This is a genomic window from Oceanobacillus jeddahensis, from assembly GCF_000750635.1.
Classification (GTDB): domain Bacteria; phylum Bacillota; class Bacilli; order Bacillales; family Amphibacillaceae; genus Oceanobacillus; species Oceanobacillus jeddahense.
In genome coordinates, this window is sequence record NZ_CCDM010000005.1 from 345,606 (window position 1) to 403,276 (window position 57,671).

The following is a 57,671-nucleotide window of genomic DNA, read 5'->3' on the forward strand; positions in this document are numbered from 1 at the left end:
CACCAATCATATTTGTTGCAATTGCAATTTGATTTGCCATTTTTGTATGCTGTCCAGCTCCTGCCGGTCCGAGTAAAGTAATTCTTTCCCCTAAAACACGGAATATGGGAGCAATTTCATGATATGCTTCTTTGTCTCCACCAGCCATAATTGCCAATGTTCCATTTTTTGCACCAACATCTCCACCAGAAACAGGTGCATCCAGGGCGATCAAACCGTTCTTTTTTGCTTCTTCATAAACTTCGATTGCTAAACTGGGCTTAGAAGTAGTCATATCAATGACGTAAGCACCTTTTTTTGCGTGATTTAAAATCCCTTGCTCACCAAAATATACTTTTTGAACATCTGCAGGATAACCAACCATTGTAATAATTACATCACTTGCTTTAGCTAAGCTGGATGAGTCATCGTGCCATTCTGCGCCAAGTTCTAATAACTCTTCTGCTTTTGATTTTGTTCTTGTGTAAACATGCAGCTTGTATCCGGCATCCATTAAATTTTTAACCATGCTTTTTCCCATAACGCCTAAACCAATAAAACCAATTGAAGCAGTTGATGCTGTTATCATCCTATCCGTCTCCTTTGTATAAATATTTACTTTAAGCTTGTCACGAAAATTTAGAAAACGCAACCATTTTAAGTAAACAGCGTAACTAAGATCCGACATACTCTCTTTTTCACTCATTAAGATAAACTTGGCAACGATTGCCGTGAATCGAATCAAGTTGGTTACATATATTATAAAATGATTACACAATAAGAAAATAGTAGTTTGCTCAAAAGGATGGACAGAAGGGGAGGATAATAATGACGGTAAATATAGAACAGCTAAAACAGCGGCTGCTTGCAAGACAAGAGGAGCTAATTGAAAGGGTAAACAAAAAGACAGAAATGAAATATGAATTTAGCCAAGAGGTGTTAGGTGAATTATCCAATTACGATAATCACCCTGCTGATACAGGGACAGAGCTGTTTGAACGAGAAAAGGACAGTGCTTTAGACCGGCATGCGGAATCAGAACTAGAGGAAATAAATAATTCGATTCATGCGATGGAAGAAGGGACCTATGGGATTTGTAAGGTATGTGGAGAAAATATTGAGCCGGAGCGTCTAGAAGCTTTACCAACTGCGGATTGTTGTGCAGCACATCAAGAGGAGAGAACCTATCATGGTGAAACGTCACCAAAAGAAGTATTTAAAGTAAGAGAAGACGGTGGTGAAAATAGCTGGGAAGACGTACAGCAATACGGAACGTCCAGTTATACTCCAGACTATCATGACGGCGCAGGGGTACCAGAAGATGGGCAAGAAAGTACCGATAATATAGAAGTAGAAGACTTTTTGGCAGCAGATATGGAAGGGAAGTATACTGGTGTCACATCTAATCATGAAGCGTATGAAAATGATTTGGATAATGAAGAAGAGTAATACAATAAAAACCGGACGATCATTCCATTATTGAGGAATTCTAGTCGTCCGGTTTTTAATCCAAATAGGAATTAGTACATAGACTCTAATATATCCATTAAGATTTCTGAAATAAACAAGTTATTCATAAGGGTGATCACAGCAAAGGTAATAACTAACGATATAATTGTGAAGTAAAAACTTTGCTTTGCTTTTTCTTGGATAAGTGCATAGAGCATATGAATAATAGGATTAACGTACATGATAATGATAAATAAAATGGTTATAAAAGATATCCCCCATGGGAATCCTGCTTCTTCCGGGCGAAATACTTGCGAACCCATTTCAAATACATCAATCTTAACAATCCCTAACAGTGATAAAAATGCCAACACAACAAATAGACCAGCAAATGGTACAAGCGTGCCTGTGTAACGGGTGAATTGCTGTACAAAGGTAGCAGGGTGCTTCGCAAGATTAAGCATAATAAAGTTTGCCAGCAGTCCTGCAAAGAAGAGAATAATAAAAATAAGTATTCCCTTTAGCGTGGTTGAGAAAAAAGGAACATGGTCGCCCAGCGATTCATCACTGGAAAAGAGTCCGGCAGCATCTTGGAATAATGAGTTAAGAAGTCCATAAAAAAACAATGTAGCAGTAAGTGCTAATATAATGGCTGTAACAATGGAATTTGTTAAATGCTGTTCGTTATCTTTGAAAGCGACATTCGGGTTTTTCACACGAGTAATAAAATAATTCCAATATTGACTTAGTCCTGTTTTTACTTTTTCAAGCGCAGGATTCACTTGTTGTGGTGTTTCTGTGTTTGGTTCTGGGTTTGATTCAGCTGCTGTAGCACTCTCTTGTTGAGATACTTCCGCATGGTTCGGAGCATCTGTACTATTTTCTTCTGATATATTCTCTGTCACTGATTCCTCTTGCTGATTTAGCGGAGCACCACATTTAGTACAAAACTTTCCTTCCTCCGTTTCTTGATTACATGATGGGCAAATCAAAAAATCACTTCCTTTTCAAATAATTCGACAAGATAAGATAAATCTTGCTTTAAGAGTTAATTATATACGATTTTTTAAGGAATAGGTAGAGGTTAGCTGGATTCTTCTGTTATTTTAGGAAATCAATATTTGTTTTTTACATGCTTAACTTTCGCACCTGGGAATAAGTGTATATATCTTGCTACTTCAGGATGAACATGTTCTCCATTATTGTGCTTGTTTTTTTGGTTACATATCCAGCTTTTTGGAATTGGTGATTGTGTATACCTCCGCTCCGGCCAACCACTCCGCTTAATTAGAATTCTACAGCGAATATAAGAAGTAACATCCTGTTGGGTAGGATGAAAAAATATCCCTATCGCTTGATGATACGATCATCTTGTTATTACAAATGGTTGGTTTAGCAGTTCGAATCAAAACAGCGTGGATAGTTAATAGCTAGAATAGCTTTCATGCACAAAAAGAAATCATTGCTGAACATTTTTACCATACACTACGAAAATCTCTTCTATCTGAACTACTTTTATTTGTTCAGCTATTCCACATATAGAATACCTTACTAGCGGAGGCGGACCGTTTTGACTCCTGAGGGATCAGCACCATCTGAAGATCCACTTTTGCCAAGCGATCTTCTTGGCAAAAGTTAGCTGAAGAGCGTGCCCCTAGGAAAGCAAAACGGTCCGCCGCAGCGGTAGCCATACACCTCACCTTCTATTCTTGGTCAAGAGAGTTAACAAAGGAACAATCAACTCCTATTTCTATGGAAATGAAGCTACTTTCTAATAGGAGGAAATTGAGTTACATATAAAAAAGCAGCCTGCTGAGATTTGTGTGCAGGCTGCTTTTGAAAAGGGGGCTACTTTTTAATTTTACTGATTTTCTTCCGGCTGATTTGCTTTTAATTCATCCATTTTTAACGTAATGGAATGCAATTCTCCATCGCGTGCGAATTCGATTTCTACATGTTCTCCAGCTTGACCTTGGTCAAAAAGTTCTTTTCGAAGCTCGATAATGGATGTGACGGGATTTCCATTTATTTTTGTAATTACGTCAAATTGTTGCAGATTCGCATTGTCTGCGGGAGAACCGGATTGGACATTCGCAATAACCATGCCGCCTTCTACATCTTCAGGAAGCTCAATTTCTTGTTGGTATTGCGGTGGAACCTGACTTAATGGAGCTGTGGAAATACCGATTAATGGACGGGAAACTTTCCCATCTGTTTCCAGTTTTTCAACAACTGGCAGCGCTTCGTCAATTGGAATAGCAAAACCGATACCTTCTACTTGGCTTTGCGCGATTTTCATAGAGTTAATTCCTATTACATCGCCGTTTGCATTAACTAATGCTCCGCCACTGTTTCCTGGGTTAATGGCAGCGTCTGTTTGCAGAACTTCTGTTACCCAGTCAGGAGCGCCATCTCCATTTGTATCTACCTCAACATTACGATTTAATCCGCTGATAATCCCTCTGGTCACACTATTATTAAAGTCCATACCAAGCGGATTCCCAATTGCCATGACCGTTTCACCTACTTCGATACCTTCACTTGATCCTAAATTTGCCACGGTATCGACATGCTCTCCATCAATTTCAAGTACAGCTAAGTCTGTTAGGGCATCTGTTCCAAGTACGGTTGCATCTACTTGATTTTCTTCGTCGAGGGCTACTTGAACTTGCTCTGCACCTTCCACAACATGATTATTGGTGATAACATACGCATTTCCATCTTCTTTTTTATAGATGATTCCGGAACCAGTTCCAGCTTCTTCGCTGCCATCCCATAAATTTTGCTGTTGCATATTGATAACACCGACAACGGCTTGAGATACTTCTGAGATATCAGCAGAAACATCGGCATCATCTGAAGCTATGGTAGGAATAATAGACTCTGATGAAGCGTTGGATGATGCAGTTTCTCCTCCAGATGAGTCCAACGCGCCTTCAGAAGCCGGTAACAATTGATTTCCTAAGAGGAGGACTACTAGTACGGACGAAATGATTCCTCCAATTGCTCCGCTAAAAAAACCACTAAACCAACCTTTCGATTTTTTTTGCTTCGATGGCTTTTTTTCTGATGAAGCGACATATGTTGTTTGTTGTTCATCTGTTGTTCTATTTTGCTCTGATCTATGATTATCAATTGTCGATGCTTCATCAGTCAAAGGATCATTATTCTTTTCAAGGTCACCCGATACATTTTCATTTCTTTCATTTTCATAATCGTTGTTACTCATTGTAAAGCACCTCCAAGTTATTTGATTTAAATTTATTATAGTACCGACTATGGGAAATCCTTTGGTATAATTGTGTAAAAACTGTGTAATCTCGGATTCCGTTTGTCAGAAGCAGGTTATTCATGTGAAAATAAAGGGTATAAAATGAAAAATTGTAAATAGGAAGTTACTTAATCAGCCACCCTATATTATTAGGATTACCCCATTGGTTTTTTATAATAAACATGAAAACTTTAAAGAAACCTTGGCATTTGTTAAAGAGAGCCTTGAAAGTGTGTGTTGCTTTCTTAGAATCCCTTAGTTGGAGCTGGGACTGTGATTACCAATGTTGTCAGGTTAATGAATTTTCTTAAAGTGAAAAAAGTGATCATTAGCACTGCTGAGATTCCCAGTATGATTAGAACTTGCCAGAGTAGTGTCTTTTCAAATCTGAAGATGATAAACTACAATTTAGTACATGGTGAAAGAGGTGGAAAATACATGTCATACCATATTGGTTTGGTAGAAGATGATAAAAACATACAAGATATTGTCGTTGCTTATTTAAAAAAAGAAGGCTATCAAATAACCGTACTGGACAATGCTGAAGACGGATGGACATTATGGGAAAATAATCCGCCTGATATGTGGGTGTTAGATATTATGCTCCCAGGGATGGACGGTTATGAATTTTGCAGGAAAATCCGTAACGAAAGTGATGTTCCCATAATTATTATCTCAGCAAAAGATGAGGAAATAGATAAAATTTTAGGTCTGGAGCTGGGCAGTGATGATTATTTAACAAAGCCATTCAGTCCAAGAGAGTTAATCGCTCGTATCAAAAGACTGTTTAAACGGGTACAGCCGAAGTCTTTGGATAAAGAAGCAGATGACCGGGTAAAGGTAGATCAGCTTCTCGTTTATAAGAATGAACGTAGAGTATTTTTTGAAGGAATAGAGTATGAAACAACGGCAAAAGAATATGATATGCTGCTCCTCTTGGCAGAGAATCCCAATCGTGCTTTTTCCCGTGAAGAGCTGTTGATAAAGGTTTGGGGAGATGATTATTTTGGCAGCGACCGGGCGGTAGATGATTTAATGAAACGGATTCGTAAAAAAATGGAAAACATTCCACTAGAGACAGTATGGGGATTTGGCTACCGCTTGAGAAAAGATGAGGAAGCATAACAATGAAATTACAATCGCAACTAAATGCTGCTTTTACAGCACTGCTGCTTGTTATTATGACAACAGCGGGTTTGGTTATTTATTCGCTGGTTTTAGATGTACTTATTCAGGATGAACAGCGGCAGCTTGCAGAGACGGGTGAATTACTTATCAGTTTTCTTTCTGAACAGTATGATGATGCAAGTGAATATCGGAATATTGATGATTTCCTGCAGGATCAGGAATTACAACTTTTTTTATATGACAGGAATTTAGACACCGTTTTATTTTCAACCATGTCTATTTCAGTAGTAAATGAGTTTTTTGAGGAAAATAACTTTGCGAATAATGATGAAACGTTATGGCAGCATGGAAATGACCGGTTTGTAACACAGCGAATTATTTTTTCACCAGAACAATCAGGGATGGAATTAATTTTATTAACGCCTATTAATGATTTAAGAGCTGTTCAGCAAAACTTTTTCTTTCGCTTAGCGTGGGTATTTTTAATCGGAGCCCTGGCGGCAGTGATTTTAAGTTATTATATGACAAATAAGTTAGTTACTCCGTTATCCTTATTGAAAAAGGAATTGAAAAAGGTAGAAAATCGACAATTTGATCAAATGAAGCGGATCCGGGCCAGTGGAGAAATAAAAGAGGTAGAACAGAGTGTCTACGAGATGTCGCAAACACTGGAACAATACATGAATTCGCAGCAAACTTTCTTCCAAAATGCGAGCCATGAGCTGAAGACACCATTGATGACGATCCAAGGTTACGCAGAAGGAATTCGTGATGGTATTTTTGATGAAGAAGATACCGAAAAAGGGCTGGATGTTATGGTTACAGAGGTGAACCGGCTTAAGAAAATCATCAATGAAATGATTTTACTCGCTAAATTAGATTCTCAGCCCGATGTGTATGAAGAGACAGAAATTGATGGACAGGCTTTTGTCGAAGGAATTGTAAGTAAAGCATTGCCGATCATCAATGAACAAAAGCTGAACCTTCATCAGAAGGTGGACGGTCCCATAACGATACATGCAGATGAAGAAAAGCTGTTGCGAGCCGTTTCCAATGTGGTATTTAATGCAATCAGATATGCCAATGAAGAGATATCTATTCATGTGTATAAGAAAAAGAATTATATTTTCTTTGATATCGAGGATGATGGAAAAGGAATTTCTGAAGAAGATATGGATAAGATATTTCATCGGTTTATCAAAGGGAAAGGCGGGGAAACGGGATTAGGACTGGCTATTGCACGTGCCATTATTGAACAGTCAAATGGGAAAATTTACGCTGGACCATCAAAAAAATTAGGCGGAGCGAAGTTTACCATGTGCCTGCCTGTTTCCAATAAACCGAAAGGAAATAAAAAATTAAAATCTTAGCGAATATGATGAAAAGACTTCTTTCTATGCCTGATCGGGCGGGAAAGAGGTCTTTTTCTAAGTTTTTACTGAAAAGAAACATGATAAAAGAAATAATTACTGCATCAGCTTCAGGTAGCAGTATTTCTCACCGTATACAGACCCATCTTTTGTGATTTGTTGCTAGAAGTATAACATAGAGCACGTTGCTGTAATAATTCACTTGAAATTAACATATGCTAAAAATAATTTTACAATATTCATCATTATATGATATAATAAATTGGTTTTACATTCGATATGTTAGAGGAGCGTACTATTTATGCAATTAAGAAATGATATTCGTAATATCGCAATTATTGCACACGTTGACCACGGGAAAACAACATTAGTGGATCAACTATTAAGATATTCTGGGACTTTTCGGGAAAATGAGCACGTTGATGAGCGTGCAATGGACTCTGGAGATATAGAACGTGAACGCGGGATTACGATCTTAGCTAAAAATACAGCTGTAAAATACGAAGATTCAACAATTAATATCCTTGACACACCAGGTCACGCTGACTTTGGCGGTGAGGTTGAGCGTATTATGAAAATGGTTGATGGTGTTGCTTTAGTCGTTGATGCCTATGAAGGAACCATGCCGCAAACACGTTTCGTATTGAAAAAAGCTTTAGAACAAAAATTGACACCAATTGTGGTATTAAATAAAGTCGACCGTCCCAATGCCAGACCGGCAGAGGTGGTTGATGAAGTATTAGATTTATTTATTGAACTAGGAGCGGACGATAATCAATTGGAATTCCCAGTTGTTTATGCTTCTGCATTAAATGGAACATCTGGTTTAGAACCGGAAGATCAGCAGGAAACAATGGATCCGGTCTTTAATACGATTATGGAGCACATCCCTGCACCGGCTGACACAAGAGAAGAACCTCTGCAGTTTCAAGTAACGTTACTGGATTATAATGATTACGTCGGACGAATTGGTGTTGGGCGTATTGTCCGGGGCTCTATCAAGGTAGGACAGCAGGTTGTTGTATTAAAAGAAGATGGATCACAAAAATCTTTCCGTGTTTCTAAATTATTTGGTTTTATTGGGTTAAAGCGGGTTGAAATTCAAGAAGCTGTTGCGGGGGATATTGTGGCTCTTTCTGGTATGGAAGATTTGAATGTTGGTGAAACAGTATGCCCAGCGGAGCACCCAGACCCACTTCCATGGTTACGCATTGATGAACCAACCTTACAGATGACATTTGTTGTAAATAACAGCCCATTTGCAGGTAAAGAAGGGAAGTATATTACTTCTCGCCGAATCGAAGAACGTTTGTTAAAACAATTAGAAACGGATGTAAGCTTACGAGTGGATCCAACCAGTTCACCTGATGCGTGGACTGTTTCAGGACGCGGAGAGCTACATCTATCCATTCTTATTGAAAACATGCGCCGGGAAGGTTATGAACTTCAATTGTCTAAACCGGAAGTAATTATTAAAGAAGTGGACGGCGTGAAATGCGAGCCGATGGAACGGGTGCAAGTAGACGTCCCAGAGGAGTATACTGGATCTGTGATGGAATCTCTGGGAGAAAGAAAAGGCGAAATGCTTGATATGACCAATCAGGGGAATGGACAAGTCCGTATTGAATTTAAAGTGCCATCTCGCGGACTTTTAGGATATACAACAGAATTTATGTCGCAAACACGTGGTTATGGCATCATTAACCATACATTTGATGCATTTGAACCTGTAATCAAAGGCCAAGTTGGTGGCCGCCGGGAAGGTGTGCTTGTTGCACTTGAAAATGGAAAAGCTTCTACGTATGGTATTATGAACTTAGAAGACCGTGGAACGATCTTTATCAATCCTGGTACAGAGGTTTATGCGGGAATGATTGTTGGAGAGCATAACCGTGAAAATGACTTAACTGTTAATATCACAAAGGAAAAGCATTTAACCAATGTGCGTTCAGCAACGAAGGATCAAACTTCGACAATCCGCAAAACAAAAGACATGTCTCTAGAAGAAGCATTACAATATTTAAGTGATGACGAATATTGTGAGGTTACTCCAGAAACGATTCGTCTTCGTAAGAAAATCTTAAATAAAAATGAACGTGAGAAAGCAGAGAAAAAAAGTAAGTAATAAAAAGCCGGACTGATTTTATAATTATAAAATCAGTCCGGCTTTTCTAAAGTCAAGATTTAAAATAACGCAGTAGACTAGATATGGATAAAACGACCATCAAAAGAACACCTATCCCGCCTAAAATAAAGAACGTCAAGAAGTGCATCTTTCAAGCCCCTTTCTGGATATATGGCATTTGTTTAATCTTAACATAAAGCAAAATAAGACGAAATAATTAGAATTATCAGCAATCAAGGTATATTATTATAAAAATATACCTTAGTTCTGGTTACATGAAGTGCAAAAAGAAAGGAACAAGAAAAGAAACAACTACAGCACTGATGGTCATCGATAAAACACTGATTGCCCCTTCTGTTTCACTGCTTTCTAATGCTTTCGCTGTACCGATCGCATGGGAAGCTGTGCCGATACTGAGTCCTCTGGCGATGGGATGTCCGATACGACAGATTTTCAAAATAACAGGTCCGAACATTGCTCCGCTGACACCGGCAATCATGACGAAAACGGCAGCCAGCGATACATTCCCTCCTGCAGTATCCGTAATACTAATAGCAATTGGAGCAGTGACGGATTTTGCTGCAACAGACTGAATCAGCCAGTCTTCAAATCCAAACAGTTTTGCTCCTGCAATCCCTGTAAAAACCCCGGTCAGCGAACCGGCAAATATTCCAATACTTATCGCGCCTGCGTATTTTTTGATTAAATGGACTTCTCTGTATAAAGGAACTGCGAGAGAGACAACGATCGGTCCGAGAAAAATATCAATCCACTGTCCACCAATCATATATGTTTCATAAGGGATCTCTGTTAAAAATAAAAACAGGACGATACTTGCTGTAGATAAGAAAATGGGCATAGTGAAAGGGCTGGGTTTCTTCTTGTACATTTTCTTTGAAAACTGATAAAGGATAAACGTGGCTGCAATTGTCATTACTCCGATAAAAACATTATTCATATGATTTTACCTCTTTTTTTAAAAAGAAATTTGTTACCATTCCACTAATGCCAATAACGAAGAAGGTACTGACGATAACGATTAGAATCGTAAGGCTCCCTTTTCCGTGAAAGAAAGTTAAGTACTGAATAACTCCAACTGTAACCGGGATAAAGAAAAATGGAATATCCTTCAAAAGAAAATCCACTCCTTTTTGAATGGATACGATAGGAATTATTTTTAAAATAAGCAGGCTAAAAAGAATCAGCATTCCAATCAGGCTGCCAGGAATATGAAGTGAAAAATAGCTTTGAATCAATTGACCAATAAAATTAAAAAGAAATAAGATACTGATTTGCAAAATCATGATGATATACTTCACTGTGAACCTCCGTTGTCATTTTACTCTTTTAAATCAATGAAGAGAAAATTGTTTGTAACGATACTCACTATTTTACAAAAAATAGTTTTCGTTGCCTATTCCTTTTAAAGAGAAAAAATCATTATATTATATAAAAAAACACGCATTAGCGGGAGTTTCTGTATTGCTCTATGAAGGTATATTATAAAAACAGCCCGACAATTCAAAAGAATGCTTGTCGAGCTGTTTTAAGATTAGTCTACCATATTACTTTTCTTTGTTTTCATATATGCTTTATGAACCCGGGGCGCAATCCATGGACGGAATGTGTATCCTAATAGGATAAAGATAGCCGGGAAAATGGCGAGTATCAGGAACCGGTTAAATACAACAGACCATACAATTCCTCCAGATGCTTCTCTAAGAATATCGATCGCATACGTAAACGGAAGGAATGGATGAATTGCCTGGAAAAATTCCGGTGCTACTTGAATTGGGAACATTCCGCCGCCACCTGACAATTGCAGAATCATGAAGATGATCGCAACAGCTTTTCCAACGTTTCCGAATAAAGACACAAGCGTGTATACAATAATCATAAACGCCAATGCAATCAGAACACTGAAGAGTGTAAAGTAGGCAGGGTGCGCCATATATGCATCGAGTATAAAGATATTACCGAGTGAAACAATCACTGCCTGCAGGATCGCTACGATTAAGAATAGAGTCATCCGGCCAAGGTAAATATCTCTTAAGCTGAATGCTTCTCTATTTTTATCTTTTAGTTCCGTTGTAATTAAATTACAAAGCAATAATGCTCCAACCCAGAGTGCGAGTACGGTATAGAATGGTGTATTAGCTGATCCATAGTTTGGAATAGCGAATAGTTTTTCCTCATCCAGCTGTACAGGACGGGAGAAATACTCTGTTTCATCACTCAGGTCATTTTGCAATGCAGCAATTAATTCTTCGATGATTTGATCATCTTCCATTTGTTTTATCCGGTCATAAGCATTTTGAATATCTTCCTTATACCCCGGCCAATCATCACGGATAAAATCAGCCATTTCACCGATAGCTTCCTGCGCCTCCGGTAAATTGTCCTGAACAAGGGAATTTAAATTCTCATATTGTTCAATTAAATCATCCATATCATTTGTAACAAAGCCGGCTAAATTGTTTACTTCATCTTCCAAATGTGGCATGTCATTTTGGAAAAACGAACTTGCCATATTCACCCCGTTTTTAAATTCAGGAAAGTGTTGATTTACCGTATCAGAAACATCACTAAATTGCTCTTCATAATAAGGTAAATTCTCATTTAAAAGGTTTAAATAATACTGTGAATCATTGACAACTGTTGCTGCTTCCGATAAATAATCAGAAGCTAAATCAGTATATTCTAATGCAGCATCCAATTTGGAATCTGCATCATTTAATCTGTTTTCCAACGTGGTGAAAGCATTGTTCACAAATGGCTCAAGCGTGTCTTCGTTGAAGGTTTGTAATGTATCTAGGTCATTTATTGCATTATCCTTCACATCTTCTAATTGGCTAAGGTCAAAATCACCACTTGCCAAAAAATCAATGATATCATTTAAATTGGAATCGCCGTTTTCCAGTGTATCTTGGATTTTTTCCAATTCTTCTTTATTCTCTGGAACCTCTAGTAAAGCAAGCGAGTTTTGCGTGCTTGTAATAGAAGATTGCAGACCCTCGATACTGTCTTGAATCGCTTGGATTTGTTCCTCTGCATACTCTGCTCTATCTGGATTTTCTTTCATGGCAATGAGTTCAGGTAATTGCTGAATATTACTTTTTGCAAGGTCTATATTTTGATCTAATACATTGGAAATTTCATCAAAAGCTTGCATTGTGTCATCATGAAGTTCATTAATGACTTGATCAATTTCCTCATCACGTTGCGGTGTTTCTTCAGGATCTTCAGATTGCTCCGCGTCTTCACCGCCCTGTTCTGTATCTTCTTCCGCGTTACCGTTATTTTCTTCGCTGTCCCGTTCTGTATCTTCCTCTACGTTATCGTTATTTTCTTCGCTATCCTGTTCTGTATCTTCCTCTACGTTATCACTATTTTCTTCACCTTGTGATGTGTCTGGAATAAATTCAGCATTTGCTAAATCTTCTTTGACCTCATCGAAAGAGGACTGATAATCAGCTATTGCTTCATTTAACGTATTGATATCTTCTTCTGTGAAATTATCCGCTTCGATTTGAGTAAGCATATCCTCTAATTCAGCAGAAAGATCATTACCTTGCTCTATAGTTCCATCGGCGGAGCTGCTTAATTTTTCTAAGGACTCATTTGATTCCAGGCTGTCCGAATTACGAAGCTCTTCCAGCATTTCTTCCAGGTTACCTTGAGAATCACCGACTGAATCCTTTACGTTATTCACAAAATCAGGTGTGACCGATTCTTCTGTATTAAAATCAAAGGAAGGCAGTCCATTGATAATTTCTCCGGCATCATTGATCCGGTTGTGGACAAGCTCTGTTACTTCATCCGTTACTTGTTCTGCCTCATCTAACGTATCCTGTGCATTATCCACCTGATTTTGATAATCCTGAATCTGGTTATTGATCTCAGGAATCCGTTCTTGTACATCAGCTAACGTATCACCGGCAGTAATACTTGCCGCATAAGCATCTTCCAGTCCCTGATTAATCGCAGGGAAATATTGCTGAATAGAGCTGATTCGAGTTAACGCATTTTCGATGTCAGGCATTGATTGGTTCAGTTCAATAACAGCGTCTCCCAGACGATTAATATCATCCAAATGAGATTGGGCAGTCAGGATTTGATCTCCGCCTTCCCGGATGTTTGACTCATACTCCTGTAAACTGTCTAGTGTATCTGCATAATTTAGAATCGTATCCTGATCCTCGTCTAACTGAACGATAAGGTCGCCTGCCTCATCAATATCATCAATATGATCATGAAGATTATAAACAGCATCTCTTATTTTTTGCAGGGTAGGCAGATTTTCCTCAAGCTCTATCCCGGCATTATTAAATTCTTCCAATAATGTTTTTGCTGTTGTCTGCACAAATTCATCGTTAATGGTTTCGGTAATTTGTGTAGCTCCCGTATCTGTCATTTTTGGCGCAATGGCGTTGATTTTTTCGTTCACCTTATATTGAACAATCGCGCTTCTTGGCTCTTCATTAAGTATGCTTGCTACATCTTCCGAGAAGGTTTCAGGAATATGAATAGTTGCAAAATATTCTCCTGTATACACCTTTTCATCTGCTTCTTCAATTGAATCACCAAATTGCCAACCTAATGAATCATTTTTCTTTAAATTCTCAACTAATTCGTCTCCCATATTGATGGAACGATCTTCCACTTCGGTACCGAGATCGTCACTAACTACGCCAATTTTGATTCCTTGAGTATTGGCGTAAGGGTCCCAGGATGCTTTTATATTAAACCAAGCATAAAAAGAAGGGAGGATTGCTAATCCAATAATCAAAATAAGAATAGAAGGAACACGAATGATGTTTTTCATATCTTGTTTTGTAATTTTAAAAGCCTTTTTCAAAAAAATTCTCCTCTTTTCTCGGGTAAATAATTATAAAATATGTGTTAAAAATACTAATACAATGAATCGTGATAAGACTCACCGCAGGACTATAAAACAAAACTTCATTCGATGGGAGTTTTACGGGCGGTTCTCCGTGAAAAAATACTGCGACTTTTCAAGAATATGATATATCTTCTTGGCGAACAAACAGTTTTTTAGCCAGTACTTTTATTCTTACCATTCAACTTTTCCTAAAAGTATGGTATCATAAATATAAATGAATGACAATCAGTCAGTTTTAAAATTTTTCTAAAGGCGGTGTAGAGGTGGCTAAAACGTCAAACAAAAAAGAACTTATCTTAACAAGTGCCTATCGCGTTTTTAAAGAAAATGGCTTGGAAGATACACGTGTTTCTCAAATTGTTAAGGAAGCGGGGATTGCCCAAGGTACTTTTTATCTATACTATAATAGCAAAATGGACGTCCTGCCAGACTTAGCGCAGCAAATTATTTCTAATTATACGCAATATCTTGAAGAACATGGAGATATAGAGGCGGGGTTAGATTATAATTTACGATTGGCAATTGATCGCATTTTTGAAGCGAATCAAGAGGATAGAACGATTCCTTCCATTGTCTATGCAGGTATTACAAGAAGCGGAGATATTGATAAATGGGATTTAATTTATCGACCTTTATATGATCTCGTTGCAAACTATCTTGAGGCAGCTAAAAAGAATGGAGAAATTGGAACAGATATCAGTGCTAACTATTATAGTGAATTTATTATATCGTTGATTGAATCTACAGCAAGGGGCTTAATTCTTTTTCAACAATCTCCAGAAGAAATAGAAAAATATAAAGAAGAACTGTCCTCCTTTATATTAAATGCAGTATATTGGACGCCGGTAAAAGTAATTTAAGGTAATAAAAAACTTCGATTCTAGTTTCTTAGAATCGAAGTTTTTTATTACATGGAATATACAAAGCTTTTTAGCTTAATAATACTTCTTTTTTATTTTCCAATTGTAGTATTTCATTTATTTTTTCGTTTAAATCGGCAAATAAATCAGGATGCTCGGATAAAGAAATACCATATGAAGGAATCATTTCTTTGATTTGGGGCTCCCATTGTTTAAAATGATGCGGGAAGCAGCGTTGCAGGACATCAAGCATGACATCTACAGAAACAGAAGCTCCCGGAGAGGCTCCAAGTAAAGCGGCAATGGAACCATCTTCTGCAGTAATTACCTCTGTACCGAATTGGAGTGTCCCTTTTCCGCCTGCATCCGTGTCTTTAATAACCTGTACACGTTGGCCAGCTACGACAACATCCCATTCTCCGCTTTTAGCATTAGGAATGAATTCGCGCAAGTCTTCCATTCTTTTTTCATCAGAGAGGAGCACTTGTTGGATAAGGTATTTTGTCAATGCCATTTCTTTCGCGCCAGCTGCAAGCATTGTTGTTAAATTATTTGGCTTGATAGATCCGAATAAATCCAAATTGGAACCAGTTTTTAAAAACTTTGGTGAAAACCCGGCAAAAGGACCGAATAATAAGGAGCGTTTCCCATTGATAAAACGTGTGTCTAAATGCGGTACAGACATTGGTGGAGCTCCTACTTTTGCTTTTCCATAAACTTTCGCGTGATGATTCTCAGCAACCTCGGGATTATTACATACCATAAATAATCCGCTTACTGGGAATCCCCCAATATGCTTTGATTCCGGAATATTTGTTTTTTGTAATAATGGAAGGCTTCCGCCGCCGGCCCCAATAAAAACAAATTTTGCTTTATGGTGGGAAACCTTTCCATTGAACAGGTTTTTAACTTTTACGCTCCATAAATTATCTTTTGTGCGTGTGATGGATTCCACCTCATGTTTAAAGTAGAGGCGAGTGCCTTGATCTTCTAATTGATTAAATAGTTTACGTGTTAAACTTCCGAAGTTAATATCTGTGCCTGAATCAATTTTTGACGCAGCGATGGCTTCGTTTTTATCGCGGCCTTCCATCATAAGGGGAATCCACTCTTTTAGCTTTTCTTCATCATCTGATATTTCCATCCCTTCAAATAAGGGATTATCTTTTAGAGCTTCCACACGTTTCTTTAGAAACTCCACATTATTTTCACCTTCTACAAAACTTAAATGCGGTACATTTTGGATAAAGTCACTTGGATTATCTAACACACCCTGTTCAACAAGGTAAGACCAGTATTGTTTGGAAACTTGGAATTGTTCATTTATTTTTATAGCTTTCGTAATATCGAGTGAACCATCTGCCTGCTCTGGTGTATAGTTCATTTCACATAAAGCAGAGTGGCCTGTTCCTGCGTTATTCCATGCATCAGAACTTTCCTGAGCTGTTTGGCCAAGCTTCTCAAAAACATTAATCTGCCATTCTGGTTGCAGGGTTTTTAATAAGGAACCAATCGTGGCACTCATAATCCCACCACCGATTAAAATGACATCTGTTTGATTCGTATCTTTCCTCATCATTGTCACAAACCTTCCTAATCTAAAATTCTTGCATGTATACTCTTACAAAATAGAATTCTCTAAAAATAATGATTCAGTTGCTATTCAAAAAATATTTACCCACATTTTCTTATTATACTCCTTTTTGATAAAAGAAAAAAGATGTTTGAAGGAATAGGGCGGTAATAAGTATGAAAGAAGTACTGGAAAGGTGCTGCTATATCAGGTTATAAAAAACTGTCAGAACGAATTTTAAATAAATTAGTCCTGACAGTTGAAAAATTTTTGTAGCGGGAGACCCAATAGTCTGCTGCGGCCCGATCTACTCCTTAGGATTTTGTCCGGTAAAGGGGGAGTGTACAACACCTGAAAGAGCCGCCGGATTTAATAATTTCAGAGAAAGGAACTTCTAAAACATGATAACCAAGCTCTTTTAGCTGTTGATTTACCCGATTATTTTCAGGAAGGCTGATTACTTTTTTGTTCCCTATGGACAACACATTTGGCGCCATATTGAATTGTTCTTCTTTCGTTACTTCTACGAGGGTATATTGTTCCTTTAATACTTGATAGGCTGTCTCATTCATTCCATCTGGATAAATTAACGCGTACTTATCCTCTAAGATATTAAAGACACAATCCAAATGAAGAATATCTTCTCGTAATGGAATAGCTGTTATTTCCAAATGAGGAAATTGTTTACGAAGATAATCAATGGCAGTTTGTTTTGTACGCTGGCTTAAGCCAATCCAAATATGATCATTATCAATAATTACATCGCCGCCCTCTATACTTGTATCGGTAAAAGAGATATAGTCCAGATGCTTATCATACAGCCAATTTTTTAAAAGCTCTGTTTCTTCTTTGCGTATATCCCGCTCCATATTAGATACAAATAATTTATTATCGAGGGTAAAGCCGATATCGCGTGTGAAAACTTGTTCATTTAAGTGTGACTTTGTTGGAAGGGAAATGACCTCTGTTCCATTCTTTTTCAGCGTTTCGATAAAAAATTGATGCTGTTCCGTTGCTTTTTTAATATTAATATTTTCTTTTGCATAATAAGCCTGTGTTTCATTAATAACCGTTGTAATTTTCATAAAATCTGGCGGGACAACAATTACTTGGTGTAAGGAATCATACTCATTTTGACAGTGAATCATGTATTCATCTTTTTCATTTCTAATCATGCGGATTTTGCCCCCAATTCTTCTTTAGGAAACTCATTTCATTATATTTACTATTTAAACATAGTTTAACGCTTTTTCCGGAGCGGTTGATTAACCTGACAACATTGATAACCGCAGCCCCCAATATTCTTAACAAAGAAAGTAAGCGCTGCCCCAATGCTTTTCATACAGCCCAAGATTTCCATGATATTATCATTTTTTATTATGACGTAGATTTCAAAAAAAATCCATCTATTGTATGTTATGCTAGTAATAACTACTAAACATAATAAAGAAAGGAATGGAACCGTGAAAAAAAGGAATTATTTTTTATTTATTTTATTTTTAACCGTCTTTATCAGTGCATGTGCCAGCGGGAAAGAAGTAGATGCAGATAAGGAATTTGAAGAGGCAGAGCAAGCATATGCGATACCTGAAGACGAAGAATTACTCGATCTTTTCGCTGAACATGTAGAAGCTTTTAATGAAAAGGACATTGAAACATATATGGAAGCAATTCATCCGGATTCTCCAAGTTTTGAAGCTTCAAGAGAACATATGGAAAGCTTAAAAGATATAAATGTGGAATTAGAAATTAATGTAATATACGTAGAAGATAAAGATGAGACGACAGTTAATGTTTATATTGAGCAAGATACATATTTTCACGATGCTGTAGGGAAAAATAATCGCTTTGAGGCTACGCACGAGCTTCGGAGACATGGGCACGACTGGAAAGTTTATAGCACTAGTCCAATTAATCAGGTTGCTATTGATGAAAATGGAGAAGAGGTGGAAGTATCAGAAGAGGATATACTCCTGGAAGAGCTGGAGAATGAATCCGTGGAAGATATAGAAGGGGAATATGCAGACTTTATCAAAGATATAGATTTAAGCACGATAGAAGAGGATTTAACTTTTTATTCATATGAAGAAGATGTGGACTATGGCATATTGACATTTATCTTTTCAGAGGATCTTGATAGGCAGCTGACTGTCGAGGTATTAGCTGATGAAGCTGGTCCCAATGTTATTGAAGACTATGCCTATAATGTCGAGAGCAATTATGGCATAGAGGGAGTGGAAACACGTATTTTGGAACAGGATGATAATCAACTTATTTATACGGTTTCTTTTCCTGAAGAGATGGCTGGATACCCAGAACATGTACAGGTTGGTAAAGCGTACATAGATGGCAATAACTTGAATGCTTTAATCTATACAGAATTTGAGAAGCATGAACTAGAAGATGATGACATAGATGCATGGGTGGATAACCTGGAAGAAATTGAATAATGTAAAACATGAAAAATCTCCTCGTCAACTAAATAAATAACGTGGAGATTTTCATATTTCCTTTTTTTTCTTTTTGGATGATTTCTCATTTGGAATATATTTCGAATAGTGTACGGCAAAAATAAGGCATACCAAAGCAAGTCCCCATGCAGCAACACCACTCCAATAAAGTTGTAATTTAGCCCCAATATAGATGATAAGAATACTGATTAAAAAAAGAATTAACGTTAAATACCGTTTCATCTTGCTTCCCCCTAAAAATTTGAACACACACACTGATATGGATGATACCATAATGAATATTGTTTAGTCTTTCTTTTTAAATTTTAATCTATACTGATATTATAAAGGATATGTCAATTATCGTCATGATAGAAGCCTTTTGAGATATGGATATCTTCTTATTTTGAATTAGATATTTGAACAATATGTAAATAAATCAATAAAAACTTTTCCAAAGTATATTTTTTGAAACACTTTTGATAAAATAACTTGGTAGTGATGAAATATGAAGGAGAAAAGAATACATGGAGTGGAAAAATTTATATCGTGGTTTGATTATGGGATCCGTTGAAGTTGTCCCCGGGATAAGCGGTGGAACCATTGCTGTATTATTAGGCATTTATGAACGGTTAATTGCATCAATAAGCGGCTTTTTCAGTAAGGATTGGAAGAAACACCTCAGCTTTTTAGTTCCGTTAGGGATTGGTATGGTTACAGCTATTTTTTTATTTGCCAGAGTGATTGATTGGTTGTTTACCCATTATCCAATGCAAACCCAATTTTTCTTTTTGGGGCTGGTAATTGGTGTGATTCCTTACCTATACCAAAAGGCAGAAGGAAAAACAAAATTTCAAGCAAAGCAATATATACTGTTGATTATCGGGTTCATTATAGTTAGCGGGCTGGGAATTTTAAACCCGAATGAAGGACAGGTTATTCAAGATATTAATACAAATACCTATATCTTATTATTTATTGCAGGGTTTATCGGCAGTAGTGTGATGATTGTTCCAGGAATTAGCGGCTCTATGATAATGATGTTACTTGGTGTATATCCGACGATAATGGCAGCGATTAGTAATTTTCAGTTTTCTATTATTATTGTAGCAGGGGCTGGGATTGCACTTGGGTTCATTACTATGAGTAAAATTATTGCTTATTTTTTAAGAAATTATTTCACAAGTACCTATGCTATTATTATCGGGCTTGTTATCGGTGCTGTTACCATCGTATTTCCGGGTATCCCAGGAGGCGCCGGCAGTCTGGCTGTATGTGTTCTTTTGTTTATAGGCGGATTGATTGCAGCATTGACATTAGGCAGATTAGAATATAAATAACATAAGGATTGGAGAGATCATCATGCAAGCAATTAAAACAGAAGCAGCATTTCAAGAAATCATTCAGAGTGAAAAACCAGTTATTATTAAATTCTTTGCAGATTGGTGCCCAGATTGTAAACGTATGGATATGTTTATCGGGGAAGTCATGGAAGAATTCGAGAGCTATGATTGGTATGAAGTAAATAGTGATGAAGTATCCGGCTTAGCTGAAAAATATGAAGTAATGGGTATTCCAAGCATCCTTTTATTCCAAAATGGTGAGAAAATCGCTCATCAACATAGTGCTGACACGAAAACACCGGATTCTGTTACAGATTTCTTAAAACAGCAACTAGGCTAAGCGAGGTTTCTTTGCAAACTTCGTCTATGCATAAAATAAACTGTCCTCAAAAGATATTGAACGATAAAATGCGCTTTTTAAAGGCGGAGTTTTCAGGAAAGTAATTGTTCATATGGCTATTTGAGGCAGTTTTTTTGTACAATAAATTATAGCAGTGCAGATGAGCAAACACATTTCTGCTCCGCTAAAAAATTAGAAAACCCTTGTAAGCTATTTAAAAAAGAAAGGAGCACGGCCCATGGCAGAACGGATATTAATTGTAGAGGATGAACAAAAAATCAGCCGTGTTTTACAATTAGAATTAGATTATGAAGGCTATGAAACAACTGTGGCAGCAGATGGTAAACAGGCATTGGAATATATAGAAGCAGAAGAATGGGCACTTATTTTATTAGATATTATGATACCGGAATTAAGCGGTCTCGAAGTGTTAAGAAGAGTCCGCAGGCAAGAAAATGAAACACCAGTTATTTTATTGACTGCCCGTGATGAGGTGTATGATAAAGTAAACGGTCTTGATCTTGGAGCGAATGATTATATCACGAAACCATTTCAAATTGAAGAACTGTTAGCCCGGATTCGTGCGAATTTACGTAAAACCGTGCAGGTTACATCCAAAAAAGAGACATTACAAGTGGGAGATCTGCAAGTGGATACTGCCGCGTATGAAGTTACCCGCTCAGAGGAACCGATTGAATTGACCCCGCGAGAATATGATTTATTAGTTTGCTTATTAGAAAATAAAAACAGGGTACTCACACGCGAACAATTAATTGAAAAAGTCTGGGGTTTTGACTATATTGGTGAAACAAATGTAGTGGATGTCTATATCCGCTACCTGCGTCAAAAGATAGATAAAGGATATGATAAAGCATATATTCAGACAATACGTGGAGTAGGCTACTCGATTAAGGAAGGAAGCCAATGACATTACGTAAAAAAATTATCTTATTTTCATCAGTCTTTATGTTACTGGTCATCGCTATTTCACATACTGCGATTTACTTTTTATTTTACCGGACCGCTTCCAATGGAGAAATTGATCAACTTCAAATACAGGCAGACGCATTAGTGGAAGCCATCGGCGAGAATAACTCCCTATCAGAAGAAGCAATGGGAGAACTGTTAAAAGGTTACCTGCCGGCGAACGGAATCATTCGAATTATAAATGAAACAGAGAATGATGTTTTGCCTGTACAAGCAAGATCACAGCGTTATACGGATTTGGGAGTAAACTATACAACATCAGAAACAAGCCGTATTGTTCAAGATGATTCAGAAAGTCATTTTGCCATTATTGAAAAACCAATTATTTGGCAAAATGGAGATATTGTTACCGTTCATATAGCGAATGAATTGGTCTATTTAGATGAAACAATAGGTTCATTAACATATGTTCTTTTTTTCTCCAGTGCAGTACTGTTGATTCCAACAATTATAGCAAGTGTTGTCCTGAGCCGCTTTTTATTAACACCCATTCAAAAGTTAAAAGATACGATGCGGCGGAATATCCATAATAAAAATTGGCAGAAGATTGACATAGAAAGTCGCTTCAAGGATGAGAATTGGGAAAAAAGTGATGTGAAAAAACGTAACAAAGACGAGATCTATGAAATGGAAATCACATTTAATGAAATGATTGATTCCTTAAAAGAAAACTTTGAGAAGCAGGAAGCTTTTGTATCCAACGCATCGCATGAATTAAAGACGCCGATTCAGATTATAAAAAGCTACGCCCAGCTTATTGAGCGGCAAGGGAAGAAGCGTCCAGAATTATTAGATGAATCTGTAGGCGCAATTGATTCAGAGGCTGATCGCATGCAAAAGCTTGTGGAGCAACTGCTTTTATTAGCAAAGCATAAAAATGAGAACAAAAAGCAGGAAATAAATATACGGGAAGTAGTAGAACAAGTTATCCAGACCTTCCAAAAAGCATATCCCGATCGGGAAATCCAGTTTGACGCAGAAGCAGGTAATTATAAAACGTCTGGAAATATCGATCAAATCAAACAAATTCCATATATATTAATTGAAAATGCCTTGAAATATAGTGAAGAAGCTGTTTTGATAAAGATGCGGATAGAAACGGAGAAAATCCAAATTCAATTTCAAGATGATGGGGAAGGGATTGCACCAGAAGAACAGGAAAAGATATTTGACCGTTTCTACCGTGTGGACCGGGCGAGAAATCGAGAAACAGGCGGAACTGGACTGGGTTTAGCCATTGCAAAAGAAATTATTGAAATACACGGCGGTGAAATCACTGTGGAAAGCGAAGTTGGTCAGGGGTCTGCATTTACATGGACACTTTTAAAATAAACATTTCATTCTCATCAAATTCTAATCGAATTATCATGGATTCATAAAAAGAATCCTTTATACTATAGGAAAAGGAGTGATAGGGTGTGCGGAAGAAAATAATCTGGGTAATCAGCGCCCTGGCAGTGTTTGCTATTGTTGGTTTAACCGTATATCAGACAAACGCGACATCTTCTAATCCGGATCTTAGCATGGAGGAAATCAGTGAATTTGTCAGTAATCAATATCCTGGTCAACAAACGGAGCCTGAGTTGAGCGTTGAGAATGGTGAGCCGGTTTATCAGATGGAAGTTACGCAAGATCAGGGCGTCTATTCTTTAAAGGTTAATGGAGATACAGGACAGATTATTGACCTGACATCCGTGGAAAGAACGGCTGAAAACAAGAAGGAAGAAACTGAAAAAGATACCGAGCATCAAGAGGAAGACAACAATGAGGATTCGGAATCAGATAACAACTCGGAAACAGATGAAGAAAAAACACAGGATAATTCTAATGATCAAGCGACAGAAAATGATGCTGTAATATCCCATGAAGAAGCAATGGAAATCGCCAGAAATGAATTTCCCGGAGAAGTAACCGATCTGGAAATGGATTCGGATGACGACATTTTAGTCTATGAGATTGAAATTGTTAACGGAGAAGACGAAGCAACGATTGAAATTAATGCCTATACAGGTAATATCGTTTCGCTTGAAATTGATATAGATGATTAAAAATATTCTTCAGTAAAATCTGGATGAACACCAAAATTCTTTTTTAGAATTTGAGTTTATCCAGATTTTTTTATAGGAGGGCGAGGTTAAATCAGAAGGTTATGTTAATATTAAAATAAATCAAAAAATGGAGGTTGCTTCATCATTGAAAAAATATAAATGTTCTCAAAAAAAGACGGAAATAGGGTTCAAAAACCGTGATGCAGAAAGGCAGTATTGGAAGAGGTACAACACTTTATTGAATCAATGGCCTGACGTTACCCATAATAAGGTAGAAACACCACAAGGGACTTCTCATATTCTGATTTGCGGACCGGATGATGCTCCTCCGCTTGTTTTACTACATGGAAGGTTTACTCCGAGCGTATCTTGGACGCCTATGATAAATGAACTTTCCCAATCTTACCGTATTTATGCAATTGATACAATTGGAGAGCCTGGGCTAAGTGTAAGTAATGGCTTACCTCTGCGATCGGCAGAAGATTATGTAGAATGGCTGTCAGCAACTTTAGATGGGCTACAACTTGATCAGATTCATATTGCTGCACATTCATTTAGTGGTTGGTTTGCAACCCATTTCGCACTTTCTTTTCCAGACCGTGTTAAAACCCTGACACTTCTTGACCCTGCTCAAGTGTTTGCTCCTTTCACACTGCAGTGGTTATCTTACTGTCTAATACCTTATTTTTTTCCGACAGAACGTAACATTCATTCTTTTTATAATCGGATGGCACAAGGAAAGAAAGTTAATTCTGATATTCTGGAATTAATAATTATTGGAATGACTTCCTATCGGGCGAATAAGGAGGAAGCTTCTCTTATACCCAATTCAAAGTTAAGAAATCTAAGTGTGCCTACACAACAATTACTAGCCAGTGATACAGTTGTACATCGGAAACAAAAGGCTTGGAAAAGAGCAAAAAAACTTACTCCTCATGTACAGACAGTGATAATTGATGAATGCTCCCATATGATTCCTGATGATCAGCCTGAAGTAGCCGTTAATTTGATATTAAACTTTACACTTGGTAACCGAGTAACAAAACCTATATGGAAATAAATAAAAGCTCTAGTTCTTCATTTTCATTTCCTGATAATGTATTTCTCATGAAATTCTAATCTTACTCAAATGGTGTTGTCATTATTACCAGGTAAGATGTAATTAATAAGAAATAAGGAGGAAAAACAAATGAACAAAAAAATTGGAATGATTGCTGGAGCAGTTGCATTAGCAGGAGTGGTCGGGACAGGAATTTACCATGCAGAGGCATCAAGTTCAAATGAAGGCCAGGTGCAAATTGTTGAAGAAGAAAATATAACAATGGAAGATGCAACAAAAAAATTGGAAGAAGAATATCAAGGAACCATTAAAGAATTAGAATTAGATAAAGAAGGAAATAAACTATACTATGAAGCAGAAATTATTGTAGAAAATCAAGAATATGATGTGAAAATGGATGCTGGATCTGGTGAAGTGGTCTATGAAGAGGTAGACGATGACGGATATGATGATGATAGATACGATGATGACAGAAATATGGAAGAGAACCAACAGGATACAACAGTAGAAAATGAAAATAGTAACAGCAAAAGTAATTTAATTGCACAAGAAAAAGCAGTTAAGATTGCAAAACAACAATTTGACGGAGAAGTTGTGGATATGGAATTAGATTACGATGATGGCAGATATGTTTATGAGTTTGAACTTGTGAATGGACAGCAAGAAGCTGATATCGATATTCATGGCGAAACAGGAGATATTCTTTCTCTAGAAGTAGAATATGAAGATGATTAATTAAAAATAATACGCACTATAAGCAATAAAAAAAGAGGATTAATTAGTCCTCTTTTTTTGCGTATATGTGTTTTATACGTAAGGAAATAGGGTAATTTAAAATAAGTAAATGTTTGAGAAGGGATCAATTAGGAGGATTTTTTATGAAGAAGGTTACATTGTTTATCAGCGAAGACAGTAAAGCCTCAGATAAGGTAAAAGCATTTCTAGATAAAAATGATGTTACCTATGAACTAAAAAACGTAACCAAAAATAAAACATATTTAAAGGAATTACAGGAAATAAAGATTTTTGGAACACCAACACTTTTTATTGACGGTAAGAAAATAGAAGGAATCCAAGAGAATAAAATCCTTTATGAATTAGGGTTAGCTAATCATTCCAGTGAGGATGCATTTTCTTTTGAAAATGTGTTTAGAGATGAATAAAGGATATGCACATATAAACTTTCATTTGCATAAAATGGTAGTAATCTAAAACTAAAATTTAAGTTCAAAAAGACATACTTAAAAGGAATAAGTCGATTAAAGTCTGTGAATTTGAGTTTTCTAACACGTTAGAAAGGTATAAAATTTTAGGTATTAAGTATAAAAGCAACGAAGGAGATCAATCCTGAGCCTTATAAAGCATGGATTGCCAAGTTTCCTTTCACGTGTTCATTTGATTGGAGTTTTTGAATACTTCTTAAAAAGGCAAAAGAAGGTGAGAGATGTGCAATATCAACCATCATATCAAAAAAACGCATCCCCGAATGGATTGAATAGAAATCATCCGTATACACCAATTTCTTCAAATATCAATCAGCGCAATACGAGGCAAGAGCTTACTCCATATGATTTATTTACAAAACCAGAGTTACCAACGCAGTATTTAATGTCTCAGCAACAAATTCAGACGCAACCAGGTATTAATGGTGCCGGTGGGACAAATGAAAATAATCCGTTTAATTTTGATACAGTAATCAGCAAAGTGGGACAATTAGCAAGTACTTACCATCAGGTTTCCCCTATTGTCAAACAGTTTAGCACATTTGTAAAAGGTTTCATGTAGGTATATATCAATCAAATCTAGAAATGATAAGATTACCCTCCCAAAAAAATCAGGGAGGAAATTCCATTAAGTTTACACGTTAAGAAGGTATGAATATTTTTAAGGAATAAGATCCTGGGATCCGTTATTCTAATGCCTGAGTTGAGTAATCGCAGTCAAACTAAAGCAAACCTATGCCTTCTCAGGTTAGGTTTGCCAATTTGTAAAAGGAGTAGAAAATCATGAAAGGATGTTTAATTATTCATGGGTATACTGGAGGGCCCTATGAAGTGGAACCATTGGCAAATTATTTAAGAAATAGTACAGACTGGCATATAGAGGTGCCAACTTTGCCGGGACACGGGACAGAACTAAATTTGGAAGATGCTTCTTATGAAGGATGGATTCAAGCGGCAGAAGAAGAACTTCAAAAGCTTATGAAACACTTCGATATCGTTTATATTATCGGATTTTCTATGGGAGGAATGATTGCCTCTTATTTAGCAGCAAAATATGAAATAGCTAAGCTTGTGCTCTTAGCTACTTCTGGAAAATATTTATCCTTAAGGCAGCTGGGATTAGATGTTGCTGGCGTAATTGGAGATGGATTGCGCGGCCATTTAAAAGAAAATCAATTATTTAATCATTATAAAAACAAAGTGGGCGTTGTCCCGTTCAAAGCGCATATAGAGTTCATGAAGTTAGTCCGATTTACAAGGAAGTATCTAGATAAAGTGAATTCTCCAGTATTAATTGCTCAAGGCCAACTTGATGGAATGGTTCCGTATAAAACAGCTTATTATCTAGATAAGGAAATTCACTCAGAGAAAAAAGAAGTTGTCTTCTTTGAAAGATCCAAACATTTAATTTGCCTTGGAACTGACAAAGACACATTAAACAATATGGTTTATGATTTTCTGGTGGAATCATCTGCATAATAAAATGCTGGGACAAACTCCCAGCATTTTTGTAAATTATTTTTTAAAGAAAGAAATAACAAGCGCACCTTCCCCGCCGTATGTTGAGATAAGCGGACCTGATTCTTCTAAAATTGCGTCGTTGAAAGCATATTTACTACGAATTTTTTCAAGTACGTTTAATGCTCTTTCTTTGTCACGGCAATAGGTCATTGTAATGACTTTATTTTCGGTATCTTGTGTATATTCACCAATCTGGTCAACGAATCGTTTTAAAGACTTCTTTTCTCCCCGAACTTTTTCTGCAACATCAATAGCCCCTTCATTAGTTGCTTTCATGAGTACTTTTATATTTAACGTCTTTGCAATTTTTCCTTTAATTTTTTCTAAACGGCCGCCTAAAACAAGATTATCTAAACTTTTTAATACAAATAAAGTAGCAGTTTGTTCAATGCGCTCTGTTAAATGACGGACTAACTCATCAAATTCATACTTTTCTTCTATTTTTTTATTTGCTTCATGCATGAGCAGACAGATACCACAGGAAGCAGTTTTCGTATTAAGTACTTCAATAACACGGTCAGGCTCTTCCTCTAGTAGCATCTCTTTCCCTGCTAATGCGTTCGCATAGGTACTGCTGATTTCATTGGAGATACTTAACATTAAAATTTGCTTTTCTGACGGAATTTGTTTATATGCTTCATAGAAATCAGAAGGGCTGGGAGCTGCTGAACGTGGCACTTCACCTAATTCTTTTACTTTCTGATGAAATAATTCAATATCCATCGTTTGCCCGCTTTTGTATTGACCATCACTAAAATGAAGATATAATGGAACAATTTCTACATGAAGTTTATTTTTTAAGAATAAAGGTAGATCAGCAGAGCTGTCTGTCATTAATTGAATTGTCATTGATTCACCTGCTTTATACGTATTTATTTATGGTTCTTTGTTGAAATAGTAACTTTGTTTTTTCGTGATGTACTAAGGATAAATAGAAATAATCCAAATACAATAATCGTGCCACCCAGAAACTGCGCCCAGGTTGGCGTTTCATTTAAAATAAGAAAAGCAAGGATGCTTGCGCCAATCGGTTCAAATACAATTGCCATGGAAATCGTGGATGTACTCAACCATTTTAACGACCAATTAAAAAGAGAATGTCCTAAAAAAGTTGGTATAATTGCTAAAGCAATAAAAATCCACCAATGATCGGCTGGATAAGAGAAGAAATTTTCTTGCCGAATGATATTAAACAGCGTTAATATGACGACACTGATCCCATAAACAATAAATGTATAGGTAATTAAAGAAACATTTTTCCGTACATGCTGTGCCGATAAGAAATAGATGGTTACAGCAATTGCTCCGAGTAAAGCAAGCATGTCCCCGTACATTGCATCACCGGATAATTGAAAATCTCCGGATCCGATGATCAATCCGCCGAGTAAAACAATGAAGATGCTAATGATAGCTCCAGATGAAAAACGTTCGCCAAAGATAAAATATGTCCCGATAAAGGCGAAAATTGGTTGAAGTGATATAAGCACAACGCTGCTGGCGACAGAGGTATAATTCAGGGATTCAAACCACAGAATAAAATATAGAGCAAGAAAGGAGCCTGCAAGAATGGAAAGCCACCAATTTTTTTTTGAAATACGTTTAAACTCATACTTATAATGAAATAAAATAAATGGTAATAAGAGTAAAACGGCAAATAAGAGACGATAGTTGGCTATAATAGAAGCAGATGCTTCTGTTGCAAGCCGGACAAAAATTGCTGATGTAGATATAGAAAAGACCCCAATAACAACTGCAGCTTTAGGGTTGAATGCAGAATGACGCATGATGTAAACTCCCTTTTCGCATTTTCAACATGATGTATTTACTTCTTTTGAATTATATGTTCAAAGTGAAGAGCAGGATGTGGGCGTATGATGTGATTTAAGTCCTTTCCACGGATAAGTGAGTAATTTTTTCTAAAAAGGAGCTGGAAATACCTAGTGCATACGCATACAAAGCTAATTATATTTTATCACGTTACGAAAAAAAAATCATTTTAATCTGTATACTAGATATCTGTTACATAAATATGGTATCATTAGGAGAGCATTTTTTAGAGGCCTCTTACCTTATTGAAATTGGTTATGCCTTTTTTGTACTTTAAACGTTGATAATGAATACGCACTGGAAATATGTTATTCGTTAATTGCTGATGTGGGGTGAAGTATTCATTCAATCAGCAATTTTTAAGTGGTAAATCAGTAATAGAATACATGTGTATAAGAGTATAGAAGCAGGATGATCTATAAAGCTCGCTGCTTCTTTTCCGGGTTACTCAGAGATTTTTACTGATTTGTATAATAAGATGAAAAGTATGAGAAACTCTTTATAACTCTTCTTTTATAAGGCCTCTTTTGCAATAAAAAACAAAAAGGAGTCGACGATTACGTGACTAAATTTAATGAACTAGGTGTTTCTGCGCCAATAATGAAAGCTTTAGAAGAAATGGGGTTTGAAGAAGCAACTCCTATTCAGGCAGAGACAATTCCATATGCGCTGGAAGGACTTGATGTGATTGGACAAGCGCAAACAGGTACAGGGAAAACCGCTGCATTCGGTATTCCTTTGATTAATAAAATAAATCCAAAATTAAGAAAGGTACAAGGGTTAATTGTTGCACCTACACGTGAACTGGCTATTCAAGTAGCTGAAGAAATTAACCGTCTATCTAAATTCAAGCGTATACGGGCACTTGCAATCTTCGGTGGATCACCAATGGACCGGCAAATTCGTGCATTAAAAGACGGTCCACAAATTGTGGTAGCAACACCAGGACGTTTAATGGACCATATGCGCCGCAAAACGATCCGTATTGATGAAGTGCATACAGCCGTTCTTGATGAAGCAGATGAAATGTTGAACATGGGCTTTATTGATGATATCCGCGAGATTTTAAAAGGGATTCCAGAAGACAGACAAACATTGCTTTTCTCTGCGACAATGCCAAAAGAAATTCGTGATATTGCAACCACGCTTATGAAAGAGCCAAAGGAAGTTAAAGTAAAAGCAAAAGAAATGACGGTAGAAAATATTGATCAATATTTTATTGAGATTCCAGAGAAATTTAAGTTTGAAACGTTAAATAACCATTTGGATATTAACTCTCCGGAGTTAGCTATCGTTTTTGCAAGAACCAAAAAACGTGTGGATGAAATCACAGAAGGGCTTCAAGCACGCGGTTACCGTTCTGAAGGGATTCATGGTGATTTAACACAAGGTAAGCGTATGTCTGTACTGAATAAATTTAAACAAGGACGCGTGGATGTACTTGTTGCAACAGACGTAGCAGCACGTGGATTAGATATTTCCGGTGTAACGCATGTGTATAATTTTGATATTCCACAGGACCCTGAGAGCTATGTTCACCGTATCGGCAGAACCGGCCGTGCAGGAAAAACCGGAGAAGCTATTTCCTTTATTACACCAAGAGAGATGGCTCATCTAAGCCTGATTGAAAAAACAACGAAAAGTAAAATGAAGCGTCTGACACCGCCTACCAACCAGGATGCCCGTCGCGGACAGCAGCAAGTAACGATTGATAAAATGAAAAAGGCAATTGATCAAAAAGATTTGAAGCCTTATTATGAAGCAGCGAAGGAATTATTAGATGATCATGATTCCGTAACAGTTATTGCAGCTGCAATCAGTATGATGACAAAAGAAAGAAGAGATACACCTGTACGGATTTCTTCTGCTGCACCGATCAGTGTGAAAAAAGCGAAAGACGATAATCGTCGCAGCAATAATAAAAAACGCTATTATGGTGGACGTGGACAAGGCGGAAGAAACCAAGGCGGTAGAAACCGCAAAAATAATAAAGGAAATTTCCAGCGTAAAAGAAGAGATGACCGTTAATTTAACAGAAATAAAAAGAAGCATTGGACATTGTTCTAACGAATATTGTCCAATGCTTCTTTTTTTGTTACTCAACTTTCACACCTAAGTATATATAACTTGCTATTTCAGGATGAACATTTTCTCCATTACCATACTTGCTTTTTGATTAAATATCCAGCTATTTTGGAATTGGTAATTGTGTATAGCTCCCGCTCAGGCCAACCACTCCGCTTTCCGCCGCAGCTGTATTTTACACTTCACCTTCTATTCTTTGTCAAGGGAGTTATCGAAGGAACGATCACCCCCTGTTTCTATGGAAATGAAGTTACTTTTTAATATGCGAAAATTGAGTTATTAAAGTCTGTGATTTAATCATTTTATTTATGGGAACTCAAGTTCTGTAATGGATTTAACTATATATGATACACTTAGGTTATCTAAATTCACGATATAAACATTACTGCTTGTCCAACTAACGGGACCGTTATGTTAAAGAAGGGAAATGTAATGTAAGATTTTGAAAGGGGGTTAATAATGCTATACAGGTTTACTATTATGACTCAAGAGCAGGCTGAAGATATTGCCTTTAACTGGCATTACGATGGAGATTATTCTTTTTATGATATGGAAGCTGACAAAGAAGATTTGGATGAATTTTTAGACCCTGAACAACGGGGGGACTCAACGTTTGCTGTAACAAAAGAAAATGAACTGGCTGCATTCTTTAGTATTAGTGAAACTGCCGGTAGAACGTTTGAAATTGGTTTAGGAATGAGACCGGATTTAACTGGGCAAGGGAGTGGTATGGAATTTTTAAAGGAGGTTTTGAGTTTTGTTGAATTGACGTACAAGCCTGAAAAAATAACGTTAGCAGTGGCGACGTTTAATCAAAGAGCAATAAAAGTTTATAGAAAAGTTGGTTTTACAGATGTTGAAACGTTTATACAGAATACAAATGGAAGCACCTTCAAATTCTTGAAAATGGTATATGAATGTTAAATTTAGCTTTTCCACTAACGCGTGCATATACAGTATGCTTTGACTAGAAAAAAGAAGCATTCCCTATTTACGGAGAATGCTTCTTTTAAATAATTGCCTTATTCTGAGAGCTCTGATCTTGCTTCCCGATCTGCAATAATCGTTACATTGGAATGTTTTTGTAAAATAGAAGCCGGAAAATCTTCCGTTATCGGTCCATTTACTAATTTATCTAATGCTTCTGCCTTTTGTGAACCAGATACTAAAAGAATAATTTCTTTGGATTGCATAATCGAATCGATTCCCATAGTAATAGCTTGTAATGGTACGTCCTCAATCGAATTAAAGAAGCGGGCATTTGCTTGGCGTGTTGATTCATCCAAATCAACAATATGGGTCTGCATAGAGAAAAGTGTCCCAGGTTCATTGAAACCAATATGTCCATTTAACCCAATTCCTAAAATTTGAATATCGATCCCGCCAGCTTGTTGAATGGCTTTTTCATATCGATTACATTCTTCCTGTAAATCATTTGCATCACCGTTTGGCAGATTAGCCTGGTCACTATTGATATCAATATGATCAAACAAAAGATGATGCATGTAATAGTAATAACTTTGATCATCGTCTTTGCTGAGTCCAACATATTCATCTAAATTGAAGGTTGTCACATTTTTGAAGGAAACATTCCCTTCTTTATAAGTTTGAATGACTTCCTTGTAAAGACCTTCTGGTGTTGACCCGGTTGCTAAGCCTAGTACACTGTTTGATTTTTTGTTTACCTGCTCAATTATCTTGCTGGCAGCCAGCTCGCTCATTTCTTTATAATTTTCTGCTTTAATAATATGCATGCATCTGTCCCCTTTTTATGAAAAAATACTAAATACTATTTATCTTCATTATAAAGCTTTTGTAGAGCTTCTGCCACTGCTTGTACCTGAGTTCCAACAATGATTTGTAAGTTATTTTTACTTACCTGCTGAATACCAGGAACTCCTGTTTTCTTAATGCCGTCTTGATTCACTTTATCCATATTTCGAATTTCTAAGCGCAGCCTGGTTGCGCAATTATCGATGGAATCAATATTTTCTTTTTTGCCAAGATGGGCATAGATAGATTCTGCCATCACCGTATGTTTGTCTTTGGTTTCATTGCTTGCTTCTGAATCTCCACTTTGCTCTTCAACTAATTCGTCATCATCCTGGCGTCCAGGAGTTTTTAAATCTAGCTTTACAATTAAGAAACGGAATAAGAAATAGTAAATAACTGCAAATACCAGACCCTGTACGATAAGCATATATGGCTGATTTGCTAAAGGTAACCGGAAACTCAGGAAGTAATCGATTAAACCGGCGCTGAATGTAAATCCTGCTGTCCATTGGAACGTTGCTGCAATAAACAGAGATAAACCAGTAAGTACAGCGTGAACGAAATATAATACAGGTGCTAAGAACATAAACGCGAATTCAAGCGGTTCTGTTACTCCTGTAAAGAACGCAGCAAAACCTACTGCCATTAATAAAGACGCTGCTTGCTTACGTTGTTTTGTTTTTGCTGTATGATACATAGCTAATGCAGCTGCTGGAAGCCCGAACATCATAATCGGGAAGAATCCGGCCATGTATCTGCCTGTGATACCAAGTTCTCCATTGCCATCCCAGAAGTTTCCAATATCATTAATGCCTGCTACGTCAAACCAGAATACATTATTTAATGCGTGATGGAGACCAGTTGGTATTAATAAACGGTTAAAGAACCCATATAGACCTGCACCAGTAGCTCCTAAGTTACTAATCATTGTTCCGAAGCTGACTAACCATCCATATACAATTGGCCACACAAAGAGAACCACGATGGAAACGACTAGCATTGTTGCCGCAGTTAAAATAGGAACGAGACGTTTTCCGCTAAAGAAAGCAAATGCGTCTGGTAAAGAAACATGGCTAAAGCGGTTATACAATGCTGCAGAAATAAGACCGGCTAAAATTCCAATAAAAACATTTTCGATACCATCGAAAGCCATGTCCACTTGACTCAAATCAATTTGCAGTAAACTTGCGACACTCTCCGACTCTAATACTTTTGTAATTACAAGATAACCGACAAGTCCGCTTAAGGCAGCAGCTCCGTCTTTTGCTTTTGTCATACCTATAGCAACCCCGACTGCAAATAGAATTGCCAGTGAAGAAAGGATTGCATCTCCGCCACTGATTAAAAAGGCTGCAAGACGAAGATCGGCTTCAAAGAAACTATCAATCCAATGTCCAATTCCCATAAGAACAGCAGCTGCAGGCAATACTGCAACCGGTAACATCAACGATTTACCAAGGTTCTGTAAATATTTAAACATGGTTTATATCCCCCTTAGGTTTTATTTAATACCATTATAGCCATAAGAAATAAAATTTGTACATACATTTTTTGGGTATAGGTATAAAATACTCATTTATTGATACGAATATAGATAAATTTATGTTATTTGTAACAACAAATATAAAGTTGTAAATTGTCAAAAAATCTGACTAATAAGAGGTTTCAGTATAGTTATTGACGGAATATTTACTTCAATTATTATATTTGTACTATTTGTTATGATGATATTTTGTTGATTGTCACTTAGGAGCAAATACCTTACGTTAAAATAGGTGGAGTTTTTGAATATATTACTGACACGTGGAAGCTTTATCAGCTTATTTTTTTATTTATTACACGATATTAATTCTAAAAAGCTGATAGACTTTTTCAGTATTATATAAATAAATTTAAATACCATTGAATCAACGTATCTCCAAGAAAATAAGTAAATAGAGCTCCGAAAGCAATAAACGGTCCAAAAGGAAAGGGTTTACTCCGTTGAATGATATTAAAATAAAGCAGAGCACTTCCGATCAATGCTCCGGAAATACAAGCTAGCAAAAAGGTTGCAATAATCTGAGAAAAACCTAATACAATCCCGAGTACTGCCATTAGTTTCATATCTCCTGCCCCCATTCCTTGTTTGTTCCATAAGATGACGATAAAAATAATAAAGAACCCAGTAAGACCTCCTGCTATAGGATCCCACCAAGGCTCCAACGGTTCTATTATGCGTACAAGAATAAAAATAGGGAGAAAAAAAGCTAATATATTATTTGGAATGACCATATAATATAGGTCGGTTAGCATGATAATCATTAGCAGTGATATAAATAAAAGAGAGAGGAGAAGCTCTGTAGGAGAAGTCGCGTGAAAATAGCAGAGAACAAAGAGAAATCCAGTGAAAACTTCTGTCAGAGGGTATAAATAAGAAATGGGATCAAGACATTTCCGGCAACGACCTTTCAGTAATAGATAAGATAGGAGGGGAATGTTATCATACCAAGCGAGCTGATAGCTGCAGGAAGGACATATAGAGCGCCCGCTGGCAAACGGAATTTTTTGAGGAAGACGAATTCCGACAACCATAAAAAATGAACCAAAAATAATTCCAAACAAGAAAAAAATGAGTGAAGTGTAGATTTCCATAAGAAACCTCCTTATTTAGTTTGAGGGGAATTTCGGAGTGGTTTTATTATAGCATAAAGAAAGATTGATTTTGATAATAGATTGTTTTTTCTGCAAAATAAAAAGCCGGCCATGAAAAGCTCATGTCCAGCTTATTATTTTTATCACGGAGAACCGCCCGTAAAACTCCCGCCTCAAAATAAAGAGTAATAATGAATTTATTTAGGCGGGAGATAACGGGCGAAAACTCCCACTGAATGAAGTTTCGTTTTATAAAATATTCGCCTGTCCTAATAACCATAAAATAGCGATAATACCGACAATAATCCATAACATATTTTTCCGGATAGCCTCTGGCATTTTTCGTTTTTTATTCCAACGGTTGGGGTCAAATTGGGGGCCATCGTCATCATCTCCATATTTTCTTTTTCGCGGACGTGGGCGTGCCCAAGGGGAATAACTTTTTACACCTGCCAAAAGAAGTGGAGCATAGATGAAACCACTAAAAATACCAAATAAATGCCCTAATATACTGATGTTACTTCTTACAAAAGTCATTACAAGCGCCATAGCGACAATTACACCAATAATTTGACTGCTGGACTGATCGATTAACTCTTTACGGAAAACAATCATATAGACATAGATCCCGAATAAACCAAAGACTGCTCCAGATGCACCTAAATGAGCGTAGGTAGGTGATTCGATAAGGTAAATGCCAATATTTGCTGTAGCTGCAGTTCCAATATAGGCCAGGATAAATTTCACTTTGCCAAGCATTTGTTCTAGCGCAGGACCGAATAAAACAAGGGAAAAGGAATTAAACAGCATATGCATCAATCCGGCATGCAGAAAAATTGGCGTAAAGATTCTCCACCATTCTCCTTGTCCGATCCAATAGTTACTTCCTATCCCATACCCTTGTATAAAAGTACCGATTTGTAAATTTAAAAAATCAATGATAAACCAGAGAAATATATTAATTCCGACAATAATGGTAACAACAGGGTATAATTCAAAAAATTCTTTAATGCTCCGTTCCGTTCTTATAAACATATTGTGCCTCCCATAGCCAACGCTTCAAACTGAATAAGTTATCCTATATAATATAATAAGTAATTATAAAGATTATGACCATTAAAAAGGCGTAACTATACATGGAATAACGTTTAGGAGTAGTGACGATGATACTTGGAATAGGTGTTGATATTGTTGAACTAGCAAGGATAAAACGGCTGCTTGAGAAAAACAACCGTTTTTCAGAGCGCATTTTAACGAAAGCAGAACAAGAAAAAGCAATGGGGTTATCCGCTCACAGACGTACAGAATATGTAGCGGGACGATTTGCTGCCAAAGAAGCCTTTGCTAAAGCAAATGGAACAGGGATAGGAAAACTAAGCTTTCAACAAATTGAAATTCGTAATCATGCCAATGGAGCGCCGAAAATGCAGGCCGAGGGGATGGAGGATGTTCATATCCATTTGTCTATATCGCATAGCAGGGAGTATGCAATTGCACAGGTATTATTAGAAAAATAATAGAAGTAAAAAGAAATTAGAATTGTAAAAATGCATAAACGCATAGTTTGTCTCATATATTTTATTGCGGTAGGAGGGAACGAATTTGTATATTGTTACCGCGGAAGAAATGTACAAGGTTGATAGGGAGACCATCAGCACGATTGGACTTGATGGAAAGATACTCATGGAGAATGCAGGTAGGGAAGCAAGTAAGGAAATAGAGAAGCGAATAACCAAAGAAGATAAGGCGGTCATTTTGATTGGCAGCGGTAATAATGGCGGAGATGGTTTTGTCATTGCCCGCGTCCTGGCAGAAGCAGGTTATTCTATCAAAGTGGTTCAGGTTGCAAAAGACGAAAAAATTACAGGAGATGCAGCTTATCATAAGGAAGTTTATCAACAATTTGGCGGTCAGGTGGAACATTATTATGAAAATATAAAAGATGCAGCTCTCAAGGAAGCAGATGTGATTATTGATGCAATGCTTGGTATTGGCGTGCGTGGTGAATTAAGAGGAGATATATTAACTGTAACGAAACAAGTAAATAAACAAAATGCCTATGTTATTTCCATCGATATACCAAGTGGATTACCGGCAGAGGAAGGTATCGCACATTTTCAAGCCATCGAAGCAGATGCTACCATTATGATTGGTGCTGTAAAACAATCTGCAGTATGCAAGAACACATCTTCCTATTATGGAGAATGGATTGTAGTGGATATTGGATTCCCGGAAAAACTCTTTCACACGCATACAAAAAGGCGTTTATGGCAGCAATCTGATTTTCAGGAATCTTTTCCAAAGCGGGAAGTGAATTCCCATAAAGGGAATCATGGAAGAGGCCTGGTTATCGGAGGCAGTGAATCAATGCCAGGATCTGTTCTAATGACAACCAAGGCAGCTTTGCGAACCGGAGCAGGGTTATTGACGACTGCATCTGTTAAAAATGTGATTTCCATGATTGCAGGAAAAAGTCCTGAAGCCATGTATATTTCTACATCAGAAACAAATGGCTGTATCACTGGAATAGATAACATTGAGCTATCGGGATTTGATGCAATTGCTACCGGAGTGGGATTAGGGAGGAGTGATGAGACTGCAAAAGGAATATTTCCATCATTACTCCAGTTTAATGGCCCAATTATTATCGATGCTGATGGCCTTTACCATCTGAAGCCATATTTAGCCGCGTTCGCGTCAAGACAAGCTCCACTTATTTTAACGCCGCATCCTGGTGAGTTAGCGGCATTAATGGATGTATCTGTCTCTGACTTACTTATGGAGCCTTTTAAATATAGCTCTGAATTTACAAATCGGTTTAATTGCTATCTTCTGTTAAAAGGGAAATATACCATTATTACTGATCCGGATGGAAACCAGATAGTGGAGTCCAGTGGAAATCCAGGACTTGCCAAAGGTGGCAGTGGAGACGTATTGACCGGAATGGTTTTAGCAATGGTGATGCAAAGCAGATCTATTTTCGAAGGAATAAACAATGCTTGCTTCTTGCACGGAAAATCTGCAGACTTGCTAGTTCAAGAAAGGCATTCGGAACAAGATTTATTGGCAGGAGATGTCATTCAAGGTATTCCGAAAGCAATCCGTACATTTTCTTAAAGATTGATGTGGTGTTTTGTTAACAAATCGTTCCCTTTGTTAAATGAGACAAGGGAGATATGCTAATGATAAATAGACGTTTTTTCAGTGTCGTTTTACTACTAGGTGCATTGAGTTTGATACTGGCAGCATGTGGAGAAAAAACGCAGGAAGATGTCGTGGAAGAATTACAAGAAACAGTGACAGAATTAGAGGGTTATAAAGCAACAGCAGATATGACGATGAATACAAGTGAACAAGAGCAAACTTCTTTAATTGATATATGGTATCAGGCAGAAGACCAATACCGTGTAAAGCTTGAAAATGAAGCTGAGCATTATGAAAGCCAAGTTATTTTAAAAAATACAGATGGTGTATTTGTACTGACTCCAGCATTGGAGAAAAGCTTTAAATTTCAGTCGGACTGGCCAGGAAACAGCAGTCAGCCATATCTTTTCCAATCACTTGTAAATGATGTTGTGAATGATCCGGAAGCGCAATTTGAAACAACAGAAGATCATTATATTTTTAGAACAAAAACAAATTACCAAAGCAACAATAATTTACCAGCTCAAGAAATTTACTTTGATAAGTCCGACTATACGCCAGTAATGGTTAATGTGTTAAATCAAGATGGAGAACCGCTGGTTAATGTAACTTTTCATGGTTTTGATTTAGATGCAACTTTCGCAGAAGATGATTTTTCGGTGGAGAAAAACATGGAGCAGAAAACAGATGATGAAAGCTCTAGTGTAGAAGAAGGAGAAGCGGTTGAAACAACTGCTCAGGAAGTTCGCGAGCTCTATCCTACATTTACGGCTGGGGCAGAAATGGCAGATAAACAAGAAGTTTCTTTAGAGGATGGAGAACGAATTATTACCACCTTTGAGGGAGAGAAAAACTTCACACTTGTCCAGGAAATCAGAGAGACTGCCACAGTGAGCTCGGCTCCAGAAGTAGTGAATGGAGATATTGTGAATCTTGGTGCTACCGTCGCAGGCCTAGAAGATAATGTATTAAAGTGGAGTTACCAAGGTGTTGATTATCAATTGGCAAGTACGGAGCTGACAAAAGAAGAAATGATTGAAGTCGCACAATCTGTCCAAGGACAATTAGTAAAATGATATGGCTAATACAAAAGCAGGCTCCTAAACTTGAGCCTGCTTTTGTGTATTCTGTTTTCACTTCAGAGGTATGATTTTAACATATTGGCATATAATTAATAGACAGGTATTTATTTCGCTGCATAATTTAGTTAAAGTATTCAATCTATAATATGGATGGTTCATTGATAATCCTAAACCTGATAAAAAAGTGTGTAACTACTGATAATGCAATGTAAGCAGTGGAGTTTACTTCAAGGATTTGTGTTTCATTACCCTACTGAAAATCGTCCGGGTGATAGCTATGAACTTGTTCTTAAGAATGAAATGTATAGAGGATGGATATGTGGAATTCAGCGTAAGGGTAAAAATTAATTTTTAGCACTTCAACTATAATAAATACCACAAAAATTAAGGTTTAAAACGACAAATTTACATGATTTTTTTACAAATTCGCCATAACCCCTTTGCAAAAGTCTGGTCATAATGCTATCATGTTATTAAATTGAATAACGAACGTTAATTGTTGGCGGGGGTGCTTGGTTTTGGCTGAAAATAAAGAAGAAATTTTAGTGAAAATACCGAAAAATTTACTGAGTGAGGTGGATGGGTTAATGAAATATGAGAATAGCTCTGATTTAAATGATTTTATATGCGAAGCAACTCAGATTTATTTAAACCATAAAAAAGAAGAACACCTCCAACGTTTTCATGAAACGATGCAACGTGGGTATGAAGAAATGGCAAGAATTAATCTAACGATTGCTTCAGAGGCTTTTCAAGCTGAAGAGGAGGCTGAAATAACTCTAGAGCGCTCTGTGATCGGGGTGTAACACTTGTGATCGTTCAAAGAGGCGAGGTTTATTTTGCTGACTTATCCCCTGTGGTTGGTTCAGAGCAGGGTGGTGTGCGACCAGTTCTTATTATTCAAAATGATATAGGGAATCGGTTTAGCCCGACTGTAATTGTAGCAGCTATTACAGCGCAAATACAAAAGGCTAAATTGCCTACGCATGTGGAGATTGATGCAAAGCGTTATGGATTTGATCGGAATTCAGTCATTTTATTAGAACAAATTCGTACATTAGATAAGCAGCGATTAACGGATAAAATTACAAAATTAGATAAAGAAATGATGGAAAAAATCGATCAATCATTAGAAATAAGCCTCGGCTTACGAGATGTGTACAGTAATAATTAATATTTCTTACAAATATTTTAAAAAGACAGTTCTTTCATAAGGGAGCTGTCTTTTTTCATGCTTTAAAAAGAGTATACATATGGAGGAATAAATATAGTGATTCAATGTTTTAGCATCGACGTTGAATAGGGAAACGTTAGCCGAAATTTCTTTTAAATGGAGCATTTTACCTGCATATAAAGTGAAACTTCATTCAGTGGGGCTCGACGCACAACTCTTTACGACAGGACAAGTAATCGCAGTCCCAGCTCCAGCCCCAATTCCCAGTCAATTATATTGCAATAAAACAAAAGCGGGCTTTTTTTATCCTAAAATTCGATTTTAGCTGCTTGATTTAGCAAATATTTCTTCTTCTTTCAATATTATATTAAAATAAAGACGGAGGTTGATAATGTTGGATACAATTATTTTTGACATGGACGATACTTTATATGATCAGGCAGCAACATTTAGAGAAACATGTAAAAAAATGTTGAATATATCTTTGTCAAATAAAGAGTTGGATAATCTTTATTTGATAAGCCGTAAATATAGTGATGCATTATTTGATGACCAAGTGGCAGGTAAAATGACACTGGAGGAGGTGCATATTCGTCGTATTAAAGATGCTTGCGCAGATGTGGGGATAGAAATAACAGCTGAACAAGCTTTAGAGTTTCAGAACAATTATGTACAAGAACAAGGGAAAATAGAACTGTTTGATGAGGTTATTGAACTACTGGATTATCTAGTAGCAAAAAAGAAACAATTGGCTGTTTTGACGAATGGTGCTGAAGGGCATCAGAGAATGAAAATAAAACAATTAAAGCTGGACAAGTGGATTCCTGAGGAACAATTATTTGTTTCCGAAACGATGGGGTATGCAAAACCGTCGAAACAAGCATTTCAAATTATTGAAAATAACCTTTCGCTAACGAAAGAAAAAACCATTTATGTCGGTGACTCTTTTGCAAATGATATCGTCGGTGCAAAGCAAGTTGGTTGGCAAGCACTTTGGATGAATCACCGTAACAGAAAAATACCAGAAACTACGGTAAAACCTGATAGAACTGTTTATAGCGCAAAGGAATTGCTAGATTTTTTCTTACACAATAGAGAAGTATAGGAAAGAATACACGAAATTCGGTTGCGCACAGGTACGCAAAAGGACACGTTTTAATCGTTTTATAAATAGATGAAGGAAAAACTGAGCTATCAAATTGAAATTTCTAACTAAAAATCCAGTAAATATTAAACAAATTGGCAGGCGGCACCCATTTTATTTCCAGCAATGCTAGATATATGTCATATATGTTATAATGATAGGGATAATTGAAGATCTTTCTCAATGATAGTTTAATTTTTGTAGTAAATGCAGCAAGAATAGGTAGAAAAAATTTAAAAGAATTATAGAAAACGGAGGTACTACTTATGGATGTAAAACTGAAAGAATTAATTATCAATAACAGTGATTCAATTGTTGATAATTGGATGAATGAAGTTGGAAAAATAAAATCAGGAAATTATACAGCAAGTATATCTGATGAACTGTATGTAAATACAAACCGAGAATTTGTAAATGTTATTTTTACAAGTATTCAGAATGAAAGTTCTTCGAAGTCAGTAGAAGAATTCTCGGAAAAAATAATTAATCTGGGCTGGCCGCTTAGCTACATCACAGATGGACTACAGGTTTTTAGGCGAGTAACGATTGAATTTTTACTTAAACAAACAGAAAAAGTAGATACCAATCATTTTCAAAACGTCTTGACAAGCGTAGATGAGTGGGTAGAACCGTTAATACGCCAGCTTGTGAATGAATACTCTGGAAGCTGGGAAAATATTTTATCATTACAACGCGTAGCATTGCAGGAGTTATCTGCACCGTTAATTCCTGTTATGGAAGGAATTACAGTAATGCCGTTGATCGGTACTATTGATACAGACAGAGCGAAATTGATTATGGAAAATTTACTGGAGGGAACGATTAAGCATAACTCAGAAGTTGTATTAATCGACATCACGGGAGTTCCGGTGGTGGATACAATGGTTGCCCATCATATTATTCAGGCAGCTGAAGCGGTTAGACTAATTGGATCTACATGTATCCTTGTTGGAATTCGTCCGGAAATTGCCCAAACTATTGTGAATATAGGGATTGATTTAAGTAAATTTCCTACAAGAAGCACGTTAAAGAAAGGTTTTACGAAAGCTTTGGAGATTACTGGCAGAGAAGTGGTTGATTTGCCGGCTAAAGAGAACGGAATAGAAGATATTATGCGTTCACTTAAGGGGGAGTAATGTATGCGAATACCTATTTTAAAGCTACATAACTATTTGTTAATTTCTATTCAAACTGAAATTGATGACCAGACAGCTATTCAATTTCAGGAAGACTTATTAGCAAAAATTCATAAAACAGGTGCATCAGGTGTCGTGATTGATTTGACATCTGTAGATATTATTGATTCCTTCATTGCAAAGGTGCTGGGCGATGTTGTATCTATGTCGGATTTAATGGGAACTAGAGTTGTGCTTACAGGAATACAACCAGCAGTTGCAATGACATTAATTGATTTGGGAATACACTTACAAAATGTTCCGACTGCTTTAGATTTAGAACAAGGTTTAGTGAAGCTGCACCAGGAATTAGGAGGTTAGTATATGAACCCACGATCCTGTGTCAACATTCATAAAGAGTGGGATATTGTAGGAGCAAGACAGCTTGGTCGAGAGATGGCTAAAGAAATCGGCTTTGGGAATGTCGATCAGGCGAGGATTGCTACAGCAGTATCCGAATTGGCTCGTAATATTTATTTATACGCTAAAAATGGACAAATTTGTTTTGAGCACATCTATACGAATAGTCAAAAGGGTATATTAATGACTGCTGTTGATGTTGGTCCAGGAATTAAAGATGTAAGCCGCGTCATGCAAGATGGCTATACGACCTCTGGAGGACTAGGTGCCGGACTACCTGGAGTAAAACGATTGATGGATGATTTTGATATAACATCCACAGTGGGGGAAGGTACTAAAATTAAAGCGATTAAATGGATTAGATAGTATCGTCTTTTTATTTTAGTGATCCTCTTTGTTTTATACAGTAAACAATACACTGGTAAGTCAGGTGTGATAAAAGAGAAAACAGCTGTGTTCCTGAAAGCAGTACGCACCTATTATCAATCTCGGGGAAAGCCTTAAAAAGAATAAAAAGTTCTTTGAAGCATAGGGGGAGTAACCATAGTGAAAGAGACAATTGAAAAAAATTCTGTGAAATACCGAGAATTATTACAAAAATATATCGAAACACAAGATGAGAAAGCATTATATGATCTTGAATTAATTAGTAAGGCTTTTATTAAAAAAAATATTTTACCTGAAGAATTAATTAATTTGCATATCCAGGCAATGGAGCGTATTTATCCGCAATTAATGCATGAGTATAAACTTTCTATGGAATTTTTACTCGAGGCTACTATTTTCTATGGGCTGGCATTACAGGAAGTGGATTATTTAAGACAAGAAAAAGATGTACTGACTTCTGAGATTTCCGTTGCTGCGAATATGCAAAAAACTTTACTCGGTACGAAAAAGCCGGAAGTAAATGACCTGGATATTGGAGTTATCAGTGTCCCTGCTCATCAGATGAACGGAGATTATCACCATTTTACTAAAGGAAGTAATGGAACGATAGGAATTGCTATTGCGGATGTTATTGGTAAAGGAATCCCGGCAGCGCTTTGTATGTCCATGATCAAATATGCAATGGACAGCTATCCGGAAGCAACGATGTCGCCGAATAAAGTTTTGGAAAATCTGAATCGTGTTGTCGAAAGAAATATTGACTCCAGCATGTTTATCACGATGTGTTATGCACACTATCTGCCAAAAGAAAGTAAACTAAGGTTATCCTCAGCAGGACATGAACCGGGGTATATTTTCCGGGCGGAAACCGGAGAGTTCGAAGAGGTTCGTGCGAAGGGCATTGTCCTTGGTGTGATGCCTGATGCACAGTACCGGGAATATGAACTGGATATTGATAAAGATGATTTAATTATATTTTTGACTGACGGAGTTTCAGAGTGCAGGGACGGTGAACGATTTATTGAAACAGAAGAACTGCTGGAAGTAATTCGAAAATATACTGATTTGCCTGCACAAGATCTGGTGGATAATGTTTATCAATATTTTGAAAAACTCCAGGACTTTCAATTACGAGATGATTTTACATTAATTGTTCTTCGTAAAGAGGTTTAAAGAAATAAAAGCAGGGAATACAGTATATTAGTTTGTTATGTTATCAATACTTTGTTTAAAGTTATAGAGAAAGTGAAAAACTATAGAAAAGTGAATTTAACACAATTTAACTGGCGGTTGGTCTGTACTTTACTAATCCATAAAATAGGGGAATGTAGAGACCGACTGCCAGTGTAGACTTGATTGCTCGACAGTATATTCAGTTGGGGTGGCAAGTCCCCATCTGAAGGAAAATTCATTTTATAATGTATCGTCATCTATCTAATACTTGTGATGACAGAGGGGGCTATTATGAATTTATCAGTTAATGTGCAAGAAGAAAGCAATGTAACAGTTTTAGAAGTAAGTGGAGAGATTGATGCGTATACTGCACCAGAATTAAAAGAATCATTAATGCCTTTAATTAAAGAGAGCGATAATGAAGTTGAAGTAGATTTAGAAAATGTACAGTATATGGACAGCACTGGTTTAGGTGTCTTTGTTAGTGCTTTAAAAGCATCGAAGGAAAGTGGAAGCCATTTTAGCGTGAAGAATGTTCAAGGGCGGGTGTATCGCATTTTTGAGATAACAGGTCTTGATGAAATTATAGATATTAAAGCAGCGATTCGAGGTGGCAATGAGTAATGGAAGCATTTGATTATATAGAAATGAAGGTGCCGGCGAAAGCAGAGTATATTGGAGTGATGCGTTTAACACTTTCAGGCGTTGCTAACCGGATGGGTTTCTCTTATGATGCAATTGAGGACCTGAAAGTTGCTATATCAGAAGCTGTTACAAATGCTGTTGAGCATGCATATGAAGAAAAAGAATCTGGCGAAATAACAGTTGGCTTTGGTTTATATGAAGATCGTATGGAAATCATGGTAGCTGATCGTGGAGGAAGCTTTGACTTAGAAGAGGTAAAGAATGGAACTGGCCCATATAAAAACGATGAACCAGTTGAAAAAATTCGGGAGGGAGGCTTTGGTTTATTCTTAATTGAAGCACTAATGGACGAAGTAAAAATTAACAACAAATATGGCGTAATGGTCATTATGACTAAATACAATAGAGAAGAAGAGGTGGACATGGATGACGACCAAGTCTCAACCATTCAATAGAGGGGGAGATGAGGTTTATCAGTGGATAAGTGCTCTTAAGGAAGATCCAACAAATGAAGAAATACAGGAAAAGATCGTTTTAACCTATCAAAATCTTGTTGGATCTATTGCCCGAAAGTACTCCAAAAATAGCGCCATTCATGAAGACCTTGTACAAGTCGGCATGATTGGGCTGCTTGGGGCAATTAAGAGATACGATCCATCTTATGGTAAGTCGTTTGAATCTTTCGCGATCCCAACCATTATTGGTGAAATAAAACGATTTATACGGGATAAAACATGGAGTGTACATGTCCCTCGTCGTATTAAAGAATTGGGACCAAAAATTCGCAAAAGTGTAGATGAACTGACAACCCAAAATCAAAAATCTCCTACCATTCAAGAAATTGCAGAACATATCGGTGTAGCTGAAGAAGAAGTATTAGAAACAATGGAAATGAGTAAAAGCTACAAAGCGCTATCTGTTGACCATAAAATTGAAGCTGATTCAGACGGCAGTACAGTTGCTATTTTAGATTTAATTGGCAACGAGGATAATAGTTTTGAGAATTTAGAACAAAAAATGATGCTCGAAAAAATACTTCCTGTTTTGTCAGAGCGGGAGCAATTAATTTTAGAATGTACCTACTTTAAAAATATGAGTCAAAAAGAAACAGGGGAAATGCTGGGCATTTCACAGATGCATGTCTCACGCCTTCAAAGACGAGCACTCCGCAAATTACGAGAAACGATGCAAACGGAAAGTACAGAGGTATTCGATTGATTTCCGGTAAGTATGTAGATGTTTCTGTCTATCAAAAATCTAAAAAAGGTAATCATTTTTGTGGAGATAGCTACTTTTTTATAGAAGAAGACCAAATGTTTTTAGGAGTGCTTGCAGATGGTCTTGGAAGCGGAGAAATTGCAAAAGAATCCTCCCAGGCAGTTATTGATATTGTGCAGCAGCATAAGTACAAAACAGTAAAACAGATTATTGATTTATGTAATAAACAGCTAATTGGCATGCGTGGAGCAGTTATGGGCATATTAAAGATAGACTTCGTGGATCAAACCTTTACATTTTCCTCCATTGGAAATATAGGTATTATTATTTTGGAAAAAGGATGTAAAAAGAAGAGAAATATACCAAGCTCTGGATACCTCGGCTCCCGTTACCGGGGTGTGAAAGTGATGACAGAAAAATTAAGTGAGGGCACAAATTTCATTGTATTTTCTGATGGAGTTAAAGATAAAGAGTTATCTGAGTATTACTTTAAAGACTATAAAGTAGAGCGGATTACAGATGCCTATGCACAGTATAGTGATAGCGCTAGACAAGATGACACTACATTAATGGCAATTAGATATAAAGGGGAAAAAGGTTGATTTGTATGAAAATAACATGAACGTTGTTTCATTTGTTATTGATTACAAATCAATCTTTTTTATTGGAAAGTTTTTTCTAATAATGTGAGAAAGCATTCCCGTGTTTAATTTGATACAATAAGAGTAGAGTAAGGAGGAGAAGACGTAGTGAATGTAGATGAAAAATTAATTGCAATCGTATCAAAAGATACCAGTATACAAGGTAAAACTGTTTCAAAAGTAATCTCTCTTTTAGATGAAGGAAATACCGTTCCATTTATTGCAAGATATCGAAAGGAAGCAACAGGCGGATTGGATGAAGTGAAAATAAAAGAGATCCAGGATAGATGGACATACGTCCTGAATCTGACGGAGCGGAAACAAGAAGTACTTCGCATTATTGAAGAACAAGGTAAACTAACAGATGATTTGAGAAATGAAATTGAAAAAGCGACACAGCTTCAAAAGGTAGAAGACTTGTATCGTCCTTATAAGCAAAAACGTCGTACCAGAGCAACTATTGCAAAAGAGAAAGGGTTAGAGCCGCTTGCACAAGTGATTTGGGAGCAGAAGGAATCACTTGATTTAGAACAAGAAGCGACGCAGTATTTTTCTGAAGAACACACGTTGACTACCGTAGAAGAAGTGCTTCAAGGTGTAAATGACATTATTGCGGAATGGATTTCTGATGAACCGGCTTACCGTGAATTTATTCGCGATACCACCATGAAACAGGGCACAATCCAGTCAGAGGATAAAAACAAAGAAGCAGATGAAAAACAGATTTTTGAGATGTATTATGAATACAGCGAAGCGATTCGGTCATTGGTGTCTCATCGAATTCTTGCACTCAATCGTGGAGAGAAAGAAGGTATTTTAAAAGTACAGGTAGAAGCGCCTGTGGATAAAATAATCTCCTATTTAGAAAATAAGGTGATTACAAAAAATTGCCCACAAACTATTAAAGAATTGTTAACAGCTGCGGTAGAAGATAGTTATAAAAGGTTAATTGAACCATCAGTGGAAAGAGAAATACGCAGTGCACTTACAGAAAAAGCAGAAGCACAGGCAATTGAGGTTTTCTCTGTTAACTTAAGAAATCTATTACTTCAGCCGCCGTTAAAAGGAAAGGTGATTTTAGGAGTTGACCCTGCTTTTCGCACAGGTTGTAAATTGGCGATTGTGGATGAAACAGGGAAAGTTCATCAAATCCAAGTGATTTATCCGACTGCTCCAAAGAAAGATGTCGAAGGGGCAGAGAAGGTCGTTCTTCGTCTAATAAACCAATTTGATGTCGAATTAGTTGCAATTGGAAATGGAACAGCCTCCAGAGAAACAGAACAGTTTATTTCGGATGTTTTGACAAATAACCGACTTGATATACCGTATATTATTGTGAATGAGGCTGGAGCCAGTGTATATTCTGCTTCCGCTTTAGCGAGAGAAGAATTCCCTGATTTACAAGTAGAGGAAAGAAGTGCTGTTTCTATTGCGAGAAGGGTACAGGATCCTTTAGCAGAGCTGGTGAAAATTGATCCGAAGTCCATCGGTGTCGGCCAATATCAGCATGATGTCAGTCAGAAAGAACTGTCTAATTCATTGACATTTGTCGTGGAAACAGCAGTTAACCAGGTTGGTGTAAATGTAAATACAGCTTCTTCCTCTCTTCTGCAGTATGTATCTGGTTTAAGTAAAACCGTAGCAAATAATGTGATTAAGAAGCGGGAAGAGGAAGGGAAATTTACAAACCGTAAACAATTAAAGAAAATCCCACGACTCGGTGCTAAAACATATGAACAGGCAATAGGATTCCTGAGAATTGTGGACGGGGACACGCCGCTTGATCGTACACCTATTCACCCAGAAAGTTATTCACATGTGAAAGCATTATTAAATAAGCTTGGCTTTGATGAACAGGCCTTGGGGACAGCTCCTTTAGAACAAAAAATTAAAGAAATTGACAAGCAAGCTATCGCAGAAGAACTGGAAATAGGGTTACCTACGTTAGAAGATATTCTTGAAGCATTAAGTAAGCCAGAACGTGATTTGCGCGATGATTTTCCACAGCCATTATTAAAGAAAAATGTAATGAATATGGAAGATTTAAAAGCTGGCATGGAGCTGCAAGGAACAGTCCGTAATGTGGTTGATTTTGGTGTCTTTGTTGATATTGGAGTGAAGCAAGACGGGCTTGTGCATATTTCTAAAATGTCTAAGCAGTTCGTGAAGCACCCAATGGATGTTGCTTCTGTTGGGGATGTAGTAACTGTTTGGGTTGATGATGTGAATGTCCATAAAGGAAGAATTGCGCTTTCAATGATTCAATAAAGTAAGAAATAAGAAAAGGGAGCTTCCACATTATGAAGTTCCCTTTTTTCAACATCAAAAAGAAGACGCTCGCCTTAGATAAAAGGAAGGTCTTCTTTTTATTGGTTATTATTTTACAGATTCTTCGTTTGCAGCTTCTACTTCATCAAGAGAAATGCCAATTGCTTCTGCAACACCTTTTCCGTATTCCGGATCAGCTTTATAGCAATTGTTGATATGACGAAGCTTCACTGATTTTGATGCTGGTGCAATATCATCCGCTGTGTTTCTGAAAAGAGCTTGTTTCTGCTCATCAGACATTAAGCGGAATAGTTTACCCGGCTGTTCATAGTAAAGCGCATCGTCTTCATCAAAATCAAAGTAATCAGCATCCACATCTGCACCCAGCTGTAATGCAGGTTCCTGATGCTCTTTGCTGTCTTCCCATTCACCATATTGGTTCGGGCTGTAGCTGACTTGTCCGCCTGTGTAAGGGACAACACGCATTGCGCCATCGCGGTGATATGGATGGAAGTTTTTCGCATTTTTCGGATAGTTAACAGGGATTTGCCAATGGTTAACGCCTAGACGGTAACGCTGTGCATCTCCATAAGAGAATAGACGTCCTTGTAACATTTTATCTGGAGAGAATCCAATTCCAGGTACAATGTTCGTTGGAGCGAATGCTGCCTGCTCTACCTCTTCATGATAGTTTTCAGGGTTTTTATTAAGCTCTAATTCACCAACTTCGATAAGCGGGAATTCATCTTTATACCATACTTTTGTTAAGTCAAATGGGTTGTATGGCATATTTTTAGCTTCTTCTTCTGTCATTACTTGAATGTACATTTTCCATTTAGGGAAATTGCCTTCTTCAATAGCCGTGTATAAATCGCGTTGGTGACTTTCGCGGTCTGCACCGACAACATTTGCAGCTTCTTGGTTTGTAAGATTTTCAATTCCTTGCTGCGTTCTGAAATGGAATTTCACCCAAACACGTTCGTTATTTTCATTGTATAAGCTATACGCATGACTGCCGAATAAGTGCATGTTACGATAAGATTTTGGAATACCGCGATCAGACATAACGACAGTAACCTGGTGAAGTGCTTCTGGTAAGTTAGACCAGAAATCCCAGTTTGCATCAGCATTTTTCATGTTTGTTTTTGGATCACGTTTTACAACGTGGTTTAAGTCAGGGAAACGTTTAGGATCTCTCATAAAGAATACAGGGGTGTTGTTACCAACTAAATCCCAGTTTCCTTCTTCTGTATAAAACTTCATAGCAGTTCCGCGAATATCACGTTCCGCATCAGCAGCTCCACGCTCACCAGCTACGGTAGAGAAACGGATAAACATATCGGTTTTTTTCCCAACTTCAGAGAAGATGTTTGCTTTTGTATATTTTGTAATGTCGTTTGTGATTGTTAATGTTCCATAAGCGCCAGATCCTTTAGCGTGCATACGGCGTTCAGGGATTACTTCACGATCAAAGTGTGCAAGCTTTTCAAGGAACCAAAAATCTTCCATTAATAATGGACCACGTTTACCGGCCGTTTTGGAATCATCATCATTTGGTACAGGAGCACCAAATGCAGTGGTCATTTTTCTTTTTTCACTCATAAATAGTTTCCCTCCTATATATTAAATACAATTATTATAATAACATAATAACTAGTAGATTGCTATTAATATACTATGTTATTTATGTGACTTTTTTAGAAAGATTTATAGAATCCCCTATTGACAGTAATAGTCAAGTTTGTGGGCTATAAATTGAAAAGTTCGAATTTCTTTTAATACGAAATAGAATTTTGAATGAATCATTCTATTTATTCTCAATTAGTTTGTTTAAATGAGAATATATGTTGAAAAGAGGGATAATATAGTAGAGTGGCTGTTCTGGATATATATTTTGCTCTGTAAAGGGATGTTGCTCTAAAGAACGAACATTTGTATGGTGTATGCTAAAGGAACAAATCAAAAGTTCTAAATGCGTTTTCGCTTGATTGATCGGAAGCTCTCGTTTCAAGCGATCCTAAGCTTGATAAGCGGAGGAGTTCAAGTTAAAATGAGTCATTATCAGTTAACCTTTTTTATTGGAATTTCAAATGGAATACAATGGAAAACATCCAAGAAGCAAATTTTAAAACGCTGTGAAGGTAAAAAAATATACAATAATGATGTATGGCTTTACACGTTAAGAAATGATGAAAATTTAACGTGAAAAGATTTTGACACCGTAAAAATTTGAACATGCCAGTGACGACAAACAAAATGCCATACAATCTATACTTGTAAAAAATGTGTCTATTTTTAGTAAGCGAAGAAAAATGGCCGATTTTAAAGGAACTTCAACAAAGATCTCCATATCGAGCGAGAACGTTGGATTCAGCAATTGCTTGTGCTGGTACAGGACGGGCGTTTGCATAAGCTTTCTAAGAGGGTGAAACAAATGAAACTAATGCCGGATGAAGAATTGTATCAGTTAGTTAACCAGTTATCAGAAACTTTTTTTAATAAATCGTTTATGGATGAAGTTCGTTTTAATCCCCGTTTGCGGACTACTGGCGGAAGATATATTCCGAGTAAACGCCTCATTGAATTAAATCCTAAATATGCATTGGAATTTGAAAGAGAAGAACTTTACGGTATTATTAAACATGAACTTTGTCATTATCATTTGCATATTGAAGGAAAAGGATATCAGCATCGGGATAAAGATTTTCGGGAATTACTTGCGAAAACAGGATCTCCCCGTCATTGCAAACAGTTACCTTCTGAACAAAACCGTTACCGGTATACCTATGAATGCAACAAATGTAAAACCGTCTATAAAAGGGTGAGAAAAGTAGATGTGTCCAGGTATCGATGTGGAAAATGCAGAGGAAAGTTAAATCTGGTTTAATTTTTTTGAGGATAAGTATTGACGAATAATATTTTCCATGATAAATTAATGAAGCTGATATGAAATGACAAGCTTTCCTTACTAGAAAATGCGTTTCAGATCTATTGTCGAATTGCATGGAGTTTTGGTTAACTTTCCAAGCTTAGAAAAACTTTTAAAGAAATTTAAAGGCTTTTGTTGACAAACAACAAGATATATTGTATGATATTTTTTGTTGTTGCGTAATTAGGATATTACATAGATAGTGACTGATTACTTTATATTCCACAGTAGCTCAGTGGTAGAGCAATCGGCTGTTAACCGATCGGTCGTAGGTTCGAATCCTACCTGTGGAGCCATTATTGGAGAAGTACTCAAGTGGCTGAAGAGGCGCCCCTGCTAAGGGTGTAGGTCGTGTAAGCGGCGCGAGGGTTCAAATCCCTCCTTCTCCGCCATTTTAATTTTCATAGTGGCCCGTTGGTCAAGCGGTTAAGACACCGCCCTTTCACGGCGGTAACACGGGTTCGAATCCCGTACGGGTCATCTTTCTAAAATTTTAAATAAATATATTGGTCCGGTAGTTCAGTTGGTTAGAATGCCTGCCTGTCACGCAGGAGGTCGCGGGTTCGAGTCCCGTCCGGACCGCCATTATAGTTGGGCCATAGCCAAGCGGTAAGGCATCGGGTTTTGATCCCGTGTACCCCAGGTTCGAATCCTGGTGGCCCAGCCATTTTTCTTTTTAGAGGGAATACATGATAATACTATTAATGATAATAGTATTTTTTTATTGATAAGCATATCATAATGACTTATTAAATATAGGAGCCATTAGCTCAGTCGGTAGAGCATCTGACTTTTAATCAGAGGGTCGAAGGTTCGAATCCTTCATGGCTCACCATTTTAATTTAGCGGATGTGGCGGAATTGGCAGACGCGCTAGAATCAGGCTCTAGTGTCCATTAGGACGTGGGGGTTCGAGTCCCTTTATCCGCACCACTTCTTATATCATGCGGTCGTGGCGGAATGGCAGACGCGCCAGGTTGAGGGCCTGGTGGGTGAATAACTCGTGTGGGTTCAAATCCCACCGACCGCATTATATGTAAAAACCAATCATATCAGGGTTTCAGACCTTTGATATTTTTTTATGCACTCATTTTTCTATAAGAAATGGGTGCTTTTTTTATTTTTTTGTGCCTAGTTTGTGCTTAATCCAGTTTATGGAAAAAATAAAACGCTCGGATTTAGAAAAAATCATCCAATTTATCAGCAGTTTCTCTTTGCTTATTAGGAAACAAATGTCCATAAACATCAATTGTCGTTGTAATAGAAGCATGTCCTAAACGTTCTTTAATAGTTACATGTTACTTCCCCTTGATAAATTAATAAAGCCACATGAGAGTGTCTTAAATCATGTTGACGGATAGGTTCAAGATCGCCACGCTCACAAACCTTTTTGATACGTCTACTGAAAATGTCTTTTGTTGGTGGAATTTCTCTATATTGAAATACATGGACTTCATCAGAATGCTTCAATTGATATTTTTAAATAGAAATTGTTGTTCTTTTTTCCATTCCAGAAGTAGGTTTATCAATTTAGCATTAATGCTGATACGTCTAATTGAATTTCCAGTTGGGATGTATTTGCTTTATCTGTTTTTACATAAATCACTTTCAACTTGGTTTTTTACATACATAACGATATTAGCCCTTTATTTTGTTATTCACGTTATAATGAGCTATTTTTTTCAATTCCATTCTTTAGCTCCAGCTTGGAAATTATCATAATTTGAGTAATTCGTTAGACCGCAAACGGGCGCGATTGTTTAACTTTGATGTTCGATTATCGGGCCATTATCTTGAATAACAGTTAATAAGGGAATTAGATATTTATGTTAAAATATAAAAAGGATTATGCAATAATTAACGAATAAGGAAGGGGATTAAAATGGATGTAAGATTTCCAATTGGTAAATTAGAAGTTCCTAACAAAGTAACATTAGAAAATGTTCACGAATGGCTAGAGGAAATCGAAAATTACACGATTCGATTAAGAGAAACTGTTGACACTTTAAATGATGAGGAATTAAACAGAACATATCGTGATGGTAGCTGGACAGTCCGTCAACTTGTTCATCACATTGCAGATTCTCAGTTGAACATGTATCAACGTTTGAAACTGGCTTTAACAGATGAAAATCCAACAGTACCAGCCTTTGATCAAGATAAGTGGGCGCTTGAACCCGATACAAGGCTTCCTGTAGAAAGTTCTATTAAATTGCTAGAAGGTATAAATGAGCGCATCGTATCTTTAGGGTATAGTTTAACTAAAGAGCAATTAGATCGAGCTTTTACTCTCCAAAAAAGTGATGAGATAACAGTTGCAACAAAAGTTGCAAAATTAGCCTGGCACGAAGAACACCATTTATCCCATATAAAAATCGCGTTATCAGAATAGTGTGTTTATTACAGGGGAGGGAGCCTATCTAGAATAAGACTTGGCGTCCTGGTGTACACAAGGACCATTATGTTGAAAAAGAGTTAGTGTTATATGGAGGGGAGAAAATAATGTGGGTATATTCAATTTTCTTTTTAAAACCAAAAAAAAATCTCGAAACAATGAACCACAACAAGAAATCGCATCGGAAATTAAAGAGGAATATAAGGGACCACTCCCTATTGCAGAGACAAGTTATTCAGTAACAAGGGAAGAGAAACATGGAATTTTTGAATACATTGATTTCAAAATTGCAGGCACTTCTTTTTACCAAAAAGCAATAAAAAAAGCTATACAACAAGAAAAGGAAAATAGCATTTTCTTTGATGAAAAATACGAGGGTATGACAAATAAAGAAATATTAGAAGAAACTTATGATGAACCAATTTTTGAATATGGTGGTGCATTATTTTCCAATTGCTCGCTACAATTAGAACCTGATAATGAATATGATGCAAAGGCAATAGCAGTCTATATAGACTCATTTATGGTTGGTCATGTTCCCAAGAAAAATTTCTCGGAAGGTAAAGAGTACGTATATGGTCAATTAACTGGTGATTTAAAGAATAACCAAAAACTCAATTTTAGTGTTAGTTTAAAAGGTGGTAAATATAAAATAAACCGTAATGATGAAAAAGTTGATATTGGGGAATCTGAATATAGATTAGATGGGCAAGTAACTATAAAGACTGAATATAACTAGCTCTAAGACTTATGAAGCAATCGGGTGTACTTTTAGAACAAGGATTACTTCTGACTCAAAGCCAGATTGCGAAATAAAATTATCTTAAAAAATTGAAACATTTTATACTCAGTAAGGATAACTCAAAATTAAGTAATTTAATGCGTCCATAAGAAAAATCATATTTAAAATTGTTTATGTGTTTTTAAATTAATATAAAAGGTTGGGGGAGCATTGTATGAAATTAGACTTTAGAGATTTTTATTATTTTGATAGTGATTACGTAGATAATCTGTCAGGTCATATTTCTGGTTTTATCGAAAATGAATACTCAGAAGTTGAAAAAGAAGAAAAAACAAATAAAGGAAAAGGTAATGTAGGTCTTGGCGTTGCAGGAGTTGATTTTGGAAGAGACTCGAAAACAGGTAAAGAGACTTCTAGGAAAGGCGTCGTTACATCGATAAGAAAGAAGTAGACGAAGTAACAAATCAAATATCAAAAATTAAAGAGTTACAAGAAATTAACGGTATTCCTGTAAAAATTGAAACCTCGGATGCGAAGTATAAATTTATTGCATACTTAAACAACAAATTTTTGGTCAAAGAGCAAAGTGATATTACTGGGAATGACTATAAAATACTATGCAAAATAGAAAGGAAAATCGCTTCAGGAGAGGCGTATGAGCTTTTTGATATAAAGGAATTAGAGAGAAAAACAACTAATCAGGCTGAAAGAAGAAGGAAAGATAACGCTTTGCCAAAAGAGTTTAAAGAAACAGTTGTAGGACCTGCAGCTGTTGTATTGCCAATTGCTATATATAGATAATAATACAATCTCCTTGTTAAGCAATCGGGCGCGATTGCGGCATAGCGGTGTTCCAGAATCGGGCCATATTGTTGAATGATACTTCCAAATAAAACAGGATATTCATGTTAATTGTGACAGATACTGTGCGAGGTAAATAGCTAAATGTTGCACTACGTACGGGCAAAAGAGATAAGACAACTATCATTTCAATAGTTGTCTTATCTCCTTTATATTAATTTCCGCCAAGCAGTGTAGTTGGATCGAGTCCTGGAGGGAATACTTCTTCAAAATGATCATTATTCTCATATAAGTTATACCAAGCTTCAGCAATAAGATCTGGGTCTCCTTCTGTTACAGGTTGTATCATGGCTCCGATTGAAAGATGTCCGATAAACACCCCTTTTTCTTTCAACTCATTGTGCAGGTTTAAGGCATAATTACGCATACCAGCCCCAACGATTCC

56 protein-coding genes, 8 tRNA genes and 1 pseudogene (2 of these 65 cut by a window edge) are annotated in these 57,671 nt (G+C 36.9%); 47 read left to right on the forward strand and 18 right to left on the reverse strand.

Annotated elements, in window-relative coordinates; genetic code table 11:
- Positions 1 to 685: the 5' portion of an NAD(P)-dependent oxidoreductase gene (locus BN986_RS20360; protein WP_316244935.1), read on the reverse strand. The gene continues 329 nt to the left of window position 1, outside the view; the window shows 685 of its 1,014 coding nt (coding positions 1-685); its start codon is at positions 683 to 685; its stop codon lies off the left edge, out of view.
- Between the two features lie 122 nt (positions 686 to 807).
- Here BN986_RS20360 and BN986_RS20365 point away from each other — a divergent pair, with 122 nt between their 5' ends.
- Entirely contained in the window at positions 808 to 1,428 is a 621-nt protein-coding gene (locus BN986_RS20365; RefSeq protein WP_040983556.1) for a TraR/DksA C4-type zinc finger protein, read from the forward strand.
- A gap of 71 nt (positions 1,429 to 1,499) precedes the next feature.
- Here the strand turns inward: BN986_RS20365 and BN986_RS20370 are convergent, their stop codons facing one another.
- Both BN986_RS20370 and BN986_RS20375 read right to left on the reverse strand, forming a co-directional pair.
- Positions 1,500 to 2,420 carry a zinc ribbon domain-containing protein gene (locus BN986_RS20370; protein ID WP_040983558.1) on the reverse strand — a complete coding sequence of 307 codons (921 nt, stop codon included), beginning with the start codon at positions 2,418 to 2,420 and terminating at the stop codon, positions 1,500 to 1,502.
- An 869-nt stretch (positions 2,421 to 3,289) separates the two neighbouring features.
- Positions 3,290 to 4,657 (reverse strand): S1C family serine protease, encoded by a 1,368-nt coding sequence (locus BN986_RS20375; RefSeq protein ID WP_074435721.1) that lies wholly within the window; start codon positions 4,655 to 4,657, stop codon positions 3,290 to 3,292.
- A 480-nt stretch (positions 4,658 to 5,137) separates the two neighbouring features.
- Here BN986_RS20375 and BN986_RS20380 point away from each other — a divergent pair, with 480 nt between their 5' ends.
- The 3 genes from BN986_RS20380 (at position 5,138) to typA (ending at position 9,322) form a co-directional block, all read left to right on the forward strand.
- Positions 5,138 to 5,824 (forward strand): response regulator transcription factor, encoded by a 687-nt coding sequence (locus BN986_RS20380; RefSeq protein ID WP_040983559.1) that lies wholly within the window; start codon positions 5,138 to 5,140, stop codon positions 5,822 to 5,824.
- Positions 5,825 to 5,826: 2 nt separating this feature from the next.
- Entirely contained in the window at positions 5,827 to 7,197 is a 1,371-nt protein-coding gene (locus BN986_RS20385; RefSeq protein ID WP_040983561.1) for a sensor histidine kinase, read from the forward strand.
- Positions 7,198 to 7,498: 301 nt separating this feature from the next.
- Positions 7,499 to 9,322, forward strand: coding sequence for a translational GTPase TypA (typA, locus tag BN986_RS20390; RefSeq protein WP_040983563.1), 1,824 nt, complete (start codon positions 7,499 to 7,501; stop codon positions 9,320 to 9,322).
- 271 nt (positions 9,323 to 9,593) lie between these two features.
- On the opposite strand, the gene BN986_RS20395 is transcribed toward typA, so the two are convergent.
- The 3 genes from BN986_RS20395 to BN986_RS20405 form a co-directional block, all read right to left on the reverse strand.
- The gene (locus tag BN986_RS20395) at positions 9,594 to 10,280 is read right to left on the reverse strand and encodes an LrgB family protein (RefSeq protein ID WP_040983565.1); all 687 of its coding nucleotides are present in this window, start codon (positions 10,278 to 10,280) and stop codon (positions 9,594 to 9,596) included.
- A complete protein-coding gene (locus BN986_RS20400) occupies positions 10,273 to 10,641 on the reverse strand; it encodes a CidA/LrgA family protein (RefSeq protein ID WP_040983567.1) in 369 nt (122 codons plus the stop codon). The genes BN986_RS20395 and BN986_RS20400 overlap by 8 nt, the downstream gene beginning before the upstream one ends.
- Before the next feature lie 233 nt (positions 10,642 to 10,874).
- Positions 10,875 to 14,147, reverse strand: coding sequence for a YhgE/Pip domain-containing protein (locus BN986_RS20405; RefSeq protein WP_187378594.1), 3,273 nt, complete (start codon positions 14,145 to 14,147; stop codon positions 10,875 to 10,877).
- A 341-nt stretch (positions 14,148 to 14,488) separates the two neighbouring features.
- Here BN986_RS20405 and BN986_RS20410 point away from each other — a divergent pair, with 341 nt between their 5' ends.
- Positions 14,489 to 15,085, forward strand: a complete 597-nt coding sequence (locus BN986_RS20410; RefSeq protein ID WP_040983571.1) for a TetR/AcrR family transcriptional regulator — start codon at positions 14,489 to 14,491, stop codon at positions 15,083 to 15,085.
- Between the two features lie 70 nt (positions 15,086 to 15,155).
- On the opposite strand, the gene mqo is transcribed toward BN986_RS20410, so the two are convergent.
- Positions 15,156 to 16,661 (reverse strand): malate dehydrogenase (quinone), encoded by a 1,506-nt coding sequence (gene mqo, locus BN986_RS20415; protein ID WP_040983821.1) that lies wholly within the window; start codon positions 16,659 to 16,661, stop codon positions 15,156 to 15,158.
- A 311-nt stretch (positions 16,662 to 16,972) separates the two neighbouring features.
- On the reverse strand, positions 16,973 to 17,833 hold the full coding sequence (locus tag BN986_RS20420) for a dimethylarginine dimethylaminohydrolase family protein (protein WP_244445059.1): 861 nt from the start codon (positions 17,831 to 17,833) through the stop codon (positions 16,973 to 16,975).
- A 288-nt stretch (positions 17,834 to 18,121) separates the two neighbouring features.
- Between BN986_RS20420 and BN986_RS20425 the strand changes: the two genes are divergently transcribed.
- Positions 18,122 to 19,108 carry a TcaA NTF2-like domain-containing protein gene (locus BN986_RS20425; RefSeq protein WP_040983573.1) on the forward strand — a complete coding sequence of 329 codons (987 nt, stop codon included), beginning with the start codon at positions 18,122 to 18,124 and terminating at the stop codon, positions 19,106 to 19,108.
- Between the two features lie 51 nt (positions 19,109 to 19,159).
- On the opposite strand, the gene BN986_RS20430 is transcribed toward BN986_RS20425, so the two are convergent.
- Positions 19,160 to 19,351: a hypothetical protein gene (locus tag BN986_RS20430; RefSeq protein WP_040983575.1), complete on the reverse strand. Its 192-nt coding sequence runs from the start codon at positions 19,349 to 19,351 to the stop codon at positions 19,160 to 19,162.
- A 284-nt stretch (positions 19,352 to 19,635) separates the two neighbouring features.
- Between BN986_RS20430 and BN986_RS20435 the strand changes: the two genes are divergently transcribed.
- The 10 genes from BN986_RS20435 (at position 19,636) to BN986_RS20480 (ending at position 27,588) form a co-directional block, all read left to right on the forward strand.
- Complete coding sequence (locus BN986_RS20435; protein ID WP_040983577.1) at positions 19,636 to 20,448, forward strand: DUF368 domain-containing protein; 813 nt, start codon at positions 19,636 to 19,638, stop codon at positions 20,446 to 20,448.
- 22 nt (positions 20,449 to 20,470) lie between these two features.
- The gene (locus tag BN986_RS20440; RefSeq protein WP_040983579.1) at positions 20,471 to 20,791 is read left to right on the forward strand and encodes a thioredoxin family protein; all 321 of its coding nucleotides are present in this window, start codon (positions 20,471 to 20,473) and stop codon (positions 20,789 to 20,791) included.
- A gap of 238 nt (positions 20,792 to 21,029) precedes the next feature.
- On the forward strand, positions 21,030 to 21,719 hold the full coding sequence (locus tag BN986_RS20445) for a response regulator transcription factor (protein ID WP_040983582.1): 690 nt from the start codon (positions 21,030 to 21,032) through the stop codon (positions 21,717 to 21,719).
- Positions 21,716 to 23,110 carry a sensor histidine kinase gene (locus BN986_RS20450; protein WP_040983585.1) on the forward strand — a complete coding sequence of 465 codons (1,395 nt, stop codon included), beginning with the start codon at positions 21,716 to 21,718 and terminating at the stop codon, positions 23,108 to 23,110. The genes BN986_RS20445 and BN986_RS20450 overlap by 4 nt, the downstream gene beginning before the upstream one ends.
- A gap of 86 nt (positions 23,111 to 23,196) precedes the next feature.
- Complete coding sequence (locus BN986_RS20455) at positions 23,197 to 23,826, forward strand: PepSY domain-containing protein (RefSeq protein ID WP_052400978.1); 630 nt, start codon at positions 23,197 to 23,199, stop codon at positions 23,824 to 23,826.
- A 238-nt stretch (positions 23,827 to 24,064) separates the two neighbouring features.
- Positions 24,065 to 24,886 carry an alpha/beta fold hydrolase gene (locus BN986_RS25855; protein ID WP_187378595.1) on the forward strand — a complete coding sequence of 274 codons (822 nt, stop codon included), beginning with the start codon at positions 24,065 to 24,067 and terminating at the stop codon, positions 24,884 to 24,886.
- Positions 24,887 to 25,015: 129 nt separating this feature from the next.
- Positions 25,016 to 25,621: a PepSY domain-containing protein gene (locus tag BN986_RS20465; protein WP_052400982.1), complete on the forward strand. Its 606-nt coding sequence runs from the start codon at positions 25,016 to 25,018 to the stop codon at positions 25,619 to 25,621.
- Positions 25,622 to 25,764: 143 nt separating this feature from the next.
- Complete coding sequence (locus BN986_RS20470; protein ID WP_040983587.1) at positions 25,765 to 26,049, forward strand: glutaredoxin family protein; 285 nt, start codon at positions 25,765 to 25,767, stop codon at positions 26,047 to 26,049.
- Between the two features lie 283 nt (positions 26,050 to 26,332).
- Positions 26,333 to 26,671, forward strand: coding sequence for a hypothetical protein (locus BN986_RS20475; RefSeq protein ID WP_052400984.1), 339 nt, complete (start codon positions 26,333 to 26,335; stop codon positions 26,669 to 26,671).
- 221 nt (positions 26,672 to 26,892) lie between these two features.
- Positions 26,893 to 27,588, forward strand: a complete 696-nt coding sequence (locus tag BN986_RS20480) for an alpha/beta hydrolase (protein WP_040983588.1) — start codon at positions 26,893 to 26,895, stop codon at positions 27,586 to 27,588.
- Positions 27,589 to 27,624: 36 nt separating this feature from the next.
- Here BN986_RS20480 and BN986_RS20485 read toward each other — a convergent pair whose 3' ends face one another.
- The gene (locus BN986_RS20485) at positions 27,625 to 28,479 is read right to left on the reverse strand and encodes a DegV family protein (protein WP_040983591.1); all 855 of its coding nucleotides are present in this window, start codon (positions 28,477 to 28,479) and stop codon (positions 27,625 to 27,627) included.
- A 23-nt stretch (positions 28,480 to 28,502) separates the two neighbouring features.
- The gene (locus BN986_RS20490; RefSeq protein WP_040983593.1) at positions 28,503 to 29,414 is read right to left on the reverse strand and encodes a DMT family transporter; all 912 of its coding nucleotides are present in this window, start codon (positions 29,412 to 29,414) and stop codon (positions 28,503 to 28,505) included.
- 604 nt (positions 29,415 to 30,018) lie between these two features.
- Between BN986_RS20490 and cshA the strand changes: the two genes are divergently transcribed.
- On the forward strand, positions 30,019 to 31,485 hold the full coding sequence (gene cshA / locus BN986_RS20495) for a degradosome RNA helicase CshA (RefSeq protein ID WP_040983595.1): 1,467 nt from the start codon (positions 30,019 to 30,021) through the stop codon (positions 31,483 to 31,485).
- A gap of 516 nt (positions 31,486 to 32,001) precedes the next feature.
- Entirely contained in the window at positions 32,002 to 32,466 is a 465-nt protein-coding gene (locus tag BN986_RS20500) for a GNAT family N-acetyltransferase (protein WP_040983597.1), read from the forward strand.
- Positions 32,467 to 32,564: 98 nt separating this feature from the next.
- Here the strand turns inward: BN986_RS20500 and nagB are convergent, their stop codons facing one another.
- From nagB to BN986_RS20520, 4 genes are all read right to left on the reverse strand, one after another.
- Positions 32,565 to 33,296 (reverse strand): glucosamine-6-phosphate deaminase, encoded by a 732-nt coding sequence (nagB, locus tag BN986_RS20505; protein WP_040983599.1) that lies wholly within the window; start codon positions 33,294 to 33,296, stop codon positions 32,565 to 32,567.
- Positions 33,297 to 33,331: 35 nt separating this feature from the next.
- Complete coding sequence (nagE, locus tag BN986_RS20510; protein ID WP_040983601.1) at positions 33,332 to 34,795, reverse strand: N-acetylglucosamine-specific PTS transporter subunit IIBC; 1,464 nt, start codon at positions 34,793 to 34,795, stop codon at positions 33,332 to 33,334.
- Between the two features lie 398 nt (positions 34,796 to 35,193).
- Positions 35,194 to 35,949, reverse strand: coding sequence for a prepilin peptidase (locus tag BN986_RS20515; RefSeq protein ID WP_040983603.1), 756 nt, complete (start codon positions 35,947 to 35,949; stop codon positions 35,194 to 35,196).
- Between the two features lie 249 nt (positions 35,950 to 36,198).
- Positions 36,199 to 36,984 (reverse strand): rhomboid family intramembrane serine protease, encoded by a 786-nt coding sequence (locus BN986_RS20520; protein ID WP_040983605.1) that lies wholly within the window; start codon positions 36,982 to 36,984, stop codon positions 36,199 to 36,201.
- Positions 36,985 to 37,112: 128 nt separating this feature from the next.
- On the opposite strand from BN986_RS20520, the gene acpS reads away from it, so the two are divergent.
- The 15 genes from acpS to BN986_RS20595 all read left to right on the forward strand — a co-directional run bounded on the left by acpS (position 37,113) and on the right by BN986_RS20595 (position 50,360).
- Positions 37,113 to 37,466 carry a holo-ACP synthase gene (gene acpS / locus BN986_RS20525; RefSeq protein ID WP_040983607.1) on the forward strand — a complete coding sequence of 118 codons (354 nt, stop codon included), beginning with the start codon at positions 37,113 to 37,115 and terminating at the stop codon, positions 37,464 to 37,466.
- An 85-nt stretch (positions 37,467 to 37,551) separates the two neighbouring features.
- The gene (locus BN986_RS20530; RefSeq protein WP_040983609.1) at positions 37,552 to 39,066 is read left to right on the forward strand and encodes a bifunctional ADP-dependent NAD(P)H-hydrate dehydratase/NAD(P)H-hydrate epimerase; all 1,515 of its coding nucleotides are present in this window, start codon (positions 37,552 to 37,554) and stop codon (positions 39,064 to 39,066) included.
- Positions 39,067 to 39,131: 65 nt separating this feature from the next.
- Positions 39,132 to 40,169, forward strand: coding sequence for a LolA family protein (locus BN986_RS20535; protein WP_040983612.1), 1,038 nt, complete (start codon positions 39,132 to 39,134; stop codon positions 40,167 to 40,169).
- Between the two features lie 593 nt (positions 40,170 to 40,762).
- Positions 40,763 to 40,981 carry an antitoxin gene (locus tag BN986_RS20540; protein ID WP_379555860.1) on the forward strand — a complete coding sequence of 73 codons (219 nt, stop codon included), beginning with the start codon at positions 40,763 to 40,765 and terminating at the stop codon, positions 40,979 to 40,981.
- A gap of 5 nt (positions 40,982 to 40,986) precedes the next feature.
- Positions 40,987 to 41,349 (forward strand): type II toxin-antitoxin system PemK/MazF family toxin, encoded by a 363-nt coding sequence (locus BN986_RS20545; protein WP_040983616.1) that lies wholly within the window; start codon positions 40,987 to 40,989, stop codon positions 41,347 to 41,349.
- Positions 41,350 to 41,740: 391 nt separating this feature from the next.
- Positions 41,741 to 42,454 (forward strand): HAD family hydrolase, encoded by a 714-nt coding sequence (locus tag BN986_RS20550; RefSeq protein ID WP_244445060.1) that lies wholly within the window; start codon positions 41,741 to 41,743, stop codon positions 42,452 to 42,454.
- Positions 42,455 to 42,759: 305 nt separating this feature from the next.
- Positions 42,760 to 43,629: an RsbT co-antagonist protein RsbRA gene (locus tag BN986_RS20555; protein WP_040983619.1), complete on the forward strand. Its 870-nt coding sequence runs from the start codon at positions 42,760 to 42,762 to the stop codon at positions 43,627 to 43,629.
- Positions 43,630 to 43,632: 3 nt separating this feature from the next.
- Complete coding sequence (locus BN986_RS20560) at positions 43,633 to 43,989, forward strand: STAS domain-containing protein (protein WP_040983621.1); 357 nt, start codon at positions 43,633 to 43,635, stop codon at positions 43,987 to 43,989.
- Positions 43,990 to 43,992: 3 nt separating this feature from the next.
- On the forward strand, positions 43,993 to 44,394 hold the full coding sequence (locus BN986_RS20565; RefSeq protein WP_040983623.1) for an anti-sigma regulatory factor: 402 nt from the start codon (positions 43,993 to 43,995) through the stop codon (positions 44,392 to 44,394).
- A 180-nt stretch (positions 44,395 to 44,574) separates the two neighbouring features.
- Positions 44,575 to 45,588, forward strand: a complete 1,014-nt coding sequence (locus BN986_RS20570; RefSeq protein ID WP_040983625.1) for a PP2C family protein-serine/threonine phosphatase — start codon at positions 44,575 to 44,577, stop codon at positions 45,586 to 45,588.
- A 291-nt stretch (positions 45,589 to 45,879) separates the two neighbouring features.
- Entirely contained in the window at positions 45,880 to 46,212 is a 333-nt protein-coding gene (locus BN986_RS20575) for an STAS domain-containing protein (protein WP_040983627.1), read from the forward strand.
- The gene (gene rsbW / locus BN986_RS20580) at positions 46,212 to 46,688 is read left to right on the forward strand and encodes an anti-sigma B factor RsbW (protein WP_040983629.1); all 477 of its coding nucleotides are present in this window, start codon (positions 46,212 to 46,214) and stop codon (positions 46,686 to 46,688) included. The genes BN986_RS20575 and rsbW overlap by 1 nt, the downstream gene beginning before the upstream one ends.
- Positions 46,660 to 47,451, forward strand: coding sequence for an RNA polymerase sigma factor SigB (gene sigB / locus BN986_RS20585; protein WP_040983632.1), 792 nt, complete (start codon positions 46,660 to 46,662; stop codon positions 47,449 to 47,451). Before rsbW ends, sigB begins: the two co-directional genes overlap by 29 nt.
- Complete coding sequence (locus tag BN986_RS20590) at positions 47,448 to 48,053, forward strand: SpoIIE family protein phosphatase (RefSeq protein WP_040983634.1); 606 nt, start codon at positions 47,448 to 47,450, stop codon at positions 48,051 to 48,053. Before sigB ends, BN986_RS20590 begins: the two co-directional genes overlap by 4 nt.
- A gap of 147 nt (positions 48,054 to 48,200) precedes the next feature.
- Positions 48,201 to 50,360: a Tex family protein gene (locus BN986_RS20595; protein WP_040983637.1), complete on the forward strand. Its 2,160-nt coding sequence runs from the start codon at positions 48,201 to 48,203 to the stop codon at positions 50,358 to 50,360.
- Between the two features lie 108 nt (positions 50,361 to 50,468).
- Here BN986_RS20595 and BN986_RS20600 read toward each other — a convergent pair whose 3' ends face one another.
- On the reverse strand, positions 50,469 to 51,962 hold the full coding sequence (locus BN986_RS20600; RefSeq protein ID WP_040983639.1) for a catalase: 1,494 nt from the start codon (positions 51,960 to 51,962) through the stop codon (positions 50,469 to 50,471).
- 448 nt (positions 51,963 to 52,410) lie between these two features.
- On the opposite strand from BN986_RS20600, the gene BN986_RS27180 reads away from it, so the two are divergent.
- The 10 genes from BN986_RS27180 (at position 52,411) to BN986_RS20645 (ending at position 54,318) form a co-directional block, all read left to right on the forward strand.
- Positions 52,411 to 52,566 carry a hypothetical protein gene (locus tag BN986_RS27180; protein WP_157037094.1) on the forward strand — a complete coding sequence of 52 codons (156 nt, stop codon included), beginning with the start codon at positions 52,411 to 52,413 and terminating at the stop codon, positions 52,564 to 52,566.
- 228 nt (positions 52,567 to 52,794) lie between these two features.
- Positions 52,795 to 53,247: a SprT family protein gene (locus tag BN986_RS20605; RefSeq protein WP_040983641.1), complete on the forward strand. Its 453-nt coding sequence runs from the start codon at positions 52,795 to 52,797 to the stop codon at positions 53,245 to 53,247.
- Positions 53,248 to 53,510: 263 nt separating this feature from the next.
- Positions 53,511 to 53,585 (forward strand) — tRNA-Asn (locus tag BN986_RS20610).
- A gap of 5 nt (positions 53,586 to 53,590) precedes the next feature.
- Positions 53,591 to 53,681, forward strand: a tRNA-Ser gene (locus BN986_RS20615).
- 16 nt (positions 53,682 to 53,697) lie between these two features.
- A tRNA-Glu gene (locus tag BN986_RS20620) sits at positions 53,698 to 53,769 on the forward strand.
- A 28-nt stretch (positions 53,770 to 53,797) separates the two neighbouring features.
- Positions 53,798 to 53,874 (forward strand) — tRNA-Asp (locus tag BN986_RS20625).
- Between the two features lie 7 nt (positions 53,875 to 53,881).
- Positions 53,882 to 53,956: transfer RNA gene (locus tag BN986_RS20630), tRNA-Gln, on the forward strand.
- A 92-nt stretch (positions 53,957 to 54,048) separates the two neighbouring features.
- Positions 54,049 to 54,124 (forward strand) — tRNA-Lys (locus BN986_RS20635).
- Between the two features lie 10 nt (positions 54,125 to 54,134).
- A tRNA-Leu gene (locus BN986_RS20640) sits at positions 54,135 to 54,221 on the forward strand.
- Positions 54,222 to 54,234: 13 nt separating this feature from the next.
- Positions 54,235 to 54,318: transfer RNA gene (locus BN986_RS20645), tRNA-Leu, on the forward strand.
- Positions 54,319 to 54,466: 148 nt separating this feature from the next.
- Here BN986_RS20645 and BN986_RS27745 read toward each other — a convergent pair.
- Positions 54,467 to 54,856 (reverse strand): annotated as a pseudogene (locus tag BN986_RS27745) (tyrosine-type recombinase/integrase); the annotation flags it as partial.
- 314 nt (positions 54,857 to 55,170) lie between these two features.
- On the opposite strand from BN986_RS27745, the gene BN986_RS20650 reads away from it, so the two are divergent.
- The 4 genes from BN986_RS20650 to BN986_RS20665 all read left to right on the forward strand — a co-directional run bounded on the left by BN986_RS20650 (position 55,171) and on the right by BN986_RS20665 (position 57,226).
- Positions 55,171 to 55,680 (forward strand): YfiT family bacillithiol transferase, encoded by a 510-nt coding sequence (locus tag BN986_RS20650; protein WP_040983643.1) that lies wholly within the window; start codon positions 55,171 to 55,173, stop codon positions 55,678 to 55,680.
- 112 nt (positions 55,681 to 55,792) lie between these two features.
- Positions 55,793 to 56,422 (forward strand): HIRAN domain-containing protein, encoded by a 630-nt coding sequence (locus BN986_RS20655; RefSeq protein ID WP_040983645.1) that lies wholly within the window; start codon positions 55,793 to 55,795, stop codon positions 56,420 to 56,422.
- A 217-nt stretch (positions 56,423 to 56,639) separates the two neighbouring features.
- The gene (locus tag BN986_RS20660) at positions 56,640 to 56,876 is read left to right on the forward strand and encodes a DUF6414 family protein (protein WP_040983647.1); all 237 of its coding nucleotides are present in this window, start codon (positions 56,640 to 56,642) and stop codon (positions 56,874 to 56,876) included.
- Positions 56,877 to 56,902: 26 nt separating this feature from the next.
- A complete protein-coding gene (locus tag BN986_RS20665; RefSeq protein WP_420836089.1) occupies positions 56,903 to 57,226 on the forward strand; it encodes a DUF6414 family protein in 324 nt (107 codons plus the stop codon).
- Positions 57,227 to 57,440: 214 nt separating this feature from the next.
- On the opposite strand, the gene BN986_RS20670 is transcribed toward BN986_RS20665, so the two are convergent.
- On the reverse strand, positions 57,441 to 57,671 hold the 3' end of the coding sequence (locus BN986_RS20670) for an SDR family NAD(P)-dependent oxidoreductase (protein WP_040983651.1). It continues 456 nt past the right edge of the window; 231 of the gene's 687 nt are visible here — the last part of the coding sequence; its start codon lies off the right edge, out of view; the stop codon is at positions 57,441 to 57,443.

Coding starts and splice junctions, on each gene's coding strand:
- BN986_RS20465 (WP_052400982.1), top strand. CDS start 25,016: ATGAACAAAAAAATTGGAATGATTGCTGGAGCAGTTGCATTAGCAGGA.
- nagE (WP_040983601.1), bottom strand. CDS start 34,795: ATGTTTAAATATTTACAGAACCTTGGTAAATCGTTGATGTTACCGGTT.
- BN986_RS20600 (WP_040983639.1), bottom strand. CDS start 51,962: ATGAGTGAAAAAAGAAAAATGACCACTGCATTTGGTGCTCCTGTACCA.
- BN986_RS20365 (WP_040983556.1), top strand. CDS start 808: ATGACGGTAAATATAGAACAGCTAAAACAGCGGCTGCTTGCAAGACAA.
- BN986_RS20450 (WP_040983585.1), top strand. CDS start 21,716: ATGACATTACGTAAAAAAATTATCTTATTTTCATCAGTCTTTATGTTA.
- BN986_RS20575 (WP_040983627.1), top strand. CDS start 45,880: ATGAATTTATCAGTTAATGTGCAAGAAGAAAGCAATGTAACAGTTTTA.
- BN986_RS20395 (WP_040983565.1), bottom strand. CDS start 10,280: ATGAATAATGTTTTTATCGGAGTAATGACAATTGCAGCCACGTTTATC.
- BN986_RS20535 (WP_040983612.1), top strand. CDS start 39,132: ATGATAAATAGACGTTTTTTCAGTGTCGTTTTACTACTAGGTGCATTG.
- BN986_RS27180 (WP_157037094.1), top strand. CDS start 52,411: ATGAGTCATTATCAGTTAACCTTTTTTATTGGAATTTCAAATGGAATA.
- BN986_RS20385 (WP_040983561.1), top strand. CDS start 5,827: ATGAAATTACAATCGCAACTAAATGCTGCTTTTACAGCACTGCTGCTT.
- BN986_RS20650 (WP_040983643.1), top strand. CDS start 55,171: ATGGATGTAAGATTTCCAATTGGTAAATTAGAAGTTCCTAACAAAGTA.
- BN986_RS20560 (WP_040983621.1), top strand. CDS start 43,633: ATGCGAATACCTATTTTAAAGCTACATAACTATTTGTTAATTTCTATT.
- BN986_RS20435 (WP_040983577.1), top strand. CDS start 19,636: ATGGAGTGGAAAAATTTATATCGTGGTTTGATTATGGGATCCGTTGAA.
- mqo (WP_040983821.1), bottom strand. CDS start 16,661: ATGAGGAAAGATACGAATCAAACAGATGTCATTTTAATCGGTGGTGGG.
- BN986_RS20490 (WP_040983593.1), bottom strand. CDS start 29,414: ATGCGTCATTCTGCATTCAACCCTAAAGCTGCAGTTGTTATTGGGGTC.
- BN986_RS20540 (WP_379555860.1), top strand. CDS start 40,763: ATGAAATATGAGAATAGCTCTGATTTAAATGATTTTATATGCGAAGCA.
- BN986_RS20660 (WP_040983647.1), top strand. CDS start 56,640: ATGAAATTAGACTTTAGAGATTTTTATTATTTTGATAGTGATTACGTA.
- BN986_RS20405 (WP_187378594.1), bottom strand. CDS start 14,147: ATGAAAAACATCATTCGTGTTCCTTCTATTCTTATTTTGATTATTGGA.
- BN986_RS20565 (WP_040983623.1), top strand. CDS start 43,993: ATGAACCCACGATCCTGTGTCAACATTCATAAAGAGTGGGATATTGTA.
- BN986_RS20485 (WP_040983591.1), bottom strand. CDS start 28,479: ATGACAATTCAATTAATGACAGACAGCTCTGCTGATCTACCTTTATTC.
- BN986_RS20555 (WP_040983619.1), top strand. CDS start 42,760: ATGGATGTAAAACTGAAAGAATTAATTATCAATAACAGTGATTCAATT.
- BN986_RS20500 (WP_040983597.1), top strand. CDS start 32,002: ATGCTATACAGGTTTACTATTATGACTCAAGAGCAGGCTGAAGATATT.
- BN986_RS20440 (WP_040983579.1), top strand. CDS start 20,471: ATGCAAGCAATTAAAACAGAAGCAGCATTTCAAGAAATCATTCAGAGT.
- acpS (WP_040983607.1), top strand. CDS start 37,113: ATGATACTTGGAATAGGTGTTGATATTGTTGAACTAGCAAGGATAAAA.
- rsbW (WP_040983629.1), top strand. CDS start 46,212: ATGGAAGCATTTGATTATATAGAAATGAAGGTGCCGGCGAAAGCAGAG.
- BN986_RS20420 (WP_244445059.1), bottom strand. CDS start 17,833: ATGATTAGAAATGAAAAAGATGAATACATGATTCACTGTCAAAATGAG.
- nagB (WP_040983599.1), bottom strand. CDS start 33,296: ATGCATATTATTAAAGCAGAAAATTATAAAGAAATGAGCGAGCTGGCT.
- BN986_RS20550 (WP_244445060.1), top strand. CDS start 41,741: ATGTTGGATACAATTATTTTTGACATGGACGATACTTTATATGATCAG.
- BN986_RS20380 (WP_040983559.1), top strand. CDS start 5,138: ATGTCATACCATATTGGTTTGGTAGAAGATGATAAAAACATACAAGAT.
- BN986_RS20375 (WP_074435721.1), bottom strand. CDS start 4,657: ATGAGTAACAACGATTATGAAAATGAAAGAAATGAAAATGTATCGGGT.
- BN986_RS20520 (WP_040983605.1), bottom strand. CDS start 36,984: ATGTTTATAAGAACGGAACGGAGCATTAAAGAATTTTTTGAATTATAC.
- BN986_RS20445 (WP_040983582.1), top strand. CDS start 21,030: ATGGCAGAACGGATATTAATTGTAGAGGATGAACAAAAAATCAGCCGT.
- typA (WP_040983563.1), top strand. CDS start 7,499: ATGCAATTAAGAAATGATATTCGTAATATCGCAATTATTGCACACGTT.
- sigB (WP_040983632.1), top strand. CDS start 46,660: ATGACGACCAAGTCTCAACCATTCAATAGAGGGGGAGATGAGGTTTAT.
- BN986_RS20470 (WP_040983587.1), top strand. CDS start 25,765: ATGAAGAAGGTTACATTGTTTATCAGCGAAGACAGTAAAGCCTCAGAT.
- BN986_RS20605 (WP_040983641.1), top strand. CDS start 52,795: ATGAAACTAATGCCGGATGAAGAATTGTATCAGTTAGTTAACCAGTTA.
- BN986_RS20430 (WP_040983575.1), bottom strand. CDS start 19,351: ATGAAACGGTATTTAACGTTAATTCTTTTTTTAATCAGTATTCTTATC.
- BN986_RS20515 (WP_040983603.1), bottom strand. CDS start 35,949: ATGGAAATCTACACTTCACTCATTTTTTTCTTGTTTGGAATTATTTTT.
- BN986_RS20480 (WP_040983588.1), top strand. CDS start 26,893: ATGAAAGGATGTTTAATTATTCATGGGTATACTGGAGGGCCCTATGAA.